Raw genomic sequence first — 57,671 nt, 5'->3', positions numbered from 1 at the left:
GAAGAAGCGTTCGCGGCGATCGGCCGTTATGCCGGGGAGCACGGCATGCGAATATCCTTTCATCCCGATCATTTCTGCGTGTTCAGCACCCCGCGGCCCGAAGTGCTGGCCAAGTCGGCCGAGGATTTGAACTATCACGTGACGATGCTGGAGCATATGGGCCTCGGCCCCATGACCAAATGCAACATCCACGTCGGCGGCGCTTACGGGGACAAGCCGGCTTCGCTGGAGCGTTTCATCCGCCAATTCGGCGCGCTCCCGGACAGGCTCAGCAGCCGCGTCACGCTGGAGAACGACGACAAGACGTTCACCGTGCGCGAGACGCTCGAAGCGGCCGAGGCGGTCGGTGCGCCGATGGTGCTCGACATTCACCATCATGCGGTCAACGACGGCGGCGAGAGCGAGGACGCGATGCACGGCGAGCTGTGGCCGCGCATCGTGCGCACCTGGAACGGCCCGGACGGGCTTCCGCTGCCCGTGCCGCCGAAGCTCCACGTCTCGAGCCCGAAGAACGAGCGCGATCCGCGCGGCCATGCCGACAACGTGGACATCGGTCCGCTGCTGCGCTTTCTGCGGGGCATCAACGGCTCGGTACCGCGGCTCGACGTCATGATCGAAGCGAAGCGGAAGGACGCGGCATTGCTGCAGCTTATGGAGGATATGCGCCGGCTGGAAGCGGAAGGGGCGGGAGTCCGCGTCATCGACGGCGGCAGCATCGAGATCCAATAACCGCGGGCGCAAAGGAAAGCTTGATCTTTTGCGCCGCTTACGTTAATTTTGGTAAAGGAAGCGCTATCATTTCGCGCATGCACCCTGGTCCTACTTCCGAATCGCAACGCCATTACGCGGAGAGGATTGTGAAACAATGTTATTGACAGGGAAAAATATACTCGTCATGGGCGTGGCCAACGACCGCAGCATCGCTTGGGCGATCGCGCAGTCGCTTGCCGCGCAAGGGGCGCGTCTTGCGTTTACGTACGAGAGCGAGCGAGTGGAGGAACGCGTGCGCAAGCTGGCGGACACGATCCCCGGCTCCATCCTGCTGCCTTGCAACGTGACGGACGACGAAGAGATCGAAGGGCTCGCCGGCCAGATCAAGGAGAGCTTCGGCGTGCTGCACGGCCTCGTGCACAGCATCGCCTTCGCGAAGACGGAGGAGCTGGAAGGCATGTTCGTCGACACGTCGCGCGCGGGCTTCGCGCTGGCGCACGACATCAGCGCGTACTCGCTGACGGCCGTCGCCCAGCGGCTCTATCCGCTCATGACGGAAGGCGGCAGCATCATGACGATGACCTACCTCGGCGCGGAGCGCGCGCTGCGCAATTACAACGTCATGGGCGTGGCGAAGGCGGCGCTCGAGGCATCCGTGCGCTACTTGGCCGCCGATCTCGGCCCGCATAACATTCGCGTCAACGCCGTTTCCGCCGGCCCGATCCGGACGCTGGCGGCCAAGGGCATCAAGGATTTCAACGCCATCCTGCGCCAGGTCGAGGAGAAATCCCCGCTCCGCAAAACGACGGATGCCGCCGAGGTCGGCGACACGGCCATGTTCCTGCTCAGCCACCTCTCCCGCGGCATTACGGGCGAAGTGATCTACGTCGACAACGGCTACAACATCGTCGGCGTGTAGACTGGCGGCACCTAATCGGACTGAAGAATTCCGCCACGCAAGAGGCGATACCGGTTAAAGCGGCAGCAATGCCGCAGCGCCCGGTACCGCCTTTTTTCATCCCGCAGCTGACCGCAGGCAGGCGAATCCAGAGCGATTTCCTAAGGTTTTTGTTAAAAAGTGGAAGGCATGTGCTCATTTAGGGTAGAATAAATGCAAGGTTCACCGGATGCTCACCTTTTTGACGAAACTTTGCATACCGGGTGGCGTATAGTAGTATTGCGCAATAGAACTCATAGGAAGGTAGCGTGATAGACCGTGGGCGAAGGGAATGACATCCCTCTGGTCGGGGGCAAAAGCTTCACAGCCGTCGCGATTAATTGCGCGGCCAAGGCCGGTGAATGGATCAAGACGAAGCTTGGCAATCATACAAGCCTATCGATAAAGTACTCCGCGCAGGATCTGGTCACGGAAGTGGATAAAGGCGCGGAAAAGATGATACGCAACTTGGTGGGGACGCATTTCCCGCATCACTCGTTCCTCGGGGAAGAGGGCGTAGAGCCCGGGCCCGAAGCTTCGACGAAAGCGCTGCAAAGCGTAAAGGACGCCGAGTACTTGTGGATCGTGGATCCCATCGACGGCACGACGAATTTCGTGCACGGCTTCCCGTTCTTCTCGGTGTCCATCGCGCTCGCCCATTGGGGCGAAGTCATCGTCGGGGTCGTCTACGACCCGATGCGGGATGAGCTGTTCGTGGCGGAGAAAGGCAAAGGCGCTTACGTGCGGGGCCGCCGCATGGCCGTATCCGGCGAACAGACGCTGCGGGACAGCCTGCTGGCGACCGGCTTCCCGGCGGATCCGCATTACGCCCAGCCGCTCAACATGAAGCAGCTGCAGGCGATATCGCCGCAAGTGCGCAATGTCCGCTCGCTCGGCTCGGCCGCGCTTCATATGGCTTATGTCGCTTCGGGCCGTCTCAGCGGGTTCTGGGAGATCGGCTTGAACTCGTGGGACTTGGCGGCGGGAGCGCTGCTTGTGAAAGAATCGGGAGGCGCCGTTACCGACCTGCAGGGCAACGAATACCATCTTGGCGTCCGCCACGTGGCGGCGTCGAACAGCCATCTTCATGGCGAATTCCTGCAAGTTTTGCAGCAGGCGGAAGCCGGCAGCTAACGAAGAACGTCTCTTATTCCGTCCGCATATGACGGGAGAAGAGGCGTTCTTTTGCATAGAATAGCGTAACGCTATCGGATGGGAGGCTGGCGGGATGTTCATCGAGCTTGACGTGCAGGGCGATGTGCCGCTTCACGAGCAGATCGCGCAGCAAATTATCGCGGGAATCGCGGCGGGGACGCTGAAGCCGGGCAAGACGCTGCCCTCGGCCAAACGGCTGGCATCGGACTTGCGCATCAAGTCGCTGCCCGTGCGCAAAGCCTATCAAAGCCTGCTGGCGGAAGGCTTCCTTCAGGAACGGTACGATGGCCGGCTGGGCATGCTCGTATCGTCGAAGGAGGAGATGCCGCGCATGACGGATCGCTATATGGAACGGCTCCATAGCCGGCTGCGCACCCTGGCTGCGGAGGGGAGGGCAAGAGGGATGACGGAGGCCGAATTCAGCAAAGCCTGCGTCGCGATTTACCGCAGCGATTTATCCAGGATGGGAGATTCATTGGAATGAACGACAACCGAGATAACCGGAGAGGCGCGCTTTCGCTGCATTGGTACTGGCTGCAGGCGCTGATCGTCGCGGGATCCGCCGCGGCGGCGGCGCTGCTGTGGGCGGACATTCCTTCCATGCTGACGACGCATTACAATATTCGTTTCGAGCCGGACGGCTTCGGCGCCAAAAGCTGGAGCACGGTCTACCTGCTCAATATCGTGCAAGCCTGTCTGCTCGTCACCATGCTGGGAACGAACGCGGTCATCGCGCAGGCGAGCGCGAATGCCGCCTCGCAGGCGGACAAGGGATCGGGGGCGGCGAAGCAGCGGGCATTCCGGTACGTGAACAGCGTGTTTCTCTACGGGTTATCGCTGCTGCTGACGCTCTTCTTCAGTTATATTCAGGCGACGATGCTGTACGGCTGGCCGGCGAAGGCGCTGCCGGCGGCAACGATCGCCGTGGCGGTGCTTATCGTCGGCGGCATCGTCGGCCTGGTCGTCACGGTGAGAAGGCTCGGCCTTCAAGGACAGCATGCCGGCGCGGACGAGGAGCATTGGCTGGCCGGCGGGGGCGTCTATTATAATCCGGGCGACCCCGCGGTCTTCGTACCGAAGAAACACGGCATCGGCTGGACGGTCAACTTCGGCCGCCCTACGGGCTGGATCGTCATCGGCACGTTGATCCTCATTCCGTTCGCGATCGTCGCGCTGGTCGCGCTCATGACCTGAACGAAAAGACGCCTATCCGCCGGAAGTTTCCGCGCTGCGATCAGCAGCTCGGCCAGTTCCCGGGGATAGGCGTCTTTTATCGTGCGGTTGCGGCTCTTCAGTCCTTCATGGCCGCGAAGGCTTGCTCGGCCGCCGCGATCGTCGCGTCGATATCGTCGTCCGTATGGGCAGTGGTGAGGAACCAAGCCTCGTACTTGGAAGGCGCCAAGCAGACGCCTTGATCGAGCATCAGGCGGAAGAACCGCGCGAACCGTTCGCCGTCGGTGTCCTGCGCCTCGTCGTAGTTCGTGACGGGATGATCGCAGAAGTGCGCGGAGAACGAGCCGCGGATGCGATTGATCGTCAGCGGAATGCCGTGCCGGTCCGCCGACGATTGCAGCGCGTCCGCGAGGCGTGCCGCCTGCGCGTCCATCCGGTCGTAGACGCCGGGCTGCCGGAGCACCTCCAGGCAGGCGATGCCCGCGGAGATGGAGGCCGGGTTGCCGGCCATCGTGCCCGCCTGGTAGGCCGGGCCGAGCGGCGCAACCTGCTCCATGACGGCTTTGCGGCCGCCGTAGGCGCCGATCGGCAGGCCGCCGCCGATGATCTTGCCCAGCGCCGTCAGATCCGGCTCGATGGCGGAGCGGTCGGGGAACGCGGCATACGTCTGCGCGCTGCCGTAGTGGAACCGGAACGCGCTGATCACTTCGTCGTAGATGACGAGAGCGCCCGCCTCGCGGCTCATCCGGCAGAGGCCTTCGAGGAAGCCGGGCTTCGGCATGACCATGCCGAAATTGCCCACGATCGGCTCCACCATGACGGCGGCGACGTCTTCCCCGAAGGTCTCCAGCGCCGTGCGCAGGCCGTCCAAGTCGTTAAACGGGACCGTGATCACTTCGCTCGCGATGCTGACCGGCACGCCGGCGCTGTCGGGGATGCCGAGCGTCGAAGGGCCGGAGCCGGCGGCCACGAGCACGAGATCGGAATGGCCGTGGTAGCAGCCGGCGAATTTGATGATTTTGCTGCGCTTCGTATAAGCGCGGGCGACGCGGATCGTCGTCATGACGGCTTCCGTGCCGGAGTTGACGAAGCGGACCTTGTCGAGCGACGGGATCGCTTCCTTGAGCATTCGCGCGAGCGTGATTTCGAGCTCCGTCGGCGTGCCGTAGAGCGTGCCGTTCGCGGCCGCCGCCGTGATCGCTTCGGTAATATGCGGATGGGCGTGGCCGGCGATGATGGGGCCGTACGCGCACAAGTAATCGATGTAGCGGTTGTCGTCGACGTCCCAGAAATGGGCGCCTTGGGCGCGTTTCATGAAGACCGGCGCGCCGCCGCCTACCGCTTTGAACGAACGGGACGGGCTGTTGACGCCGCCGACGATATGCTCCAGCGCTTCGGCGTACAGGGCTTCCGAGCGCGGTCGCTGCGTTGTGGACATGGATGGTGCCTCCTTGAATGAACGGGTGTGGATGAATCGGACTAAAACAAGCAATAACTCATTGTACCTCCGCCGAGCCGCGCAGCACAACAAAAGAGAGGGAGCGGCCGGCCGGCGCGCTCCCTCTCTTGCACGTTATTTATTGTCCGAACCGTTCGCGGTGTTGCCGCTTGCCCCGCCGCTCGTCGAATTCGAGTTCGTGACGGCGCTGCCGTCGCTTTGCACGCTCGCGTCGGTCGAGGTCGACGTCGTATCGGGAACCGCCGAATCCTTCTGCAGCTCGTCTTGGACGAATTGCAGCAATTTGTCTTCGTCGGTAATCGCGAGCACGGATGCCCCGCCGACCTTCTCGCCGCCGATCAGTTCCATCGGAGGCACCTGCGCCTGGCCGGCGATATGGCTGCTCACGCCGAGCTGGCCGAGCTTGATCATGTCGTCGACGCCGATATTGGTCTTGATGTAGCCGTCGACGCTGTCGACGATTTTTTTCATCTTCAGCAGGTTCCAGCCGTTCTTCATCTTGTCGGCCACGGCGCCGAGCAGCTTGCGCTGGCGCTCCGTGCGCGTGAAGTCGCTCATCGCGTCATGGCGGAAGCGGGCGTACTGGAGCGCCTTCGTGCCGTCAAGGTCCTGGATGCCTTTTTTCAAATGGATGTCGTACCGGTTGCCGTCGGCGTTGTCGACGTAATTCATGTCCTTCTCGACGTCGAAATTCTGGATGCCGCCGATCGCGTCGATGACCGATTTGAATCCTTCAAAGTCCGTGTACACATAATATTGGACATCGAGTCCGGTGATGTCGCCGATCGTCTGCATGGCGAGCTCCGGTCCTCCGAGCGCGAAGGCGGTGTTGATCCGGTCGCTGCCGTGTCCTTCGATGTCCACGTACGTATCGCGGAGCACGGAGAACAGGTGGATCGTCTTGGTCGGCGGATCGACGGACACGACCATCATCGAATCGGAGCGGGCTTTCTCGTTCTCCTTCAGGCCGCGGTTGTCGCCGCCCATGATGAGAATGTTGACGCGTTCCTTGCCTTCCCATTCGGGCGGCTTCTCGGTAGGCTTGACTTCGTAGTTGGTGTACTTGGGATCCGTCGTCGGCTGGCTTAATTTATCGAGACCGTGAAAAACGCCATAAGCCTGGTAGACGAAATATCCGACGACCGCCAAGATCACGACGGTTACACCCAGCAGCGCCCATTTCCAGGGTCTTTTGCGTTTCGGTGGTTTAGGTTGCTTCGCGCGCGCCATATTCGTTTCAGTTCCTCCTTGTAATAGTCCGAATCCGGCACAGGAGAGATCCGCTTCGGAACAGGTAAAATAATACGCCCAATCATCGGATTGCTATGGGAAGAAGCACGTTGACCAAACTTTAATATACAGTATAGCATTACACATCATAAAATTATAAAATGGATTGTCGTAGAGAAGCAAGTTTTATCTGATTGAAGCGGATAGCGTGGATATTTCCCAGGAAATGTCGAAACAGAGAGGAGCCGGAAATTCTATGCTGGCAATAGACGTAAAAGATTTGAGGAAGCAATTCCAGGTGCAGAAGAATCGCGAAGGGCTCGGCGGCGCGCTGAAGGATCTGTTCAAGCGCGAATACAACGAGATTACCGCGGTCAAAGATATCAGCTTTCAGATTCCCCAAGGCGAAATTTGCGGCTACATCGGCGAGAACGGCGCCGGGAAATCAACCACGATCAAGATGCTCACGGGCATCCTCGTGCCGACCTCGGGCCACCTCATGGTAAACGGCTTCGTGCCTTATAAAGACAGGGAAAAATTCGTGCGCGGCATCGGCGTCGTGTTCGGTCAGCGCAGCCAATTATGGTGGGATATCGGCGTTATCGAATCGTTCCAACTGCTGCGAAAAGTATACCGCGTTCCCGAAGCGGAGTTTCGCAAACGGCTCGACGAACTGGTCGAGCGGCTGGAGCTCGGCGAGCTGCTTAACCGCCCCGTTCGGAAGCTGAGCCTCGGCCAAAGGATGCGCTGCGAGCTCGTCGCGTCGCTGCTCCACAATCCGTCGATCGTGTTTTTGGACGAGCCGACGATCGGCCTGGACATCGTCGTGAAGACGGAAATCCGCGAATTCTTAAAAAAAATTAATCGGGAACAGGGCACGACGATCCTGTTGACGACGCATGATTTGCAGGATATCGAGGCCTTGTGCTCGCGCGTCATCATGCTCGACGACGGCCGCATCATCTACGACGGCGGCCTGGAAGAGCTCAAATCGAGATGGAGCAAAGGCCGGGAGCTGCAGTTCCAGTTCGGCGAGCAGCCGTCGCTGGACGCCCTGAGAGGCTTGACGGACGGCCTGAACGGCGTGGAATGGACGATCGACAACGAGCTGACGGCCACGATGTGGCTGCCGCACGAGGTGAACGTCTCGGAGGCGCTCGGGCGCGTCGTCGGCGGCACGTCGGATATCCGGGACATCAAAATCACGGAAACGAATACCGACGACATCGTCCGCGAGATTTATTCGTCGGGTTCGGCGTCGAACGACGCGGCGGCGAAGCTGAGCCAGAGCGCACCGGGCGGCGCGGAGCCGGACGGGCCGATAATAGCGGAGGCGCCGGCAGAGCCTGCGGGCAACGCTGCGGCCGGTGCCGGAAGCGCCGGGAAGGACGAAGAAGCCGGGCAGCAGGCCGAAGAGTATGCGCTCGTCGCCGCGGGGACGGCGTCCGAGAAGGAGCCCAAAGCATGAACAGCGCGTATTTGGACCTGATTCGCATCCGTTTTCTCATGATGCTCGCTTACCGCGTCAACTATTACAGCGGCATCGTCATCTACACGATCAACATCGGCGCGTATTATTTTCTCTGGGAAGCGATCTACGGGGAGCAGAAGCTGCTGGCAGGCTTCACGCTGGCGCAAATGACCACGTACGTGGCGGTCTCGTGGATGGCGAGGGCCTTTTACTTCAATAACCTGGATCGCGAGATCGCAAACGAAATCCGAGACGGCAGCGTGGCCGTGCAGTTCATTCGCCCGTACAACTATTTGTTCGTGAAGCTGATGCAGGGTTTCGGCGAAGGCCTGTTCCGGCTGCTGCTGTTCATGGGCCCGGGCCTTGCGCTCGTCTGCCTGATCTTCCCGGTCAAGCTTCCTTCGGATCCGGGCACTTGGGCGATCTATATCGTCATGCTGGCATTCAGCTTTCTTATTAATACGCAGATCAACATGCTCGTAGGCTTATTCGCGTTCTTCGTCGAGAACAACGAGGGCATGCTGCGCATGAAGCGGGTGCTGGTCGACCTGTTCTCGGGGGTCATCGTGCCGATCTCGTTCTTTCCGGGCTGGCTTGCCGTCACGATGAAGTGGCTGCCGTTTCAAGCGATTACGTTTCTGCCGAGTTCCGTCTTTACCGGCCGGATTACCGGCGACGAGGTGCTGCGCGTGCTCGGCATTCAAATCGTCTGGTTCGTCGCGCTGATTATTCCGATCGCGTGGGTATGGCGCATGGCGCGCACCAGGCTGTTCGTGCAGGGAGGTTAAGGAAGCTATGTTTTATTGGTCGCTGGCCGTGGAATACATGAAAAATTACGTGAAAACCAAGCTGACCTACCGCGCCGATTTCTGGGTGGAGGTGCTGTCGGACCTGCTGTTCCAAGCGGTCAACCTGATCTTCATCCTGGTCGTGTTCCAGCATACGCCGACGCTCGGCGGCTGGACGGAGGCCGAAGTCGTGTTCGTGTACGGCTTTTTCATGGTGCCCTCGGGCATCTTCAGCACGTTCTTCAACATCTGGAATTTCAGCGAACGGTACATCGTCAAAGGCGAGATGGACCGCATATTGACGCGTCCGGCCTATAATCTGTACCAGGTGCTGCTGGAAAACCTCGATCCGCCGTCGCTGTTCGGCTCGCTCGTCGGGCTGATCATCATGGTGCTGAGCTGGGGACAGCTGGATCTGGCGTTCCATCCGGCGGACGTCCTGATGATGGTCGTCTTCACGATCGGAGCGGTCATGATTTATGCGGGCATCTTCACCGCGCTGACGGCGATCTCGTTCTACTCCGATGCGCCGACGGGCATCCTGCCCTTGATGTACAACATCTCGAGCTACGGCCGGTATCCGGTTAATATTTATAACAAAGCCATCCGGTTCATGCTCACCTGGCTGCTGCCGTTCGCCTTCGTCGGGGTCATCCCGGCTTCGTATTTCCTCGGGCGGAACGAGACGGGCTTGTCGGACCTGGCGCTCTACACGCCGCTGATGGGCGTGATCGTCCTGGGCATCGGGCTGTTCATCTGGAACCACGGCGTCAAGCGGTACCGCGGCGCGGGATCCTGACCTGATCATATGAAGGGAGAAATGCGCAATGGCAATCAAAGCGAAAGCGGCCGTGGGCAAAAAAGCGCCGAATTTCACGCTTGCGGCGACGGGCGGCCGGGAGGTCAGCCTGAGCGATTTCGCCGGACGCAAGGTCGTCATCTTCTTCTATCCGAAGGATCTGACGCCGGCGTGCACGCAGGAGTCGTGCGATTTCCGCGACGCGTACGCGGAATTCGGCAAGCATGGCACGGTCGTGATCGGCATCAGCAACGACCCGGCGGAGCGGCACGAACGATTCGCCGCGAAGTACGAGCTGCCGTTCGAGCTGCTGGCCGATACGGAGCATAAGGTATGCGAGCTGTACGGGGTCTGGCAGCTGAAGAAGCTGTACGGCCGCGAATACATGGGGCTTGTCCGCTCGACGTTTCTCATCGACGAGAAGGGCAAGCTGTCGCGCGAGTGGCGGAATCTCCGCGTGAAGGGGCATGTGCAGGACGTGCTGGCGGCGGCAATCGAGCTGTAGACGCAGCTTGCCCGGCGCCAGAGGCGGAGCTTTGGAGCAAACGAATGAAGGTTGTCCGGAAGCCGATAGGTCGGTTCTCCGGACGGCCTTTTTTGCGTTAAGTGGCGCGGGAGCGGCTGGATCGGACCGGCGGTTTCGGGGGCGGATGCGCCGCTCGTCGTCGTACGTATTCGACGGGGAATCCGATGACCGTGCGCGGCATGGCTCGGGTAAGCGGATGACGCTGCGTTCGGCATTCGGCCGAATGCGGCGCGATTCTTCCGTTGAGCGCGGGCGGAGTCGGTATTCATGCGTCCATCTTGGAGATTATAGACCTGTTGCCCGCGGCGCAGGTGTAAAGGACGCAAGAGATGGCGAAACTATCAGATAGCGTTATTCACTAGGTTGGAAGAGTAGGAGATGAGATCGGATATGATTCCAAAAGTTCGGCAAGGGGAAAACGGGCTTGGCGAGCCGCCGCTTCACGCGGCGGAAGCGGATATGTGGCCGGAGGCCGCGCAGCAATCGCTGCAGCTGATGCTGGCGCGGGTGAACAGCGTGCTGCTCGGCAAGGAGCAGGTGGTGGCGCGGGTGTTCAGCGCCTTGCTGGCCGGCGGGCACGTGCTGCTCGAGGACGTGCCGGGCGTGGGCAAGACGCTGCTCGTGCGCGCGATCGCGCGGGTCATCGGCGGGGAGTTCCGCCGCATTCAGTTTACGTCGGACATGCAGCCGGCGGATGTCGTCGGGGGGATGGTCTGGGACGGGAAGCGGGGAGAGCTCGTCTTCCGCCAAGGTCCGCTGATGGCGAACGTCGTGCTGGCCGACGAGATCAACCGCACGCCGCCGCGCACGCAGTCCGCGCTCCTTGAGGCGATGGAAGAGCGGAGCGTCTCGGCCGACGGCGAGACACGGCCGCTGCCGCTGCCGTTCATGCTGCTCGCGACGCAGAATCCGCTGCGCGACGACGGCACGTACCCGCTGCCCGAGGCGCAGCTGGACCGGTTCATGATGAGGCTGACGATCGGCTACCCGTCGCCGGAGGACGAGATCGGGATGCTGGAATCCGGGCGCCAACGGCTGCTGCCGGAGCTGCTGCGCCCCGTTATCGTGCCGGAGGAATGGATGCGCATGCAGAAGGATGCGCAGTCGGTGCATGTCCATCCCGCGCTGCTTGCGTACGCGGTGCACGTCGTCGGAGCTACGCGCACGTCGCCGGAGCTGCAGCTGGGCGCGAGTCCGCGCGCGACGCTGGATTGGATCCGCGCTTCGCAGGCGACGGCCTATGTAGCCGGCCGGCGCTACGTCGTGCCGGACGATCTGAAGCATGCGGCGGAGCCCGTGCTCGCGCACCGGCTGCTGCTGCGGGACGAGGCCTGGGTCAAGGGAAGAAGCCCGGCGAAGGTGCTGGAGGATATTCTCGCGGCGTCGCCGGTGCCGATGCCGGCTTCCGAAGGCGGGCGGCGCAGATGATTGTGGCCGGATTATCGTTGGGGTCGCCGGTGCTTGCCGGGGCAAGCCTAAGCGGGATGACCGGCGTGAATAGGAAGGCGGTGAGACGGTGAGAACGACCGGAACGAAGAAGTCGGCGGCGAAAACCGGAGCGGCGGGTCCCGGGGGCACGGCGGGAACAACGGGAGCGGCGCCTGCTATTCCGGGAGCGTCCAAGCTGCGCAGCCGGATCGTCAGCCGCGCGATGGCGCTGCTGGTTCTCCTGGCCGCCGTCTATGCCCTGCGCGAACGGGGCGGGGCGGTCGAGTGGCTGTTCGCGGCGATCGCGATCCTGACGGCAGGCTTCGGCCTGCTGCTGCCCTATGCGGCGATCGGCCGGATTCAGGCGGAAAGGACGGTTTACGACGAGGAAGCGCTGGCGGACGGCGGCGAGATGCGCGTGCAGCTGACGCTGAAGCTGAGCCGCATGCTCCCGTTCATGTGGGTTTGCCTGCAGGAAGAGATCGTCAACGCATGCGCTCCGCAAGGGAACGGCATCAAAATCAATCGGGCGCTGCTGCCCGGATTCAGCCGCCGGTTGGTCTTGTCGTATACCGTGAACGGACTGCAGCGGGGCGTGCTGGAGTTCGGCCGCGTGACCGTGTCGATGGGAGACATGCTCGGCCTGACGACGAGAACCGTCACGGTCGAATGCTCCGGCCATGCCGTCGTGAGGCCGGCTGCCCCGTCCGGGGAGCGGCTCGGGGCGCTGCCGGGCTTCGAAGCCGAGCAGACCCGGAACGGCATGCAGCCCGTGTCCTCTTTCGGCGGGCAGATGATGTCCGCGGCGTCGCGGCTGCGCCGGGACGGAGCCGGCCCCGAGCTGCGTTCCTACGTGCCGGGCGATTCGCTGCGCCGGGTCGATTGGCGTGCCATGGCGCGCGGACTCGGCATGCAGACGCGCATGAACGAGGCGGAGGAAGCGGGCACGGTCATCGTGCTGCTGGACGTATCGGCGGCGGCATACGGCAAGGACCGAAGGTTATTCGATGCCAATGCCGGACGGGCCATGGCGATCATGGAGCAGGCGGAGCGGGAGGGCAAACGGATGAAGCTGTTGACCAACGCGGTTGCAGAGGGTGCCGTTCATGACGGCGGCAGCGGCGGGAGCGCGCTTCGGGAGACCGGCAAGCGCCTCGCGGCGCTCAGCCTCGGCGAGGCGGCGAAGCCGATGTCGCAGCGGCTGTCCGACGTCGTGGCGGGCGCGCCCCGCGGCGCTTCCGTCATCTGCCTGACGGCGGGCAAGACGGGCAGCGCCGAAGCGATCGCGCGGCAGTCGGGAGATCCCGGCAATATTTCGTACGGCGCGAAGCTGGCCGGCGTACGCGGCATTCGGCTGCATCTGCTGCTGTCGATTCCGGCAACCGGCGGCGAGACCGCGGAGCAGAGCTGGCAGGAGCGGCTGCAGGGAACGGGCTGCAGCGTGCGGGCCATGACCGTGCCGGAAAGCTACGGCAGCCGGAAGCCGAGAGCGGCGGAAGCAGCCGTGCAAGCCGGCGGGAAAGGAGGCGCGATCCATGTCGAAGCCGCGAACGGATAACGGCGGCCGGGAGGCCGCGGCGGGCGGCGGCTCCCGGGAGGGCACGGCTCCCCAAGATGTGCAGGATGCCCGTCCACGGGAGGATAATGCCCCCAAGGCAGTACAGGAAGCCCGCACTCAGAGTTATTCGCCGCAACAGGCGGAGTTTGGCTCGAGCCTTACGCGACAACCGCAGGCGGCGCATGCCGGGGGTTCCGGATCGACCGCCGCGTTCTCGAACAAACCGGGGCAATCGGCCGCGCCGGGCGGCGGTTCCGTGAAAGGATCGGTTGCTGCCGGCGGGGCTCGGCGGTCCAAGCGGCAGGAGGAGCGGGACGGGCTGCATTTCTTCCGTCACGGTATACGAAGATTGATCACGAGCCTGCTCCTGTACGGCCTGATCGTGGAGTGGCTGTTGCCCTTGGAGCAGTTGAAAACCTATACGGAGCTGTATGAAATCGGTCCGCTCCTCGCGGCCGTCGGCTTATTTCTCGCCGTCGGCTTGTTCGTGCCTCCGACGTGGGCCGCTTTGCTGCTGAACGGCTTCATCGCGGTCGGCACGGTCCTCGCGTTGTTCGAGCCGCATTATGGCTCGCTGTCCCGGTCGTTGCGCGGGTTGGCCGAGGCCATGCAGCATGACGCGCTCGGCATGGGGCGCGGGGATTTCATGATCAGCGGCGAATCCAGGACGCTGCTGCTGATCGCCGGGCTCGGGATGATGGCGATCGCCGTGCAGTCGCTCATGTGGCTGCGCCAATGGGGGCTCGGTTTGACGGCGCTGACGGCGCTGTACTTGCTGCTGCTGTACGGTTTTCTCGAATTGAACGTGTTTCCGGGGCTGCTGCGGGCGTGCGCGGAGGGACTGTTATTAAGCGCGCTCGTGACGGTGCCGCGAATCGAACGGCTCGTCGGCGTGCCGGATTTGTTTGCGCCGGCTCGCCGCTCCGGGAGCGGGAAAGGGATGCTGGCCGGGTGGTCTCTCGGATGGTGGAGCGGCGCGGCCTGGCTTGCCGTCTTCATCATGGCGGGAAGCATCGGCGCGGCTTGGAGCTGGTCGGGACCGGCCGCATCCGAACAGGCGCCATGGGCCGCGGACGCCGTGAGATGGAGCGAAGCGCGCTTCGGGACGCCGGACGGACATGACGCTTCCGAGGCCGCGACGACGGCGGCGGAAGCGATGGCGGACACGGGACTGAACGGATCCGGGAAAACGGGCTACGGCTTCGACGACAGCCGTCTTGGCGGACCGCTGTCCGCGGACGACACCGTCTTGTTCACCGTGGCGTCCAGGGAAGCCGGCTATCTGCGCGGCGACAGCAAATCCGTTTATAACGGAGCGGGCTGGGAACAGGACGGGCATGACTGGCAGAAGATGAACGTGACCGCCTCCTCGGCCGCGGGGGATTCCAACGTGCTCGTGCAAACCGTGACGCCGGCCCGGCCGACGGTCGGCTATCCGCTGTTCGGCGGAGGCGCGGATGCCCGGATCACGGCACTCAAGCTGCAGCTCGCGCCGAAAGGCGCCGCCGGGAAGTATTGGCGGGATACGGAGACCGGGGCGCTCTATGCGCCCGGCGACGAAGACCGGGTCGTCCAGTACACGGTCGAGACGATCGTCCCGAACGAGGTCGACGTCCGCAGCGTGGGCGCCGGTGCAGCGGGCGGAACGACGGGCACTGACGATGCCGCGGCCGCGGCTTTCTCCGGCGCGGCGGCGTTGACGGATCAAGCGGAGCGGGCGTATACGCAGCTGCCCGCGGGTCTGCCCGCGCGGGTCGGCGAGCTCGCGGCCCAAATCATTCGGGATGCCGGCAATCCGGCAAGCCGGTACGAGCAGGCGCAGGCCATCGCGGATTACTTGCGCGCGCACTACGCCTACACGCTCGCGGATACGGCGGCGCCGGGGGCGGGCATCGACTTCGTCGACGACTTTTTGTTCCGGCAAAAGCAAGGGTACTGCGTGCATTTCGCTTCCGCGATGGCGGTGCTGCTGCGGACGCAGGGCATTCCGGCGCGGTACGTGAAGGGCTTTGCGCCGGGCGAGGCCGAACGCCCGGCGGGAGGGGGCGAAGCCTCCCTGTTCACCGTGCGCGCGAGCAACGCGCATGCTTGGGTGGAGGTATGGTTTCCGGGCGCCGGCTGGGTGCCGTTCGAGCCGACGCCGGGTTTCGCGGCACCGGCTGACGGTGCCGCGGGCGATGCCGGATCGTCCGCGTTCGCGGACGGGGCGGCGGAGCCGGGCCATGCCGCCGCAGCGGACCGCGCGGCGGCGGCCGGCGGCGAAGCCGCAGCGGACGCCCGCGGCTTCGCCGGGCGTCTGGCCGCGCAGCTGCGCGCTGCCGCGGCGCGCGGGGCGCAGGCCCTCGCGGACGCGGGCCGCGGCGCCACGGCTGTGCCGCCATGGGCCATGGCGGCCGGCGCCGCAGCGGTCACCGGCGCGGCCGGGCTCGCCCTGGCGCTGCGCCGCAGCCGCGGACGCTTCGCGTTCGGCTTGGCGCTGCGCCGGTACGGCAGCGCCCTAAGGGCGGGCCGGCACACCGCGGCCCGCAGCCAGTTCCTCCGGCTCGCGGACGCCTTATGGCGCGAGCTGTACAAGCGGTGCGGCGCGAAGCCCGCGCACCGCACGCTGCGGGAATACGCGGCGGCGCTCGACCTGCCGCCGCAGACCGTGCCGCTCGTCGCGGATTTCGTGCGGTGGGACGAGGAGGCGCGATTCGACGCCTACGCGCAGCGCCTCCCGACGCAGCAGCAGCTGGCCGAGCTCGTCGCCGGCCTGTCCGCCCCGAAATGACAAATGCCGCAAGCCGGGATGATAACGGCTTGCGGCGTTTCTTTTGAACGCGGAAGCAGAAAACGGCCTCGTTCCGACACTTATTCAAAAATATTGGTTTAATACATATTTATTGATTGAAAACGCTATTTCGTATACAATGCATGTAGGAAAGCATTCAGAAGCGGGGTGTCAACATGCTGGAACTCAGTTTCGACGAACCGGACAAGCTGGTGGGCGTCGCGCATGCGTTATCGACCCGTTCCCGGGTCGATCTGCTCCAATTGCTCAGCACGAAGCGAATGAACGTCGTGGAAATCGCGGATGCGCTGCGGCTGCCGGTCTCGACCGTGGCGAACAACGTCAAGATCCTGGAGGCCGCCGGGCTGATCAACACCGAGCTGCTGCCGGCGACGCGCGGGGCGATGAAAGTCTGCAGCCGCAATTACGACGATATCCATATCGGCTTCAACGCGTCCAGGCCGCTGCCGAAGGGCGAGACGCTGGATTACCGGATCGAGCTTCCGATCGGGCATTACAGCGACTGCGAGGTGTACCCGACCTGCGGCGTCGCGGGCGTGGACAAATTCCTGTTCGAAGAGGACGAGCCCGTGCAGTTCTATCATCCGAAGCATATCGACGCGCAATTGATCTGGTTCCGCAAGGGCTACGTCGAGTACCAGCTGCCGCTCGACCTGCCGTCTGGCGCGCGGGTCAAGTCGCTCGAATTCTCCATGGAGCTCTGCTCCGAGGCGCCGAATTACGACAACAACTGGCCCTCCGACATTACCCTGTGGGTGAACGGACGCGAAGTCGGCTGCTGGACGAGCCCGGGCGATTTCGGCGACCGGCGCGGCAAGCTCAATCCGGCCTGGTGGCTGGACGGCGCGACCCAATACGGGCTGCTGAAGACGTGGATCGTGGGCGAGGAACGGACGACGCTGGACATGAAGGAAGTGTCGGACGTGAAGGTCGCGGACTTGAACTTGAAGCAGCGCCCGAGCGTCAAGCTTCGCATCGGCGTCAAGGAGGACGCGCTGCACAAGGGCGGCGTGAATCTGTTCGGCAAGCATTTCGGCGATTACGAGCAGGACATCGTGATGAAGATAAACTACGTAATGGACTAAAAAGCGGCCAAGCCGTAAATAATAAGCCTTTAATTACAGGATCCCTGTCATTAAAGGTTTATTTTGTTTTATTAGTTACAAAATTATTAAATGAAACCGTTGACATTTAGGCTTTCGATCGCTAGTATAGGGTCAAGGAAACAAGATATATGTAACAAACCATAAAACGTATTTTGTTTCTGCATGCCATGATTGAATCGAATAGGGAGGCCAACCATGAAAAAGAGCTATGCACTGGCAATGACGTCGCTGCTGTCGATTTCCCTGCTTCTGAGCGCCTGCGGCGGCAACAACGGCGGAGGCAACAACGGAGGCGGCAATAATGAAAGCGCTGACGGAGGCAATGCGCCGTCCACGAACGCAGGCACGAACGCGGGCGCGAATGCCGGCAACGAAGCTTCGACGGGCGGCGAGAAAGTGGACTTGAACTTCTGGACGCTGTTCGACGGCGGCGACGGCGCGAACATGCAGGCGCTGGTGGACGAATTCAACAAGACGCACCCGGACATTCAAGTCAAGAACACGAAGCTCGTCTGGGGCGAGTACTATACGAAACTGATCACCGCGGTCGGCAACGGCAACGGTCCCGATATCGGCATTTCCCATACGTCGCGCCTGCCGGACCTGATCGACCAAGGCGTCGTGACGGAGCTCGACGACGTGGCGACGGAAGCGGGCGTCGACTGGTCGACGTACAACCCGAACCTGCTGAACGCGACGGTCGTCGACGGCAAGCATTACGCGGCCCCGATCGATACGCATCCGTTCATCATGTATTACAACAAGAAGCTGCTCAAGGACGCGGGCCTGCTCGGCGAAGACGGCAAGCCGGTGCTGGAGCAATCCGCCGACGGCTTCATGAAATTCCTGCAGACGCTCAAGGAGAAGCTGCCGGCCAAGACGACGCCGTTCGCGCTCTCCAATTCCAATGACGACCCGTACCGTCTGTGGTGGTCGCTGTACTCTCAGCAAGGCGCCAACGACATCGTGTCCGACGACCTCAAATCCGCCGCCGTCGACGCGGACAAAGGCGCCAAAGCGGCCGACTACATCCAAAAGCTGTACACGGGCGGTTATATCAAGAAGAACGATCCGGACTTCTACAAGAATTTCCAAAGCGGCACGGCGGCGATCATGATGACCGGCGTTTGGGCGACGGGCACGTGGGAATCGACGAAAGGCCTCGAGTTCGGCGCGATGCCGATTCCGAAAATTTTCGACCAGGAAGCGACGTGGGGCGATTCCCACACGATCATCCTGCCCGTGACCAAATCCGAGGATCCGGCAAAACGCAAGGCGGCCATGATTTTCGCGGATTGGATCGCGTCCAACGGCCAGATCTGGGCGAAAGCGGGGCACATCCCGTCGAAGCCGTCGGTGCTCGAGAACGCGGATTACAAAGCGATGCCTTACCGCAGCGATTACGCGTCGGTCGCCAGCACCGTTAAATTCAACAAGCCTTCCACGAAGAACTGGCAGATCCGCGACAATGCGTCGTTCAAGGTGCTGAACGAGGTGTGGGCGAACAAGCTCAGCCCGGCGGACGCCATGACCAAGCTGCAGGACAGCGTACAGAAAACGCTTGACGAATAAACCGATTCATATCGCAGGTTTCCCCAAGCTTGCGGCCGCCTAGGCCGCAAGCTTGCCGGCGAAACGGAGAGGGTGAGGCGCAAATGAGAATGAGCAAGCTGAGGGCGGACGTGCAGGCGCTTCTGTTTCTGCTGCCGTTCCTGGCCGTTTATCTGCTGTTTACCATCTGGCCGATGATCAAAGGCGTGAACATGACGTTCTACAAATGGACGCTGATCCGCAAAATGAAATACGTCGGCGGGGACAATTATACGCGGATGCTGCACGACCACGACATGTGGGCGGCGATCGGGCATTCCTTGATCTTCGTTATTCTGACGACCCCGACGATGATCGTGCTGGCCATTGCCCTCGCGCTCATCGCGAACCGCAAATCCAGGCTGCAGCGCTTTTACCGAAGCGTCTTTTTCCTGCCCAGCGTCCTGTCCGTCGCGGTCGCCTCGTTCCTGGGCCTCTTCGTGTTCCAGCCTTACACCGGACTCGTGAATTCGGCGCTTCATCTGATTCATCTGCTTCCGGGCGACCAGGAAATCTTCTGGCTGACCGAGACGAATCTCTCCTGGGTCGCCATCGCGTTGATCACGCTCTGGTGGACCGTCGGCTTCAACTTCATCCTGTATTTGTCGGCCATGCAGGACATTCCCGATGAAATCTACGAAGCCGCCCGTCTGGACGGCGCGAACGATAGACAGATTTTCTTCCGCATCACGTTTCCTTACCTGAGTCCGATCACGAAGACGATCACGATGCTCCAGATCATCGCGTCGTTCAAAGTCTTCCTGCAAATCTACATCATCACCGGCGGCGGTCCGCTCGACAAAACCCGTCCGATCATTCAGTTGATCTATGAAACGGGCTTCAAGAAGAACGATCTCGGCTACGCGGCCACGATGTCCTACATGCTGTTCGCGATTCTGCTCGTGCTTTCCGCCTTCCAGTACTGGATGAACAACCGGAAAGGAGCGCAAGCGTAATGAAAACTTTTTACCGCGTCATCTCCCTGCTCGCGGCGCTCGTCTTCCTGGCGCCGGTCGTCTGGATGCTCGTCGTGTCGATCAAGGAAGAAGGCATGAAAATCGTATCCGTGCTGGATTGGTTCACGCCGCCGTATTCGTTCGCGGTGTACGACCAGGTGCTGTCCGGCACGAAGCTGTCGAATTGGGTGCTGAACAGCTTCTTCGTCGCCGTGTGCGTGACGGTGCTGACGGTCGTCATCGCGGCCATGGCGGGCTTCGTGCTCTCCAAGATTCCGTTCCGCTACCGCTCGTTCATCTTCTTCTTCACGCTGGCGGGCTTGCTCATACCGGGCGAAGCGATCATCATCCCGCTGTACCAGGTGGCGAAGGACATGAACCTGCTCAATTCGTACCAAGGCCTCATCATTCCGGCGCTGGCTTCGCCGTTCGCGGTGATCGTGCTCAAAAGCTTCTTCGACGGCGTGCCGAACGATCTGCTCGAGAGCGTCCAGATCGACGGCGGCGGAACGTGGCGGATTTTCACCGGCATCATGCTGCCGCTGACCCGTCCGGCCTTGGCGTCCATGGCCATTCTGACGTTCATCGGCTCGTGGAACAACTTTCTCTGGCCGTTCCTGTCGATCACGGACGACAATCTGTTCACGCTGCCGATGGGCATTCCGACGCTGATGAGCCAGTACTCGGAGGATTACGTGAAGCCGATGGTCGTCAACACGATCGCGTCGCTGCCGATCATGCTCCTGTTCCTGGTCTTCGAGCGCCAGATCGTCAAGGGCGTCAGCCTGTCGGGAATCAAAGGATGAGCGAGACGGCAGCTCCGCGCAAGCGGGAACGGGCGATCGACCTGTTCAAAGGGTTGCTCGTCCTGGGGATGGTCTACTGCCATGTATTGCAATTTTTCAGCGACCAGCAGGTGTATCCGAACGGCCGGCTTGCCATCGACCTTATCAATCTCATTACGTTTTCGGGCTTCGTATTCAGTTTCGGATACGTCTCCCAACTGGCCTATTATACGAAAACATTCCGCCAAGCCGCGCCGCGCATGCTCATCGCGGCGTTGAAGACGCTCGTCGCCTTCTATGTATCGGGCACGGCGTACCGGTTGTTCATCGACGGCCGGGTGCTCTCGCGGGCGACCGTCAGGCCGATCCTGCTGCTGGACGACATGCCCGGCTGGTCGGAGTTTCTCTGGTCGTTCACGTATCTGATGGTGCTCGGACTCGTGCTTTTCGTGCCCCTTAAGCGGCTTGCGGAGCGCCGCTGGGCCGGCTTCGCCGCGGCGGGGCTGCTGCTCCTGACGACGCTGCTGCCCTACGGCGCGGTCCATGCCATGAAGCTCGGGCCGCTGATCGGCACGCGCGATTTCGCGTCGTTTCCGGTGCTGCAGTATTTCCCTTATTATCTTGTCGGGATGCTGTTCGCGCGGTACCGGATCGCCTGGGATTGGCGCGTGCTTGCGGGCGCGATCGCCGCTACCGGCGCCTTCCTGTGGAAGTGGTTGGCGGACGGCGCGCTTCCCGAACGTTTCCCGCCGTCGGTCTGGTGGATCCTCGGGGCGGCGCTGCCGCTGTACGGCTACTATCTGCTGAGCCGGCTGATGGAACGGGTTCCCGCGCCGTTCGGCGCGTTCGAAGCGATGGGGCGCAACGTGCTCTGGTGCCTCGTCATGAGCAATCTTCTTATTTTCGCCCTGAAGGGCAATCAACGGAACAACGTGCTGCTTAGCGCGCTGGACGGGCTCTGGATGGCGATCGCCTTGCTCGCCGTCGCTTCGTTCGGCATCTGGGTCATCACGAAGAAACAGAAGAGTAGAAGGAGTGGGAGAGAACATGCCGCAACAACTTAGAGAAGAATACCCGCGCCCGCAGTTCGTACGCGACCGGTGGCTGAACCTGAACGGAGAATGGGAATTCGCGATCGACGATGCCGGTGCCGGGGAACGCGAGGGCTGGCAGAACGGAGACATCGCCTTCGACCGGAAGATTAACGTGCCGTTCTGTTATCAAAGCGAGCTGAGCGGCATCGCCGACACGGCATTCCACGATACCGTCTGGTATCGCCGGTCGTTCGTCCTTCCCGCCGATTACGCGGGCGCGCGCATCCTGCTGCATTTCGGCGCCGTCGATTACGAGTGCCGCGTGTGGGTGAACGGCAAGCTCGCGATCGAGCACGAGGGCGGGCACACGCCGTTTCAGGCGGACATCACGGATGCGCTGACGGACGGGGACAACGTCATCGCCGTCAAAGCGGTCGATTACAGCAAAGACGTCACGCTCCCGCGCGGCAAGCAGTTCTGGGAAGAGAAGTCCGCCGGCATCTTCTATACCCGCACGACGGGGATTTGGCAGACGGTGTGGCTCGAGCCGGTAGCGCCGACGCACGTCGGCCGGGTCCGCCTGACGCCCGACATCGACCACAATCAATTGAAGCTGCAGGCGTTCATCGGCGGCTTCGAACCGGGGAAGGATATCTCGCTTCGCGCCACGGTCCGCTTCGACGGGGAGCTCGTCTCGGAGGATACGTTCAAGGTGACGCGGGACACGGAAACCCGCATCATCGGCGTTCACGATTTCAACGATCACGGCCTCGGCCGCTGGTGGAGTCCCGAGAAGCCGAATCTGTACGATCTTCGTTTGACGCTGCTGGTCGACGGGAAGGAAGCGGACCGGGCGGACAGTTACTTCGGCATGCGCAAGATTTCCGTGGAAGACGGCGTCGTGCTGCTGAACAACCGGCCGTACGTCATGCGGCTGGTGCTGGATCAGGGCTATTTTCCGACGGGCCTGCTGACCGCGCCGAGCGACGAAGCGCTGAAGCGCGATATCGAGTTGACGAAGGAAATGGGCTTCAACGGCGCCCGCAAGCATCAGAAAATCGAGGATCCCCGCTACCTGCACTGGGCGGACCGCCTCGGTCTGCTGGTATGGGGCGAGATGGCGAACGCCTATCATTTCTCCGAGCAATACGTCGGCCGCGTGACCCGGGAGTGGCTGGAAGCGGTCGAACGCGACTACAACCATCCCTGCATCGTCGCCTGGGTGCCGATCAACGAAAGCTGGGGCGTCACGAATATCCTGGTCGACGGGCAGCAGCAGCAGCATGCGCTCGCGATGTACCACATGACCAAGTCGCTCGATCCGACCCGGCCCGTCATCTCCAACGACGGCTGGGAGCTCGTGAAGACGGATCTCGTCACGATCCACGACTACGAATGGCGCCGCGAAGTGCTGGCCGACCGTTATTCGACGATCGACAAGGCGCTGTCCGCGCGTCCGGGCAATCGCTGGATCCTCGTTCCGGGCTATCCGTACGAAGGGCAGCCGCTGCTGCTGACGGAGTTCGGCGGGATCTCGTTCCAGAAGAGCGACTGGGAAGGCTGGGGTTACTCCGGCGCGAAGGACGAAGCGGATTACGAGAAACGTTTGTCCGACGTCGTCGAACCGGTCAATCAAGCGCCGCTGCTGCAGGGCTTCTGCTATACGCAGCTGACGGACGTGGAGCAGGAGATCAACGGGCTGCTCACCTACGATCGCCAGCCGAAGATCCCGCTCGAGCGGATCCGCCGCATTATTGAAGGAAAATAACGGCCTATCGGAGGGGCGGCCTCATGACAAGAGTCAAATGGATCGGACTCCTCATCGCCCTGGTTTGCGTCGGAGGGAGCGGATGCGCCATGAACGAAGAACCGCAGGCACCGGAACGCACCTATGCCAATCCGGTCAAGCTGGCGGACGAATGGGGCGAATACGGGCTCGGCGATCCGTTCGTATTCAACTACGACGGTTACTATTACCTGTACGTGAGCACGCGCGATACCGATGCCGGCATCAAGGTGTGGCGCTCCGCCAATCTCGTCGATTGGACCTACGAGGGACTTTGCGCGGAAGATCCGGTCACGACCGGGGCGTACGCGCCGGAGGTCCGGTATTGGAACGGGAAATTCTATCTGTACACCTCTCCCGCCGGGCAAGGCCACTATGTGCTCGTGAGCGACAAGCCGACGGGGCCGTTCAAGGTCGCGACCGATAACTTCGGCCGCACGATCGACGGCACGACGTTCGTGGACGACGACGGGCAATGGTATTTCTATTACGCCGGTCCGTCGGGCATTCAAGGGGCGCCGATGACGGACCCGCTCACCGTCGCGCCGGAGGAAGCGCAGACGGGGGCGTACATGGGCGGCTGGACCGAAGGGCCGACCGTGTTCAAGCATGACGGCAGGTATTACATGACGTATACGGGCAATCACGTGTTCAGCGCGGGCTATCGGGTCGATGCCGCCGTCGGCGATTCGCCTCTGGGCGGATTCGCGGGACAGGCGAGCAATCCCATCCTCCTTCGCACGGAAGGCGCGACCGTCGGGCTCGGCCATAATTCCGTCGTGACGGGCCCGGACTTGGATACGCCGTATATCGTGTACCACAATCTGGAGGGGCGTGGCATCGTCGGACCGCTCCGGCACATGAATCTCGACCGGATCGTTTGGGACGGCGGGAAGCTGCAGGTCGCCGGCCCGACGTCGGATCCGCAGCCGGTCCCGGCGATGCCCGCGTACTCCGACCGGTTCGACCGGGAGGAGCTCGGCAAGTCCTGGCAGCGCACGGGAGAAGCGGCCTGGTCCGTGAAGCCGTCCGAAGGCCTGGCGGCGGACGCCTCCGGCCGTGAAGGGCTGTCGATGCTGCTTGCCCGCGAGAAGACGGGGACGCGTTATACGGCGGAGTTCCATGTCCGGCATCTCTCCGGGCAAACGGGGGAGACGGGCATCGTCTTCGCGTACAAGGACGACCGGAATTACGGTCTCGCGCTGTGGCGGGAAGCGGCGCGGCGATTCGAGATCCGGATCGTGCGCGACGGCAAAGCTGCATCGACGGCGACCGCGAAAGCGCCGGATAACTTGGACATGGGCCAGCTGCAAACGATTCGGCTGGAAGCGGCCGGACGCACGCTCCGGCTGTATGCGGAAGGCATGCGGCTGCTGACGATGAACCTGCCGGCCGAAGATGCCGGGATCGGCGGAGGACGAATCGGTTACGCGGTCGACAATGCGAAAGCGCGCTTCGGCTACGTCGCGTTCAGCGGCGCGGTCGACGGCAGCGGCACCTTGCTGGCCTACGCGCCATTGCCCGGCCGCGTCAACGCGTATCAAGACGAGGCGGGTCTCGCGAGCTCCTACGGTCTGCGCGAAGACGGCAGCGACGGCTTCGCGGCGGCGAAGCTCGATTCGGCGAAGCCGCTCACGTACCGCGTGAACGCGGCGAGGAGCGGCGCGTACAGTCTGGCCTTTCGCGTTGCCGCCGGCACGGACGGCGCGCGCTTCCGATTGACGGACGGCGGCAACGCGGATATCGCGGAGGTCGAAGCCAAGCCGGCTGCCGAACCGGGACAGTGGGAGACGCTGCAGGTTCACGGCGTGAAGCTGGAAGCGGGCTATCACCGCTGGACGCTCGAGGTCGAGAAGGGGTCGCTGGATGCGGATTGGATTGACGTGTTTCCTTACGTGCCGGTGACCGCGAAGACAGACGGCTTCGACGCGAAGAACATTCCGGGATGGACGCGTTACGAAGGCGTCTGGTCCGTGAAGGATGGGCAGCTTCGCGCCTCTTCGGCCCAGAACGGGAAGATCCTGACCGGGGATGAAGGCTGGACCGACTATGCCGTGCAGGCGGACGTGACCGCACCGGCGGACGGCGGCCAGGCGGGCATTCTGGTTCGGGTCAGCGATCCGGCAAACGGGTTGGAGCTGAACCAGAACCGGGACGATTTCCTCCGCGGCTATTACGCCTATGTCGACGATGGCGGCGTCCATCTGGCGAAGCACGATTACGGCACAACGCCTTTGGCGGACGCGGCGCTATCCGGGCAATCGATGGCCGGAGAGACGGTTCGTTTGAAGGTGTCGGCTATCGGCAGCGTGATTGCCGTCTATGTCAATGACGCCGCTCGGCCTGCTATTGTATACACGGATACCGGCGACGGGGCGCTCCTGCATGGCCGGGCTGGACTCAAGTCCGTCGGGGGAGCCTCGCGATTCGACGGATTCCAAGTCGAGCCTGCGACTTGATGGATCCCATTGCGGAATGGAAAAATGCAAAGCCTTGGCAGATGGCTGCCAAGGCTGATTTGCGTTTCCGTTATATCGTTGACGCGCGTCGTAGAAATGAGAAAGGTGCTGTCCCGTGAAACGGGCGGGCCCCCTACCAGTTGCGCAATAACGCCGCGGCTTCCTCGTCTCTGCGGCTGGCGGCGTCCCGGGCGGCTGCCTCCGGCGCGGTACCCTGCCGGGCGCCCGTCATCGGGCCTTCTGCGATAGGCTTGAAGACGGTCCAGCCCGCGGCAGAGGCTTCCTCCGTCGGCCGCGCGTCTTCGTTTGCCGAACGGTACGAATCTTCGTCGGCGTCGTTCCTGTCGAGGCGTTCAGCAGCGTCGTCGCGGCGCCTGTCTGCCGTTGACATCGGCGCGGAGCCCTCAGCGGTCCTAGGCGCGTCGTCTGCAATGGCTGCCGTCCGATTGTGCGCAGGTACGGCCGTCGTCGATTCGGCCGCGTCGATCGAGACAATCGCGGCGAAACCCTCAATCTCCCGGTCCGCGCGCGTGATTGCGCTAGCTTGCAGTGCGATGCCGTCGACGAATGCCGACCGACTGGCGGATTCTTCGCGTGCGCCCACGCTTGCATGTTCGAATGAAGCTTCCGCATGGACATGGACGGATGCTTCTTCAAATGCGCTTGCTTCGGTCGCATCCGCATTTTCGGATGCGGATGCGGTTTCCGCCTCGGCGGGTGCCGATGCTGCAGCGATCTCCTCTGCTGCGCGCACTTCTGCCCGAGCGGCAAAAACATCCGAAGCGGCAGTCGTATCCGCAGCCTCGCTCCGGGGCTGGTCGATCGAATGTTCGACGCTGCTTGCTTCGATCGTCGCATCTTCCGCAGCCCGTGCGCCGAACGCCGTGTGGCCTGCAGCTTGCGCCGGGCTTTCTCCGGCCGCCGGCCGCTGCGCCGCAGCGTCCAGGACCGCAGCCTCCCGCGTCTCCGCAACGCTGCCCGCGGACTTCGCCGACGCATTCACGCCTGCATCGGCCTCCTCGCGAATCGCCGCGTCGACGCCGGCCGCCGGCCGCTGCGCCGATAAGCCCGGTGCGCCCGGCATGCCCAGAGCGGTGCGCTCACTCTCGCTAATGCCATCGCCGCGCGGCGTGACCGGCTTGCCGCCGCCATGCATGCTCTGCATAAACGCCCGTCCGCTCTCGCGGAGCGGGTCGGCGGAGACGGCGGGAGAGGCATCCGCCTCATGCAGCCCGGTCGCCGCTTCATCCGCGGCGGCATCGAGCTCGCCGCGCTTCTCCGTCGCGCGGTAGCTGAGTTTTTTCAACATGCCGGCGCGGTCTTCCCGGTCCCGCCGGTCGTAGCCGGCGCGGCGCTCCTCGCCATTCCAGTCGGCCGCGATCGCCACGCGTCTATCGCGGCCGGCCCTGCGTTCGACAGGGCTGACGACGGGCTCGCCCATATCCATGGCGCTGTTGCCCTGGAAGACGCCGCCTTCTTCGATTTCGAGGGTGGCGGCGTCCATGTCGCCGTAAAATTTGCCGGTCGCCGTGATCGTCAGCTTGCCGCCGATCCGCACGTTTCCCGTTATCTGTCCGGCGAGGAACAAGTTGCGGGCCGTGATGTTGCCGATCGCGAAAGCGGTCTCGCCCAGCACGGCATCCCCCTCGCAAAACAAATCGCCGCGCAGCTGCCCCTCCAGGCGAACATTTCCGGCCGATCGGATCGGACCTTCGACAATGGTTCCCTCGCCGATGAACGTATCGGACAGCAAGGTGCTGATCTTGTCTCTTTTCCAAAACTTGAACATCTGTCGGCATCTCCTTCGTCGCACCAGGTATTGAATCGGTTTCGGAAAACGGTACCGGTGTCTCCTTCACATTGCGGAGCGTTTAACCGAATAAACACATATACCGATTATTTTCGGCAGGAGAACGATAAAATCTTAGCGTTAGGCAGGAGGAATTTGAAGTGATCAAGCTCGCAGGCATTGACGTAGGGAACGACAGCGTAAAATTGATCGTCGACGGATCGGCGGAGCCCGTCGTGATTCCGAGCATTCTCGCGCCCGGCTACGAACGGCATATTTTCCAGGAGGAGGATTCGCCGCTGAAGGCGCTGGACGTGCGCATCTACAGCCCGAAGCTGAAGAAGAACAACCAGCGTTACTTCGTGGGCATGCTTGCCATGGAGGATCAGGACAATTCCGAGCTGGAGGAAACCGATAACAAGGCGACCAGCGACCAGGCGCTGATCGTGGCGCTCACCGCGCTGGCTTACGCGGGACTGACCGGAGGGGCTTATCCGCCGTCCGAGGGCCAGACGAGCCAGGTTGTCGAATATATCGTGGGCACGGGGCTTCCGGTCCGTACGTACGCAGGCTTCCACAAACAATTCGAGGAGCGTCTCGTCGGCGAGCATGAAGTGACCTTCCTTTCCACGCCGAAGCTTCGCGGACGCGCCGTTAAAGTCGTCATCAAGCGGGCGGTCATCTCCATCGAAGGCGCCGCCGCGCTGTTCCATATGGCGACCCACGACAACCTCTCCGTGCGCAACGAAGAGCTGTATTACGGCTGCATCGGCATTTGCGAGATGGGGGCGCTGACGACGGATTTCCCGGTCATCAAGCGGATGAGCATCGACAATCAGTTCAGCACGGGCGAGCAGTTCGGGCTGGCGGGTTACCTGGATCAGATTATTCGGGACGTCGAGGACCAGTTCGGCCACCGGTTCCCGAGCCGGACGAAGCTGATTCAGCGCGTCAAGAGCGGCGACTACATCATTCATCGCATCGGCGAGGGTCAAGCGGATATTCGCCCGATCGTCGACAACTACTTCGGCCGCGCGGCGAACAAGGTGTTGGATCTTATCCTGAAACGGTGGAAGAAGAATCCGGATATTCAGTGCTTCTACATGCTTGGCGGCGGCGCCGTTGCCCTTCGCGGCTATTTGACCGAAGCGGCGGGCTCCGTTCGCCTGCGTTTCGTGGAGGACAGCGAATTCCAGAACGTGCACGGCTACCTGAAATTGGCCAAGAACAAGCAGCAGCAAACGCTGGCCGCAGCCGCGGCCGAGCAAGTCTAAGTCGCGCGATCGCAGCGAGGAGAACCGAACGGCCCGAGTGCAAACGGCCGCACGGTTCTTTTTTTGCGAGCGCGGACGTGGCGGATTCGTCTTGTGTCAAGGAGCGGGGGAGTCGATTGCTGGCATTGATTGGATGCGATTTGATCTTTATTTTGTAATTCGAGGTCTCTGGATCCGCTATTTGCCTTGAAAGACACGAATATGCATGGATGTCGTCAAATAACGTCCTCTGTCCACCGTTTCCCGCTCCGCGTTTTCGCTCCGAATCCATGTCCTGCCGGTGGCAGCGGTTTCTTGCTTCCGCCGCAAAAACCGCGCGTTTCGTTTCCTTGACTGTCCCATAGCGCCTATATATAATTGACACAATGATTTGAGGGAGGCTTTGACAAAAAGTGAACAAGCCAAGTGAAATGATCGTCGTCCTCGATTTCGGCGGACAGTACAACCAGTTAATCGCAAGACGAATCCGGGATTTGGGCGTATACAGCGAATTGCTGCCTTACAATACCTCGGTGGAACGGATCCGGGAGCTGCAGCCGAAAGGCATCGTGTTCTCGGGCGGACCGGCAAGCGTATACGAGGAGAAGTCGCCGCTCGTGGATCCCGCGATTTACGATCTGGGTCTGCCGATCTTCGGCATTTGCTACGGGATGCAGCTGATCGCGCATCAATTGGAAGGCAAGGTCGAGCGCGCCGGCAAGCGCGAATACGGCAAAGCGGAGGTTGACTTCATCGCGGGCAGCGAGCTCGTGAAGGGGCTGGAGAACCGCCAAACCGTGTGGATGAGCCACGGCGACCACGTCGTGGAGCTGCCCAGCGGCTTCCGCGTCGACGCGAGCACGGACCATGCGCCGATCGCGGCGATGAGCCATCCGGAGCGCAAGCTGTTCGCGGTGCAATTCCACCCGGAAGTGCGCCACTCCGTGCAGGGCAACGAAATGATTCACAACTTCCTCTATAACGTGTGCGGCTGCGAAGGCAATTGGAGCATGAGCACGTTCATCGACGATACGATCCGCGACATTCGCGAGCAGGTCGGCACGGGCAAGGTGCTGTGCGCCCTGTCCGGCGGCGTGGATTCTTCCGTGGTGGCCATTCTTCTTCATAAAGCGATCGGTGATCAATTAACCTGCATGTTCATCGACCACGGCCTGCTCCGCAAAGACGAAGCCGAAGGCGTCATGGAGACGTTCGTCGGCAAGTTCGACATGAAAGTGGTCAAAATCGACGCCAAAGAGCGTTTCTTGGGCAAGCTGACGGGCGTCGACGATCCCGAACAAAAGCGCAAGATCATCGGCAACGAATTCATCTACGTGTTCCAGGAAGAGTCCGCGAAATTCGACGATTTCGAATTCCTCGCGCAAGGCACGCTGTACACGGATATCGTGGAAAGCGGCACGGCGACGGCGCAGACGATCAAGTCGCATCACAACGTCGGCGGCCTGCCGGAAGACATCAAGTTCAAGCTCGTCGAGCCGCTGAAGGCGCTGTTCAAGGACGAGGTCCGCAAAGTCGGCGAAGAATGCGGCCTGCCGGAAGCGATCGTATGGCGCCAGCCGTTCCCGGGCCCGGGTCTCGCGATCCGCGTGCTGGGCGAAGTGACGGACGAGAAGCTCAAGATCGTGCGCGATTCCGACGCGATCCTGCGCGACGAGATCGCCAAAGCCGGTCTCGACCGCGAGATCTGGCAGTACTTCACGGCGCTGCCGAACATGAAGAGCGTCGGCGTCATGGGCGACGCGCGTACGTACTCCTACACCGTCGGCATTCGGGCGGTGACGTCCATCGACGGCATGACGGCCGACTGGGCGCGCATTCCGTGGGACGTGCTGGAGAAGATCTCCGTGCGTATCGTCAATGAAGTGGATAACGTCAACCGTATCGTCTACGACGTCACGTCCAAGCCGCCTGCGACAATCGAGTGGGAATAGATCGGAATGGTCTTTTAGGACGAAAAGCAAAAACCCTTATCGCAATGCGATAAGGGTTTTTGCAAGTTCCTTTGCCTAAAGATTTGCAACTACCCGTTCGACAAGCCACAATCCGCCTAGCATCAGGGCCGTGACGGAGCAGGCAACAGCCGCGCGTCTCGCGTGCTTCCAACGATAAAGAAGAGCCAACGCGGGGACCATCAGGGCAACGATGATCACCTGAACGGTTTCGATGCCGACATTAAAACTGATCAGATCCACCGCCAATTCGCTCTTCGGAATGTTCATTTCCGTCAGGATGTCCGCGAAACCCATCCCATGGATCAGCCCGAAGACGAAGGTCAATACCCACCGGTAGCTGACTTCCTTGCGAATCAAATTGTCCAAAGCGACATAACAAATGCTCAGCGCAATGGCCGGCTCCACAATACGGGTGGAGATATGGATCACGCCTGTGACAGTCAAGGCCAAGGTAATGCAGTGCGCGATCGTGAACGCCGTGATCGTCCCCGCATACTGCTTGAACGTTTGCCTCGCGATGAGCAGGGAGAATAAGAACAAAAGGTGGTCGTAGCCCGATAAAATATGATTCATCCCCAGCACGAAAAAAGACAGCCATCCGTCCGTCGAGCTTGATGCAGCTTCCTCCTCGGGCTGTTGCTGCTGAGCCGACGCATCGCCCGGCAGCAATCCGGCAAAATCATTTTCCGTCATTTGCAGCGACCAAGTCCGGTTGCTGCCCGAGAGTGCCGCCGTGCTTCTCTGGGTTCCGTAATAAATCGACAGCAGGTTTACGTAATTGGTCGCTCTATCCTTCGTATACAATTGATCGGTCAGCTGGATCTGCTGGGATGCCGCCACTGCCGGGAAGGAGGCTTTCAGAATCGCATTTTTGGGGTGTATCGTGAGGCTCTCATTTTGAGGCCACGCCACGCTTTCTCCGTTAATGTTCAACACGATGTTGCTCTGCAGAATCGCCAGCAGCTTCTCGTCCACTGCGGCGAATTCCTCTGAATCGAGCACTTTGTCATGATTTGTATCGCCCCCGGCAAGCTCTATGACCGATAATTCATCGAGCGCATAAGTAAGCACCGTTTTGGATTGATACAATTCCAATGTCGAATAGGTCGCGCTGTAGCTATGAGCATCCGCTCGATGCTCGAATGACAGAAGCACTAGCAGCCCCATGAAAATCGAAAGAAAGAAACGCCATCGCCAAACCGCCATATATGCCATCCTTTTCTGTTTCTGCTTCCAGGTTTGCAGAAATCGGTCGTAATAATCGATATCTGCTAAATCTAGCATTCAATTGTTAATTCCAGGTCAAATACTTGCTATTAAATAATTAAGTTCACTAGACGAAGCCTTTGTTTATATATCCCAAGCAATCCTATAGAATCCTATTATGAACGTTATAAAGGTTCAGTTGGAAGTTATTCATTCGGGAGGGTTTTGTTGTGAAAGAAAGCAAAAGAAGCACGCTGTACCGTAGAGCGGGAATAACCGCGCTGGTGGTGGCGGGCATGACGCTCGCTGCAGGCGCAGGCGCGTACGCGGCGACGAAAAACAGTTGTACGATGCGATGCTTGACCTTGGCGGCGCGCAGACGCTGGATAACCTGATTCAGGAAGAGCTCGTCGGCCAAGAAGCGAAGAAGCAAGGGATCGTCATAACCGACCAAGACGTGGAAGCGGAAATTGCGACAATCAAGAAACAATTCCCGTCGGAAGCGGACTTTCAAGCCGCTCTGCAGCAAAGCGGCATGACCCTCGATGACCTGAAGAAGCAGACCCCGATGCAGCTTCGCATTCGCAAGATTTTAGAGCCGCGCGCGAAAGTGACGGACGAAGAGGTGAAACAATATTTCGAGGCCAATAAATCGGAGTTCGATCAGCCGGAACAGGTGAGAGCATCGCATATCTTGGTCTCGACGCAAGCGGAAGCCGACGACATCATGAAGCAGTTGAAAGCGGGCGCGGATTTCGGGAAGCTGGCGAAAGAACGCTCGGAGGACACGGGCAGCAAGAATGCCGGCGGCGATCTTGGCTACTTCGGCAAGGGAGAGATGGTTCCCGAGTTTGAGAAAGCAGCGTTCTTGCTAAAGGTCGGCGAGCTGGGCGGACCGATCAAATCGGAATACGGTTATCATATCATCAAAGTAACGGACCATAAGGCAGCGAAGAAAGCAACGTTGGAAGAGAAGAAAGCCGAAATCCGGGAATCGCTCATTAAAAATAAGGTCTCCGCGCTCTCCGGATCGTGGCTGGCCGAATTAAAGGCCAAGGCGAATATCACGAATACGCTCCAAGGAAAGTAGGCGGAAACGTTCCGCGGCTACGGCCTACGGAAATCTCGTTGCGCTTCAATCGTTTTCCATTGACAGGCCGTGAATAATGTCGCTAAAATGTTCAAAGAATCAATACAAACAAGCATGTCTTTTCGTATAATCTCAAGAATCGGCTTGAGAGTCTCTACGAGGTCACCGTAAATGGCCTGTCTACGAAGAGCAAGACGCCTGCTGCGCGGACGGTCCATTCGCGCCGGCGATTCTTGTCTTTGCGTAGAACCTAGGGAATAATGCCGAGCTTCGCGGCACTGTTCCCTAGGTTCTTTGTTTGTTCTGAACAATCATTTTCGGGAGGGTTTTAGAAAAATGGGCGGTTTCTTTCGTTTGAAGGAACACGGAACAAATGTAAGAACGGAAATTATGGCGGGCCTCACGACTTTCATGACGATGGCATACATCCTGGCCGTCAATCCGAGCGTGCTGGGCGGCGCGGGACTGAACGTCTACTCGGTCTTCCTCGCCACGGCGCTCGCGGGCGGCATTTTCACGATCGCGATGGGCTTGTTCGTGAACTTCCCGGCAGCGCTTGCGCCCGGCATGGGCTTGAACGCGTACTTCGCCTCGACGGTATTGGCCTCGAAAGCGACGAATTCGCCGATTTCCCCTGAAATGGCGCTGACCGCCGTGTTTATCTCCGGTATCATTTTCATGATCCTGACGGTCACGCAAATCCGCCAGATGCTGCTCGTGGCGGTCCCGGACAGCTTGAAGCACGCGATCACGGTCGGCATCGGCTTGTTCATCACGATCATCGGCTTGAAAAACAGCGGCATCCTGACGGTCGGCGTGGAAAACACGGTGACGGACATCCCGAAAGGCCAGTTCACGGACATTCTCGGCTTCGAATCCGTCTTCCATATGGGAAGCTTGGAGAATTCCAGCGTATACTTGACGCTGATCGGCGTGCTGCTGATCGCGGTACTGATGGTGCTGCGCGTCCCCGGCGCGATCCTGTGGGGCATCGTCGGCGTGACGATCATCGCGATCATCACGGGCGACGTGGACGTGAGCGCTACGCTCAAAGGCCAAAGCTGGTCCCCTGATTTCAGCCAGATGAGCTGGTGGGACTTCGATTTCAAAGGCGTGTGGCACACCGGCTTGATCTCGATCATCGCGACGTTCACGTTCGTTGAATTGTTCGACACGTTCGGCACGCTGGTCGGCACGGCCAACCGCGCGGGCGTCATGAAGGATCCGGCGAAAGGCCGGAAGATCGTCGGCAAAGCGATGTTCGTCGACGCGGTCGGCGTCAGCGGCGGCGCGATGCTCGGCACGAGCACGGTCACGACGTTCGTCGAGAGCTCCGCGGGCATCGCGCAGGGCGGCCGCACCGGCCTGACCGCGGTGACGACCGGCGTCGCGTTCCTGGCCGCCTTGTTCCTGTGGCCGCTCATCTCGCTCATCCCGGGTTCCGCGACGGCCGCGGCGCTCATCATCGTCGGCGTCCTGATGGTGCAATCCATCAAGGAAATCGACTTCCAGGACATGGTGTACGCGATCCCGTCGTTCCTGACGATCGCCATGATGCCGTTCACGTACAACATCGCCAACGGCGTATCCGCCGGGATCGTGTCCTACGTGGTGCTGGCAACGGTCGGCAACCTGTCCGGCAAAAGCAAATACAAAGTCCACTGGCTCATGTGGGTGCTCGCGATCCTGATCGTCGCGCGCTATGCCTGGATCGGCAGCCAAGGGTAAACAGAGACATGACAAAGCACAGCGCGGACCGGCGCTGTGCTTTTTTTTATATTGGATTTGGCGTCCGCGGGTCCTGTGCGAAGCAGCGGACGGATAACCGTGACTACCGCCGATAAACCCCGTACTTCACCATATCGATGAACGCGTCGCTTTCCGCGATCAGCATCGCCTGCAAGGCTTCGTTCGTATAGTCTCCGCTGCGCGACAGCTGTTGGTACTTCGCGGAGTATTGATTCAGCACCATCATGACCATGTTGAACACCTTCTCGGGGGTGACGCCTTCGCGGAGCGGGCCGGACGCGAGCAGATCGGTCTTGAAAATGCCGTTCAGCATGCTCGGCTCGGTGTATTTCGATTGATAATCGGCGAAATACGCGTCCAACTCCGCCTTCAGCGCCTTCGGCGGATGGACGATGGCCCGCTGCACCATCTCCGACTCCGGCAAGAACCGCAAGTTCACCCGCTGCTTGGCGAGCATGATCGCTTTGAGCCGGTCGAAGAAATCCGTTTCCCGGATGGCGTTCACTTCCTCCATCGTCCGCTCGACCAACAGCTGCGTGGCATGCCGGACCACGGCCAGAAATAAATTCTTTTTGCTTTTGAAATAATGAAACAGTATCCCTTTGGAAATGCCCGCGCGGGCGGTCATGATATCCGTCGAAGCATTGTCGTAGCCATGCTGGGCGAATTCTTCGATGCAGACGGTCAGGATGAGCGCCTGTTTTTCTTCAGGCAGCTTCGCGAAAGCGGGATGCAAGCCCTTCACCTCGGTTCCATGCGCTAGACGGCGATGTCTTTTTTACTATAATACCAGTACGAGGCCAGGAAGCAACCGGCGATGGCGATCGCCATGATGCCGGCATAGAGCGGATGAAAGCTGCGCTCCGTGATGATCTGCGCGGAATCGGCGTATTTGAACGGACTGACGTACTTCAGCCAGGACAACCGGTCGGATAGGCCCGCCACCACGCTGAGGAAATACATGATGAACACCATCCCGAGCGACAGGGACACGATCGAACGCGTCCGGCGCGCGACCGCGGAGAACAGGAACGCGATGCCCGCGAACGTCAGATGCATCATCAGCACGGCGAGCTCCAGCAGGAAGAATGCCTTGTACGACAGCGCCTCGCCTTGCGCCAGCTGAAATCCGGCCAAGCTGGCCGCAACGACGACCAGGTTGAAAATGAGCACGTTCGCCATGGCGGCAAGCCATTTGTGCGCGATGATCGTCGGCCGCGAGACCGGGAGCGCCAGCAGAAATTCGGCCGTCTTCTCGTTCTGCTCCTTGGCCACGATGCCGGAGGCCAGCAAGGCCGCGTAGATGCTGCCGAGCAGCGTCGTCATGAGATGGATCTCGATCCCGTAGAAGCCGAGCAGCGTGCCGAGGCTGAGCCGGTCCATGCCGAATGCCTTCTGCATGCCTTCCGGCACGGCGTTCATCAGGTTATCCATGTCCTGCTGCTGCTTCGCCATCGATGGGAAGATGCTGAGATACAGGAATATGATGCCCGCGATGATGATGCTCCAGATAATCAGACTTCGCAAATTCCGTTTGAACTCTCTTCTGAACAGCATGCGCTCACGCTCCGTTATTTCGTGTAATAATGCAGGAAAATTTCATCCAGCGAAGGCTCTTCGATCAAGAGATCGGTAAACGGGCAGCCGGCGATGCCCTGCACGAAAGCTTTCATGTCCCCGTCGAAGAGCAGCTTTACGTGCGTGGTGCCGATCGTCTCCCGTCTGACGATGCCGGCGACGGCGGACAGATCGATCGCTTCCGGCTGCCGCGACGTAAGCGTGATATGCCGGAGATTGTTGCGCATCAGGTTCTCGATCGATTCGACTTTGATCAGCGACCCGTCCTTGATGATCGCGACGCGGTCGCACATCCGCTGGACCTCGCTCAAGATGTGCGAGGAGAAGAAGATCGTCGTTCCTTTGGCGCGTTCTTCCTTCAACAGCTCGAAGAACGTATTCTGCATCAGGGGATCGAGCCCGCCGGTCGGTTCGTCCAGGATGAGCAGCTTGGGCTCGTGAAGCAGGGCCTGCGCGATGCCGACCTTCTTCCGGTTGCCGAAGGAGAGGTCTTCGATCTTGCGGTTCAGGTCGAGATCGAGACGTCCCGCGAGGTCCGCGATTCGTTTCTCGTTGCGGCAGCGGTGGAAGGCCGCGGAGAAGCGGAGAAGGTCGACGACTTTCATGTCGTCGTAGTAGAACACCTCCGAGGGCAGGTAGCCGATCTGCCTCCGGATGTCGAGCGATTGCGTCACGACGTCCTTGCCGAAGATGCTGGCGCTGCCGGAGGTCGGGAAAATAAGGTTCAGCAGCGTGCGGATCGTCGTGCTCTTGCCGGCGCCGTTCGGCCCGATGAAGCCGAACACTTCGCCTTCCTCGATGGCGAAGGTGATGCCGGCGATGCCGCGGCGGTTGCCGTAGGTTTTGGTCAGGCGTTCGATGTTCACGATCGGTTTCATGGAATACCTCCTTCTAAGCTCAAGGGAAGACAAATATGTTGACTCGCCAGTCAATTCATTTATATGCCAAATTGACTCGCCAGTCAATAGGGAGTTGGTTGAGTTTTCTGACAAAACAAACAACTAACGGGTGGCAAAGAAAAACATTTGGATCGAAAATGAACCGAAACACGAACTATAACTGATAATTAGTATTTAATGTTCGTGTTTTTGCGTTGACATTCCACGTTAGGATTGATAAACTAGACATAGCTAATAACAAAAGTTTGTCGATGAAGCTCGTATATCCTTGGGAATCAGGCCCGAGAGTATCTACCCGAGAACCTCAATTTTCGGACTACGAGACCATGCAATGAAGAGCCAGGTTGCCGCCAAGACGGGGCAGCCTGATGTTGTCTTTACCGTTCTTGCGTTCCATCCTGTTCGCATGGGATGGAACGGGCGGGAAGAACTTCGCCGCAGGTCTTGTCAGATCCCGAAGCATTCCAGGTGGAACGGTGCTGAGGGATTTTTTTTCGGGTTTCTTCCATATAACGCAAAGGTGGTAATCAGCGAATGGCGGTACAAGTGGGCGTCATCATGGGCAGCAAATCGGATTGGGACACGATGAAATTAGCCTGTGACGTGCTGGACGAGTTGCAAATTCCGTACGAGAAGAAGGTCGTGTCGGCTCACCGGACTCCGGATCTGATGTTCGAATACGCGGAAACCGCCGCGGAACGCGGTTTGAAGGTCATCATAGCGGGTGCAGGCGGCGCTGCACATTTGCCCGGCATGGTCGCAGCCAAAACGATCCTGCCGGTTATTGGCGTTCCCGTCAAATCGTCGAATTTGAACGGCCTCGATTCGCTGCTGTCCATCGTTCAGATGCCGGGCGGCATTCCGGTGGCGACGGTCGCGATCGGCAACGCCGGCGGCACCAACGCCGGATTGCTGGCCGGCCAGATCATCGGCGCGTTCGACGCTGGCGTGCAGGCGCGCGTACAGGCGCGGCGCGACCGGATTCAGCGCGAAGTGCTGGAAAGCAGCGAGACGCTATGAGTAAAGCGGCGAACGGCGCGAAGATCGTTTTGCCGGGATCGACGATCGGCATTCTGGGCGGCGGGCAGCTGGGACGGATGATGGCGAATGCGGGCAGCGCGATGGGTTACCGGTTCGTGGCGCTGGATCCGACGCCGGATGCGCCGTGCGGGCAGGTCGCGCAGCAGATCGTCGCTGCCTACGACGACCGCGATGCCGCCGGCGAGCTGGCGAAGCGCGCGGATGTCATCACCTACGAATTCGAGAACGTCGACGCCGGCGTGGCGGCGATGCTGATGGAGCAGTCATACGTGCCGCAAGGCAGCGAGCTGCTGTACACGACGCAGCATCGCTTGCGAGAGAAGCGCGCGATCGAAGCAGCGGGCGCGAAGGTGGCGCCGTACGCGGAGGTCCGCAGCGCGGACGAGCTCCGCGAGGCGGCGGGACGGTTCGGACTCCCCTGCGTCCTCAAGACCGCGATGGGCGGTTACGACGGCAAAGGCCAGTGGGTCATCCGCAGCGAAGCCGAGATCGACGAGGCGTTCGAGACGTTGAACCGCGCGGGCACGGAGCTGGTCGTGGAACAATTCATCCGGTTCCGGAAAGAATTGTCCGTCATTGCGGCGCGCAGCACGCAAGGCGAGATTCGTACGTTCCCGGCGGCGGAGAATATCCACGTCGACAACATCCTGCATCTGTCCATCGTGCCGGCCCGCATCGACGAGGCGCTTCAACGGGAAGCGGAGCGGCTGGCGGCGCGGATCGCGGAAGGACTCGGCGCCGTCGGTTTGATCGCGGTGGAGCTGTTCCTGACGGAAGACGGCGAATTGTTCGTGAACGAGCTGGCCCCGCGCCCGCATAACAGCGGCCACTATACGATGGAGGCATGCAGGACGTCGCAGTTCGAGCAGCATGTGCGCGCGGTATGCGGGCTGCCGCTCGGCGACGCGTCGCTGCTGACGCCGGTCGTCATGGTCAACGTGCTCGGCGAGCACGTGGAGCCGCTGCTGGAGCTGATCGCGAAGCAGGATGCCTCGGCCGAGCGGCTGGGCGTCGCGCCTAAAATTCATCTATATGGGAAACATGAAGCCAAAACGAAACGCAAAATGGGACATGTCAACGTGCTCGCGGAAAATGCGGAGCAGGCGCTGGCGTGGATTTCCGAAACGAATATTTGGAGGGTTTAACAGATGCTACAGCGTTACAGCAGACCGGAAATGAGAGCGATTTGGACCGAAGAGAACAAATTCAAAGCTTGGCTCGAAGTGGAGCTTTGCGCGTGCGAGGCTTGGGTGGAGCTTGGCGTGATCCCGCGCGGGGACGTCGAGGCGCTTCGCGCGAAAGCGACGTTCGACATCGACCGCATCAACGAGATCGAGCTGGAAACGCGGCATGACGTGATCGCCTTCACGCGCGCGGTATCCGAGACGGTCGGCCCCGAGCGCAAATGGGTGCACTACGGCCTCACGTCGACGGACGTCGTCGACACGGCGATGGGCTATCTGCTGCTGCAAGCGAACGAGATCCTCGAGAAAGACATCGAGAACTTCATCGGCATCCTCCGCGGCCAAGCGGTGGCGTATAAAGACACGGCCATGATGGGCCGCACGCACGGCGTGCACGCCGAGCCGACGACGTTCGGCTTGAAGATGGCGCTGTGGTACGAGGAAATGAAACGGAACCTGGAGCGTTTCCGCCATGCGGCGAACGGCGTGCAGTTCGGCAAAATCTCCGGCGCGGTCGGCACGTACGCGAACATCGACCCGTTCGTCGAAGAATTCACTTGCCGCAAGCTCGGCATCACGCCGGCGCCGATCTCGACGCAGACGCTGCAGCGCGACCGCCACGCGGAATACATGGCGACGCTGGCGCTGATCGCCACGTCGCTCGACAAGTTCGCGACAGAGATCCGCGCCCTGCAGAAGAGCGAATTCCGCGAGGTGGAAGAGCCGTTCGCGAAAGGCCAGAAGGGCTCGTCCGCGATGCCGCACAAACGCAACCCCATCGGCTGCGAGAATATCTCCGGCCTGTCCCGCGTCATTCGCGGCCACATGCTGACGGCTTACGAGAACGTCACGCTGTGGCATGAGCGCGATATCAGCCACTCTTCGGCAGAACGCATCATTTTACCGGATGCCACCATGCTGCTCAATTACATGCTGAACCGTCTGGGCAACATCTTGAAGAACTTGCAGGTGTTCCCTGAGAATATGAAACGCAACATGCAGCGCACGTTCGGCGTGCCGTTCTCCGGCCGCGTCATGACGAAGCTGATCGACAAAGGCTTAAGCCGCGAGCAAGCGTACGATACGGTGCAGCCGCGCGCGATGCAGGCGTGGGAAGAACAGCGCCAATTCCGCGACATTATCGAGTCGACGCCGGAGATCACGAGCAAGCTCTCCGCCGAAGAGATCGCCGATTGCTTCAACCCGGCATGGCATTTGAAGCACGTGGATACGATTTTCAAGCGGCTTGAGTTGATTTAAAAGACAGACTCCGTATGTGAAGACATCTTCCGATCGCTGTTGTACCCCGAATTTTTTAATTTACCGTATGCGGGGAAATTTCGGGTACAAAGGCGAGCGCCAGCGCTGCTCCAGATCGTTTTCACCTACTCCGTCTAACGTCGTTTTATAATAAACTAAGCCTAAGGGGCAGGGGAGAAGAATAATGACACAAGCATTGTCCACGGCCGCGGAATACATTAAGGCGCCGCTGCTTTATAAAGGCAAGGTGCGCGAGCTGTACGATCTCGGCGAACATTATTTGATCGTCGTGACGGACCGCATCAGCGCGTTCGACTATGTGCTTGATCCGGCCGTGCCCGAGAAGGGGAACGTGCTGAACCGGCTGTCGGCTTTCTGGTTCGAGCAAACGGCGGACATGATGGCCAACCACGTCGTGCACACGGACGCGTACAAGCTGGGGGATCTCGTCACGGAGCCGGAATTGCTCAAGAATCGCATCATGGTGTCGAAGAAAGCGGAACGGATCGACATCGAATGCGTCGTGCGCGGCTATATCACGGGCGGCGGTTGGAGACAATATGTGAAAACATCGGCAATTAACGGCATCGAGCTGCCGGCGGGCATGCGGAAGAACGAACGTTTCGCGGAACCGTTGTTCACGCCCGCGGCGAAGAACGACGTCGGCCACGACGAGGACATTCCGTTCGCGCGCATGCAGGAGCTGGTCGGCGCCGAGCTCGCCGAGGAGCTTCGCGACAAGAGCATCCGCCTGTACGAATACGCACGCGCCTTCTGCGAAGAACGCGGCATCATCCTGGCGGACTGCAAATTCGAATTCGGACTCATCGACGGCAAAGTCATCCTGATCGACGAAATTTTCACCCCGGACTCCTCCCGTTTCTGGGCCAAGGCGAATTACGGCTTCGACATCGAAATCGACAGCATGGACAAGGAACCGGTCCGCACGTACCTGCTCGGCTCCGACTGGGACCAGAACGGCAAGCCGGACCCGCTGCCGCCATCGGTCGTCCAAGAAACGACGAACCGCTATCTCGCGATCTACGAAGCGCTGACCGGCAAGCCGCTGAACTAAGCGGCGTGATGCAGCACTAAACGCACTTATGCAAGCACGTTCAAACAACACGCGGGACAAGCAAAGATGTCCCGCATCACATAATAGAGCATCATGCAAAAGGTTTTCCCGGATGGGTGGAGCAAATAAGCGGGTTGTCGAACCGGAGAGCGCAAGCGATCGCCTTTGAACGTGGGAAACAACCGCAAGGTTATTGTTCAAGTTTCCCAGGTTCAACAGCGACGGAGGCCGACATACCCGCGTTTTGCGGAACACTCCCATCCCAGCACAAACCCATTTTCCAGGAGGCGACCCCCCTAATGAAGGCTAAAGTCTACGTAACGATCAAAGAAAACGTGCTCGACCCGCAAGGCAGCGCCGTGCAAGGCGCCCTGCACACGATGGGCTTCGAGGAAGTCGGCAAAGTCCGCATCGGCAAGTATTTGGAGCTGAACCTGAATACGTCCGATCGCGCGGAAGCGGAAGCACGTTTGACGGCGATGTGCGAGAAATTGCTCGCGAACACGGTCGTTGAAGATTTCCGCTTTGAATTGGAGGGGTAACACGATGAAGTTCGCGGTACTCGTATTTCCAGGCTCCAACTGCGACATCGACTGCTACAAGGCGGTCGAGGACACGATCGGCCAAGAGGTCGACTACGTATGGCATACGGCGACGGATTTGTCCGGCTATGACGCGATTCTCGTGCCCGGCGGCTTCTCGTACGGCGACTACCTGCGCTGCGGCGCGATCGCGCAATTCGCCCCGGTCATGAACGAAGTGGTGAAAGCGGCCGAAGCCGGCAAGTTCATCCTCGGCATCTGCAACGGGTTCCAAATCCTGACGGAAGCGGGCTTGCTCCCGGGCGCGCTGCTCCGCAACAGCGGCATGAAGTTCATCTGCCGCCAAACGCCGCTCGAGGTCGTCAACAACAACACGGCCTTCACGAGCCAATACGGCCAAGGCGAGATCATCAACATCCCGATCGCCCACGGCGAAGGCAACTACTACTGCGACGACGCGACGCTCGCGCAGCTGGAAGCGAACAACCAAATCGTGTTCCGTTATGCGGGCGACGACCATAACCCGAACGGATCGCTTAAAAATATCGCGGGCGTGAGCAACGCGCGCGGCAACGTGGTCGGCATGATGCCGCATCCGGAGCGCGCGGTGGACCAACTGCTCGGCTCGGAAGACGGCAAACGGATGTTCACATCGATTTTGAACGCATGGAGGGAACAACATGGCGCAGCAGTTAACGGCTAAGGAGCCGACGGCGGAACAAATCGCGGAGCAGCGCATTTACACGCAGTTCGGCGTAACGGATTACGAATACGAGCTTATTTGCGGGTTCCTCGGACGCAAACCGAACTATACCGAGATCGGCGTGTTCAGCGTAATGTGGTCGGAGCACTGCTCCTACAAGAATTCCAAGAAAATTCTTAAAAAGTTCCCGATCGACGGGCCGAAGGTCCTCATGGGACCGGGCGAAGGCGCCGGCATCGTGGATATCGGGGACAACCAAGCGGTCGTGTTCAAAATCGAATCGCATAACCATCCGTCGGCGGTCGAGCCTTACCAAGGCGCGGCAACGGGCGTGGGCGGCATCATCCGCGATATATTCTCGATGGGCGCGCGTCCCGTGGCGCTGCTCAACAGCCTGCGTTTCGGCAACCTGGAGAACGCGCGCGCGAAATACTTGTTCGAGCACGTCGTCGGCGGCATCGCCGGTTACGGCAACTGCATCGGCATCCCGACCGTGGCGGGCGAAGTCATGTTCGACGAGAGCTACGAGGGCAACCCGCTCGTCAACGCCATGTGCGTCGGCCTCATCGACCATGACAAGATCCAGCGCGGCGTCGCCAAAGGCGTAGGCAACCCGGTCTTCTACGTGGGCCCGGCAACCGGCCGCGACGGCATCCACGGCGCGACCTTCGCGTCCGTCGAGCTTTCCGAGGAATCCGAAGAGAAGCGCACGGCGGTCCAAGTCGGCGATCCGTTCATGGAGAAGCTGGTCATGGAAGCGACGCTCGAGCTGATCAATGCCGGCATCGTCGTCGGGATTCAAGACATGGGCGCGGCGGGGCTTACCTGTTCCAGCGCGGAAATGGCATCCAAAGCGGGTAATGGCCTGGAGTTGTACCTTGACGAGGTGCCGCAGCGCGAAGAAGGCATGACCCCGTACGAAATGATGCTGTCGGAGTCGCAAGAGCGCATGCTCTTCGTCGTCGAGCCGCAGCATGAAGCGCAGGCGCAGGAGATTTTCGACCGTTGGGGCATCATCTGCGTGAAGGTCGGCAAAGTGACCGACGACGGCCGTCTCCGCTTGTTCCACCAAGGCGAAGAAGTGGCGGACATGCCGGTTACGGCGCTCGTCGACGAGTGCCCGATGTACGACAAGCCGTCCAAAGAGCCCGCTTACTACGCGGCCAACGCGGCGATCGACACGGCGGCGTATCCGGAAGTGACGGACCTGACGGACGCGCTGAAGAAAGTGCTGGCCTCGCCGACCGTGGCGAGCAAAGAATGGGTATATAACCAATATGACTATATGGTTCGCACCAGCACTGCCGTTCAGCCGGGCTCCGACGCGGCGGTCGTGACGATTCGCGGCACGCGCAAGGCCTTGGCGATGACGACGGACTGCAACGGACGCTACGTCTACCTCGATCCGGAAGTCGGCGGCCAAATCGCGGTCGCGGAAGCGGCGCGCAACATCGTCTGTTCCGGCGCCGAGCCGCTCGCCATCACGGATAACCTGAACTTCGGCAATCCGGAGAAGCCGGAAGTGTTCTGGCAGCTCGAGAAAGCCGCGGACGGCATCTCGGAAGCCTGCCGCGTGCTGGATACGCCGGTTATCGGCGGCAACGTAAGCCTGTACAACGAGAACGCCAAGGGCGCGATCTACCCGACGCCGGTCATCGGCATGGTCGGACTCGTGCAGGACGTCGACCACATCACGACGCAAGGCTTCAAAGCGGAAGGCGACGTCATCATCCTCGCCGGCGAAACGAAGCACGAGTTCGGCGGCAGCGAGCTGCAATACGTCCTCCAAGGCAAGAGCGAAGGCCGTCCGCCGCAGATCGACCTCGCGGTCGAGAAGAAGCTGCAGCAAGGCGTGCTCGGCGCAATCAAGCAAGGCCTCGTCGCTTCGGCGCACGACTTGTCCGAAGGCGGCCTGGCCGTCGCAGTCGCGGAGTCCGCGATCAGCGGCAAGCTCGGCGCCGAAGTGAATATCGTGACTGACCTGCGCGCGGACGCCGCGTTGTTCAGCGAGACCCAATCCCGCATCCTGCTTTCGGCGAAAGCGGATCAAGCGGACAAGCTTACGCAATACCTGACGGAACAAGGCGTTCCGAACGCAACCATCGGCGTCGTGCGCAGCAGCGGACTGATCATGAACATCAACGGCAAACCGGGCGTTAACGCGCCGGTCGAACAACTGGAGAAGGTCTGGAAGGATGCGATTCCATGTCTGATGAAATAAGACAGCTGCCGAAGCTGTGGACTGGCGATCATTATAACGAAGGCATCGGCCGCGATGACATTTTCGATAAATTGCGCGAGGAGTGCGGGGTGTTCGGCGTGTTCAACGTGCCGGACGCCTGCTCGCTCGGCTACTACGGGCTCCATGCCCTGCAGCACCGGGGCGAGGAAAGCGCGGGCATGGCCGCGGTCGAATCCGCGAGCGGGCATTTCACGTACCACCGCGGCATGGGGCTGGTCAAGGAAGTATTCGACCAGTCGAAGCTGGAAGGGTTGCCAGGCGACCGCGTAATCGGCCACGTGCGGTATTCGACGGCGGGCGAGAGCAAGCTGGGGAACGCGCAGCCGCTCATCTTCAAGTACCGCGACGGCGACCTCGGCGTCGCGACGAACGGCAACATCGTGAACGCGCCGTCCATCCGCAAGGAATTGGAGAGCCAAGGCTCGATCTTCCAAACGACGAGCGATACGGAAGTCATCGCGCATCTAATCGCGCGTTCGAACAAAGATTTCGTCAGCGCGGCCAAGGACGCGCTTCAGCGCATCATCGGCGGCTTCGCGTTTCTCATCATGACGAACGACAAGCTGCTCGTGGCATCAGATCCCCACGGCTTGCGTCCGCTAGTCATGGGCCGCATGGGCGACGGCTACGTCTTCGCGTCGGAGACCTGCGCGCTGGAAACCGTCGGCGCCGAGTACGAGCGCGACGTGCAGCCGGGCGAGCTGCTCATCCTCGACAGCAGCGGCCTTCGGGTCGACCGCTTCGAGAAGCTGGAGCGCCGCGCGACCTGCGCGATGGAATACATTTATTTTGCCCGTCCCGACAGCGACATCAACGGCATCAACCTCCATTCCGCGCGCAAACGGATGGGGCGTCAGCTGGCGCTGGAGTCGTTCATCGACGCGGACATCGTGACCGGCGTGCCGGACTCCAGCATCTCCGCGGCGATCGGCTATGCCGAGCAGACCGGCATTCCGTACGAGCTCGGGCTGATCAAGAACAAATACACGGGCCGGACGTTCATCCAGCCGTCGCAGGAGCTGCGCGAGAAGGGCGTCAAGATGAAGCTTTCCGCCGTGCGCAAAGTCGTGGCAGGCAAGCGGGTCGTCATGATCGACGATTCCATCGTCCGCGGCACGACGAGCCTGCGTATCGTCAATATGTTACGCGAAGCCGGCGCGACGGAAGTGCATGTGTGCATCACGTCGCCGCCGTTCAAGAACCCGTGCTACTACGGCATCGACACGCCGGACCGCAAGGAACTGATCGCGTCGCAGAAGACGGTGGAAGAGATCCGTCAGGCGATCAACGCGGATTCCTTGTATTTCCTCAGCAACGAGGGCTTCGTCGACGCGGTAGGCGGCAACGACGGCGAATACAACCGCGGCATGTGCCTGGCCTGCTTCGACAACGATTATCCGACGCCGGTCGATCCGACCTCGGAGAAGAGCTGCAGCTGCTAAAATAGGTGATGTTATCGTGGCCTGCGGCCGATGTGGTCTGCAATCGCTGTTGTAATTGGATTTCTTGATTTTCAACCTATACGGTTGAAATCCAATTACAAAGGCGAAGGCTGGAGGTGATTGGTTTGCATTCACTGTCGGAAGTCGGGGAATGCAGCATTCGCCTATCGCTTTTCCGACCCACATCGGCCTCCGGCCACTTTTATCGCCGTTTTCAAACCAACTCCAAGCGATTCTCACTCGGAATTCATAAAAAGAAAGTGATGCATTATAGCATCTCGCAGCGAGTTCTTCGCTGACCTTCGGACCATCCGAAGGCTGTCAGGACCCGCAAAAACCTTTAAGGAGCTGACCAGGAGTGGCAGAAGCGTATAAACAAGCCGGCGTCGACATCGCGGCGGGCAACGAAGCGGTCGAACGGATGAAGAAGCACGTGAAGAAGACGTTCCGCCCCGAGGTGCTGACGGAGCTTGGCGGTTTCGGCGGGTTGTTCGGCCTGAACAAGGACAAGTACGAGGAGCCGGTGCTCGTCTCGGGCACGGACGGCGTGGGCACGAAACTGAAGGTCGCGTTCGCGATGGACAAGCATGATACGATCGGCATCGACGCGGTCGCCATGTGCGTGAACGACATCGTCGTGCAGGGCGCGGAGCCGCTGTTCTTCCTGGACTACCTGGCTTGCGGCAAAGTCGAGCCGGCCAAGATCGAAGCGATCGTCAAAGGCATCGCCGACGGCTGCGTGCAGTCCGGCTGCGCCCTTATCGGCGGCGAAACGGCCGAAATGCCGGGCATGTACCAAGGCGACGAATACGATATCGCGGGCTTCACGGTCGGCATCGTCGACAAGAAGAAGATCATCGACGGCACAACGATCCAGCCGGGCGACGTCGTGCTGGGACTCGCGTCGAGCGGGATTCACAGCAACGGCTACTCCCTCGTGCGCCGTCTGTTGGTCGACAACTCCGGCTACGGTCTGGACGACAAGCTGCCCGAGCTGGGCGGCGAGAAAACGCTCGGCGAAGTCATCATCGAGCCGACCCGCATCTACGTGAAATCGGTGCTGGAACTGATCAACCGCGTAACGGTCAAAGGCATGGCGCATATCACGGGCGGCGGCTTTATCGAAAATATCCCGCGCGTGCTGCCGGAAGGCGTGAACGTGGAAATCGCCTACGGCTCCTGGCCGATCCAACCGGTCTTCAAGCTGATGCAGGACAAGGGCGGCATCACGAACCGCGACATGTTCACGACGTTCAACATGGGCGTGGGCATGGTCGTCGTCGTCGGCGAAGAGCAGGCCGAAGAGGCGCTGCGCGCCGCGAAAGAGCTTGGCGAAGACGCGTATATCATCGGCAAAGTCACGGAAGGCAGCCGCGTCGTAACCTTTACGGGCGCGGACGTGTAATGTCGGCCGGGGCCTGGAACCCGCTGCGGATCGCGGTATTCGCCTCCGGCAGCGGGAGCAATTTTCAGGCGCTGGCGGAAGCGGCCAGGGAGGAAGATTTCCCTGCGGAGGTCGCGCTGCTCGTGTGCGACAAGCCGGCGGCGGCAGTCGTCCAGCGCGCGGAGGCGCTGAACGTGCCGACATTTCTGTTCGACCCGAAGTCGTATGCTTCCCGAGAAGCAGGCGAGGAGGAGATCGTCGGTCTCCTCCGGCGGTCGGGCATCGAGCTGATCGTGCTCGCCGGCTACATGCGGCTCATTACCGACGTGCTCGTGAAGCCGTATTATGGGCGCATCGTCAACGTGCATCCGGCGCTGCTGCCTGCTTTTCCGGGCGTGCGGGGTATCCGCCAGGCACTGGAGTACGGCGTCAAGCTCACCGGCGTGACGGTCCATTTCGTGGACGGCGGCATGGACACGGGACCGATCATCATGCAGCGGGCGGTCGACATCCGGGACGAAGATACGGAAGCGTCGCTAGCCGAGCGGATCCGTGCGATCGAGCACGAGCTGCTGCCGCTGGCGGTCCGCCGCATCGCCGAAAGGCGCGTGTCGCTGGAAGGACGCAAAGTAACGGTACGAAGCGGCGATTAGGCCGCGCGAAGACGGGATACGAGAAAGGACGAAGATCGAACTTATGAGCGATATCAAAGAAATCGGTTTGAGATACGGCATGAACCCTCATCAGCAGGACGCGAAGATCTACTCCGCGGACGGCAAGGCGCTGCCGCTGACGGTCGTGAACGGCGACCCTGGCTTCATTAATTTGCTCGACGCGTTGAACGCGTACCAGCTCGTGCGCGAGCTGCGCCAAGCAACCGGCTTGCCGGCGGCAGCCTCGTTCAAGCATGTCAGCCCCGCCGGAGTGGCCGTATACGCGCCGATCTCGACGGAGCTGGCGAAAGCCTACTTCGTCGACGGCATGGAGCTGACGGAGCTGGCGACCGCCTACGCGCGCGCCCGCGGCGCGGACCGCATGTCGTCGTTCGGCGACGCGGCCGCGCTCAGCGACATCGTCGACGCTTCGACGGCGCAGCTGCTCAAGCGCGAAGTGTCCGACCTTGTCGTAGCGCCAGGCTATACGCCGGAAGCGCTCGACATCCTGAAGCAGAAGAAAGGCGGCAAGTACCTGATTCTGCAGATCGATCCCGAGTACGTGCCGGATCCGATCGAGACGCGCACGCTGTTCGGCATGAAGATGCAGCAGGAGCGCAACGGCTCCGTGCCGGACGCTTCGGTCTTCGACAAAGTCGTCACGGCGAACAAAGAATTGCCGGATAACGCGAAACGCGACCTGCTCGTCGCGCTCATCACGCTCAAATATACGCAATCCAACTCCATCTGCTACGCGCTCGACGGGCAAACGGTCGGCATCGGCGCGGGCCAGCAATCGCGCATTCACTGCACGCGGCTTGCGGGCGACAAAGCGGACCGCTGGTATCTTCGCCAGCACCCGGCCGCGCTGAACATGAAGTTCCGCGAAGGCTTGGCGCGCGCGGAGCAGAACAACGCGATCGACCTGTGGCTGGAAGACGAAGTCACCCCGGTCGAACAAGCGGCATGGGAACGCTGCTTCGAGGAAGTGCCGGCGCGCTTGACGCGCGAGCAGAAGCGCGAATGGCTGAACGGCCTGCAAGGCGTATCTTACGGCTCGGACGCGTTCCTGCCGTTCCGCGACAATCTCGACCGGGCTAGCCGCAGCGGCGTGAAATACGTCATTCAAGCGGGCAGCTCGCTGCGCGACGAAGAAGTCGTGCAAGCGGCGAACGATTACGGCATGGTCATGGTATACTCGGGCGTACGCCTGTTTCATCACTGATAGGAGGCGACGAGGATGTCCATGAACACAACGACGAAATGGAAAACGCTGGCGGATGCGACCGTGCAGCGTCTGCAGGACAACAGTTATCCGGGTCGCGGCATCGTGATCGGCTTGACGCCGGACGCGACGCGCTACGTGCAGGTCTATTGGATCATGGGGCGCAGCGAGAACAGCCGCAACCGCGTATTCATTCCGGAAGCGAACGGCTTCCTGCGGACGGAAGCGCGCGATCCGGCGAAGCTGACGGACCCGTCGCTCATCATTTATTACCCGCTGCGCCACGAGGGCGGCGCGCATATCGTGACGAACGGCGACCAGACCGATACGATCTGGGAAGCGATCCAAGCGGGCGGTTCCTTCGAGCAAGCGCTCGCCAAGCGGACGTACGAGCCGGATCCGCCGAATTTCACGCCGCGCATCTCGGGCATCGTTGACTTGAACGATCCGCAGAACGCCTACAAGCTGTCGATTCTGAAGTCGAACGAGAACGACGAATCGCAGACGAAACGGCACTATTTTCATTATGAGCAAGCGATCGCGGGCTACGGCCACTTCATCTCCACGTACGTCGGCGACGGCAATCCGCTGCCTTCTTTCGCCGGCGAGCCGCAAGTGGCGCCCTTGTTCGACGACGAGCAGGAGACGGCGCGTTTCTATTGGGAGCTGCTGGACGCGGACAACAAAATCTCGTTGCTGGTCAAGACGATCCGCATCGGCGACGGCGAGACGAAGCTGACGGTCGTGAACCGACCCGCCGAAGGAGGCGCTTAAACGATGCGGATCATGGTCATCGGCGGCGGCGGGCGCGAGCACGCCATCGTTTGGGCGCTCGGCAAGAGCGAGAAGGTCAGCAAAATCTTTTGCGCGCCGGGCAACGCGGGCATCGCGGAGCTGGCGGAATGCGTGCCGATCCCGGTCAACCGGTTCGGCGAGCTGATTCAGTTCGCCTGCGACAACGAGGTGGATCTCGTCGTCGTCGGTCCGGACGACCCGCTTGCGGACGGCATCGTGGATGCGTTCGAAGAACGCAACATCTCGGTCTACGGCCCGCGCAAGAACGCGGCGGAGATCGAGGGCAGCAAGATTTTCATGAAAAACCTGCTGAAGAAATACGACATCCCGACGGCGAAGTACGAAACGTTCACGGATTACGAGTCCGCGATGGCCTACTTGCAGCAGCAGGAGGCGCCGATCGTCGTGAAGGCGGACGGGCTCGCCGCCGGCAAAGGCGTCACGGTCGCTTACTCGATCCAAGAAGCGGAAGAAGCGCTGCACGGCATGATGGTCGGCAAGGTGTTCGGCGAATCCGGCGGCCGCGTCGTCATCGAGGAATTCCTCGAAGGCCAGGAGATGTCCATCTTGGCATTCGTGGACGGCGCGACGGTACGCGCGATGGTGCCGGCGCAGGACCATAAGCCGGTGTACGACAACGACAAGGGTCCGAACACGGGCGGCATGGGCACGTACTCCCCGCTGCCGCACATCGATCCCGCGCTCGTCGCGGACGCGATCGAGAACATCATCAAGCCCACGGCCAAAGCGATGGTCAGCGAAGGCCGTCCGTTCCGAGGCGTGCTGTTCGCCGGGCTCATGATCACCAAGCAAGGCGTAAAGACGATCGAGTTCAACGCGCGCATGGGCGATCCGGAGACGCAGGTCGTGCTGCCGCGTCTCAAGACCGACTTGCTGGACATTATCCTTGCCTCCTTGAACGGACGCCTGGATCAGCTCGAGATCGAATGGAGCGACGAGGCCGCGGTGTGCGTCATCGCCGCGTCGGAAGGCTACCCCGGCCCGTATCCGAAAGGGCTGCCGATCGAGGGACTCGAAGCCGCCAAAGCGCAAGGCGCGCTGATCTTCCATGCCGGCACGTCGCTGAAAGACGGCCGGATCGTCACGAACGGCGGCCGCGTGCTCGGCATCGTCGGCCGCGGCCGCGATATCGCGGAGGCGCGCGCCCGCGCGTACGAAGCGGTATCGGTCATTCATTTCGACGGCATGCACAGCCGCACGGACATCGCGGCGAAGGCCTTGCGCGGCTAGGACGCGCAGCGTACGCGGCTGCCATTCGCTTCACGGCGCCGTTATCACGGCGGCCCGCAGCGAGCCGATTTTCATAAACACATAAAGCCTGTCGGGAATTTCCCGGCAGGCTTTTTTTGATTGGAATCCCCGTGCCGCCCATTTCCGGCGGCGCATCACAAAAATAGCCGTAGCCAAGCGCTTCGGCAGGAGTTTCGAGCCGCGCAGCGAATTTGATTTAGATGGAAGTATGCGCTTTCATTCGAGGCCAGATTCGATGAATAGGAGATGACGCTGACACTATGCAAATGCCTGTTCTTCATTTATGCGGCGATTTCGTCGTCAGACGGAATTGGAAGCTGGATATGCGGGTATTGGAGGAGCACGAGCTGGTCTATTTCCCGATTGGAACCGGTACCATATATCAGGCCGGCGAACGGTCGTACCCGATCGACCGGCCCGGTTGGGTCATCACGCGCGCGGGCGTGCCGCATCGCTGGCAGTTCAGCGAGTCCTCCGCCACGCGGCATCTGTTTCTTCATTTCAGCGCCGATGAAAGCCTGTTTCCGCATCTGCTGCGGGAGAACGGCCCGGATCTGATTCCCGCCGGAGAGGGCAACTTCCACGCGTCGCTGATCAGTTATTTGCTCGAAGTCACGTATCTCGAGAAGAACGGCCGGCGCAGCAACATGCTGCTGGCCTCGTTGTTGAACGAGCTCGACCACCTGGCCGCCCGGGCCAAGGAAATCAGCTGTTTCGACGATCCCCGAGCGGAGAGCGACTCCCGCTCCCCGTATTCCCTCGTAGTCAGCAAGGCGATCCAGTACATCCGGCGCCATCTGGCCGATCCGATTACCGCGCAGGAGATCGCGGCGCACTGCCAAATCTCCGGCGAGCATTTGTCGCGCCTGTTCGTGCGCGAAGTCGGCATCCCCCCGCGCCAAATGATCATCCAGCTGAGGCTGGAGCGGGCCGCGCACACGCTGCGCCACAGCACGCTCAGCATCAACGAAATCGCGGCCCAATGCGGATTTTCCGAGAACCATTATTTCTCCAGAACGTTCGCCGCCAATTTCGGCTTGTCCGCTTCCGCCTACAGGGGCAAATACGCGGTGCCGGACGCGCAGCATTTCGATTACGACGAGACGATCGAGGAGAAATACCCGATCAACGCGTACATCCGCCTCAACCCTTTATCCCCGTCATCGTAATGCCTTCGATAATATAGCGCTGCAGCAGCAGGTAGACCAGCAGCACGGGGATGACCGCGATCGCGGACCCGGACATCATGAGCGTCCAGTCGGTTACATAGAGGCCTTTGAACGTGCTGAGCATGAGCGGCACGGTGAAATTGTCGGTCGTGCTCAGGAAGATGACGGGCCGGAAGAAATTGTTCCACGTGCCCAGAAAGGCGATGATGGCGAGCGCCGCGAGCGCCGGCTTCACGAGCGGAATCATGATCCGCCAGTAGATGGTCCACATGTTCGCGCCGTCCACGTAGGCCGATTCGGACAAGTCCCGCGGAATCCCCAGGAAAAACTGCCGCAGCAGGAAGACGCCGAAGGCGCTGAACAGCGAATCCGGGATGATCAGCGACAGATGCGTGTCGAGCCAGCCGAAGTTCTTGAGTATGACGTACAGCGGCACGATGGTCACCTGCTCGGGCACCATCAGCATCGACAGGAACAGGATGAAGAAAGTATTCCGGAACGGGAAATTAATCTTGGCAAAGGCGTAAGCGGCCATGGAGCAGGTCAGCAGTTGGCCGAGCACGATGCAGACCGAGATATACGCGCTGTTGAAATACGCCTTGTCGAAGGGCATCGCCGTCAAGGAGCGGTGGATGTTCGACCAGACCCAGGGGTTGGGGAACATCTTCGGCGGGATGATGAAGATTTGGGACAAATCCTTCAACCCGCTCGAGATCATCCACCAGAACGGCGCGATCATGAGGATCGACGCCGCGATCAGCAGAAGATGAAGCAGGATGGCGGAATAGTTGATTTTGCGGTGCGAGGCTCGATGTTTGACTTGGTGCAGCGGTTGGCGCGATTCCGGTTTCACCGTATTCATGGCGATGCCCTCCTATTCGGCGTAATGGACCCACTTGCGGGACAAGCGCGTTTGCAGCGTGGTAAGGACGAGAATGATGACGAACAGCACGACGGCGGCGGCGGAGCTTTTGCCGAATTGGAAGTTCTTGAAGGCGAGCTCGTACAGGTGGTAGACCATCGTATAGCTGGCTTTCGCGGGTCCGCCGCTCGTCATGACGAACGCGGTATCGAACACCTTGAACGAATCGATGACGGCGATGATCGTGACGAACAGCGTGGTCGGCGAGAGCAGCGGCAGCGTGATGCGCCAGAACTGCTGGCTCTTCGTCGCGCCGTCGATCATGGACGCTTCGTAGTAATCCTTGGAGATGCCCTGCAGGCCGGCCAGGAACAGCACCATGTTGAAGCCGAGCCCCTTCCAAATGCTCACGAGCGCCAAGGACGGCAATACCAGATGCAGATCCGTGAGCCACTGCGGACCTTTGACGCCGAAGAGCTGCTTCAGCATGACGTTGATCAGGCCGAAATCGCCGTTCAAGAGCCACATCCACACGATGGCGACGGCGACGGAGCTCGTCACGACGGGCATGAAGAAGAACAGCCGGTACATGACGCGCAGGCGGACGTTATTCAGGGCGACGGCGGTCAACAGCGCGAGGAAGATGCCCGCGGGCACCGTGAGCACCGAATAATAGAGCGTGTTCGTCATCGCTTTCTGGAAATCCGGGTTCTGGAACGCATACGTAAAATTCTCGAGTCCGAGGAATTTCGGCGTGCTGAAGCCGTCCCAGTCCAAGCCGCTGATGACGAAGGTGCTGATGAGCGGAATCAGCGAGAACGTAAGCAGTCCGATGAGCTGCGGGGCGATGAAGAAAAATCCCCATATCGCATTCGATCGTTTAGGATTCATGATGGGCCTCCCGTACAGGTATGGTGGAATAGGCGAGAAGGGGCGGAACGAAGTCCTCCCCTTCTCGCCCTGCCTATGTCATGCGGCGTTTAATTGGCGCTCGCTTCGGCGATCTTCTTGTTCACGCCCTCCGCCATCTTCTTCAGCGTCGTCGCGGCATCCTGTTTGCCCAGCAGCAGGAGGTCATAGTTGTCCTTGACGACATCCGAAGCGCCGGGAACGGCCGACTCCGAAGGCCACAGCGCATAGCCGATTTCGCGGGCGTCGAGGAAGTACTGCGCGTGAGCCGGTTGCGCGTTCTTGTCCAGCACCAGATCGTCTACGCCGGATACGGAAGGAACGGCGTTGCCGCCTTTGAGACGGAATTGCTGGCCTTCTTTGGATACGAAGTAGGAGAGGAAGTCATACGTTTCCGTCGGGTGCGCCGTTTTCTTGTTCATGACCATGTAGGCGGTCGGGATGCCCGCGGACTCCATTTTGTTGCCCGTGTTGGTCGGCAGCGGCACGATGTCGTACTGCAGCGCGGTGTTGGCGTTGAACTGCGGGACCCACCAGCGGCCGGCGATGCCGAAGCCGACCTGGTTGGACATGAACATCGCATCCGGGCCTTGGCCCTTCGGCAGCGAGCCGGAGAAGACGAAGTTCTTGTTCTTCACGTTATCGGCCAGGAATTGGAAGGCCTCCACCGTCTTCGGATCGGTGTCGCCGATGAATTTGCCGCCCTGCTCCTTGTCGTAGACTTTTCCGCCGTTCGTCGTGACCCACGAGTAGACCGGCGCGGACCAGTCCTCGAGCACGAGGCCGTACTTGCCGGCGGCTTGCAGCTTGGACGTCAGCTCGGTAAGCTTCTGCCAGTTCCACTGCCCCGATTCGAACAATTGCTGCGGATCGTCGGTAATGCCGGCGTCGGTCAGCACCTTCTTGTTGTAATACATGACGAGCGGGTTGCAGTCGACGGTGACGCCGTATATTTTATCGTCGCGCTTCGAGCCGCCCCATAAGCCGTCGGCGAAATCGCTGGCTTTGATCGGGCTGCTCGGGCTGTCGATGAGGGATGTCAATTCCGAGATGGAGCCGTTCGCGATCAGCTTGACGACGGTGGCGTCGCCGGCGTAGAACGCGTCGGGAGCCGTGCCGCCCTGCAGCTGCGTGATGATTTTCTCCTCGTACCCGTCGTTCGGCACGGCGACGAGCTCCCATTTCACGTTCGGATGGTCTTTGTTGTACTGGTCGGTCAATTCGTAGAAACGTTTCAATTCGCCCGGATTACCCCAGGTGCTCCACTTCAAATGCAGGACCTCTCCGTTGGAACCGCCCGACGACCCCGAGCTGCACCCGGTCGCGATCATCGAAACGAGAACCACCGAACTTGCGGTAAGCTGCCACGTTTTTTTCATTGTTTTTCTACCCCTTTCAGAATGATCAATATTCCAATAGTGGTGAAATCTAGTGGATTTTCCGATTCGTAAGCAGATTATAGAATGGAATGACAGCGTTTACAATGTGCGTATTTCGAACAAGAAATGGACTTTTTTGATCTGATTCCATCCGATGCGGGTCCATGGGAGGGAGGTTTTGTCGCTTCGCCCCGTACTTGGTCGAAACGTTGCATGCCATGATTTACATGCGCGGATGTTACCTCTTTGTAACTACATGCCGGCCCGATTCCATTACCATGGGGAGAGGATAGGAAAATCGTGCACCGCCTAGGGGAGAGCAGGATGCGTTTTAGGGGAAAATGGCGCTTCAAGCGGCGTTTAGCCGTTATGATATTGGCAACGCTTATGGTAGGACTCATGGCCGGATGCGGCAATTATTCCGGCGGCGATACGGCCGGCAGGCTGGATGCGGCCGGCAAGCCGTGTCCGCCGTCCGGCCAGCGGTTGGCTGCCGTTCAGGTAGCGGTGAAGGATGCGGACGGAGCTCTGGCATGCAGGGAGATGCTCGGTCCCCCGGTCGTGTCGAACGCGGGGCCGGGCTCCGGCACGGGGCAGGACGAGGGACATACGGCGTCAGGAACGCCGTCGCGCCCTGTCGACGCGAAGCCGGGTTCCAAGCCGGACTCGCAAACGGGCGCGCAGATCGGTTCGAACTCAGGTTCCAAGCCAGATTCGAATCCATCTTCCAAGCCGGGCTCGAATTCAAGCTCAAAGCCAGGTTCGAATGCAACTTCCGAGCCGGGCTCGAAGCCTCAATCGCAGACGGGTTCCAAACCGGATTCGAAGCCCGGTACCGCAACGGCTTCCAAGCCGCAGGATCAGGCTCCGGCCGCGCCGCCGGTGAAGCTGGATAAACCGACGGAACCGGCGATCGCGTACACGGGCAAGAACGGCGCCAAGCTGGTCGCGCTGACGTTCGACGACGGTCCGGACAATCGGTATACGCCGGCGATCCTGGACATTTTGAAAGCCAAGCACATTCATGCCACCTTCTTCACGGTCGGGCTTCAAGTCAAACGCTACGGCGCCGTCATGAAGCGAATCGTGGACGAAGGCAGCGAGATCGGCAATCATACGTATGCGCATAAGGACCTGTCGAAACTTGACAGCAAGCCGATATTGAATCAAATTAAATGGACGGACACCTTGATCCAAAAGCAGGCCGGCTACGTGCCGCGGCTCGTGCGCGCGCCTTACGGGGCGTCGTCCCCGC

The 57,671-nt window shown here is 60.7% G+C and carries 49 protein-coding genes and 2 riboswitches (2 of these 51 running past the window's edge); of the genes, 39 read left to right on the top strand and 10 right to left on the bottom strand.

Going from position 1 to position 57,671, the window contains the following annotated elements; translation table 11 throughout:
- From uvsE to AC50YL_RS05930, 5 genes are all read left to right on the top strand, one after another.
- On the top strand, positions 1 to 729 hold the 3' portion of the coding sequence (gene uvsE / locus AC50YL_RS05950) for a UV DNA damage repair endonuclease UvsE (protein WP_494830155.1). 273 nt of this gene lie to the left of the window's left edge; only the last 729 of its 1,002 coding nucleotides appear in the window; the start codon falls outside the window, past its left edge; it ends in the stop codon at positions 727 to 729.
- A gap of 136 nt (positions 730 to 865) precedes the next feature.
- On the top strand, positions 866 to 1,630 hold the full coding sequence (gene fabI / locus AC50YL_RS05945) for an enoyl-ACP reductase FabI (protein ID WP_494830153.1): 765 nt from the start codon (positions 866 to 868) through the stop codon (positions 1,628 to 1,630).
- A 297-nt stretch (positions 1,631 to 1,927) separates the two neighbouring features.
- Positions 1,928 to 2,782: an inositol monophosphatase family protein gene (locus AC50YL_RS05940; protein WP_494830151.1), complete on the top strand. Its 855-nt coding sequence runs from the start codon at positions 1,928 to 1,930 to the stop codon at positions 2,780 to 2,782.
- 94 nt (positions 2,783 to 2,876) lie between these two features.
- Positions 2,877 to 3,287: a GntR family transcriptional regulator gene (locus tag AC50YL_RS05935; RefSeq protein WP_161746606.1), complete on the top strand. Its 411-nt coding sequence runs from the start codon at positions 2,877 to 2,879 to the stop codon at positions 3,285 to 3,287.
- Positions 3,284 to 3,997: a DUF5808 domain-containing protein gene (locus AC50YL_RS05930; RefSeq protein WP_494830148.1), complete on the top strand. Its 714-nt coding sequence runs from the start codon at positions 3,284 to 3,286 to the stop codon at positions 3,995 to 3,997. The genes AC50YL_RS05935 and AC50YL_RS05930 overlap by 4 nt, the downstream gene beginning before the upstream one ends.
- Before the next feature lie 97 nt (positions 3,998 to 4,094).
- Here AC50YL_RS05930 and AC50YL_RS05925 read toward each other — a convergent pair whose 3' ends face one another.
- Positions 4,095 to 5,414: a glutamate-1-semialdehyde 2,1-aminomutase gene (locus AC50YL_RS05925; RefSeq protein ID WP_494830146.1), complete on the bottom strand. Its 1,320-nt coding sequence runs from the start codon at positions 5,412 to 5,414 to the stop codon at positions 4,095 to 4,097.
- 135 nt (positions 5,415 to 5,549) lie between these two features.
- The gene (locus tag AC50YL_RS05920) at positions 5,550 to 6,665 is read right to left on the bottom strand and encodes an LCP family protein (RefSeq protein ID WP_494830144.1); all 1,116 of its coding nucleotides are present in this window, start codon (positions 6,663 to 6,665) and stop codon (positions 5,550 to 5,552) included.
- A 256-nt stretch (positions 6,666 to 6,921) separates the two neighbouring features.
- Between AC50YL_RS05920 and AC50YL_RS05915 the strand changes: the two genes are divergently transcribed.
- From AC50YL_RS05915 to AC50YL_RS05850, 14 genes are all read left to right on the top strand, one after another.
- On the top strand, positions 6,922 to 8,133 hold the full coding sequence (locus AC50YL_RS05915) for an ABC transporter ATP-binding protein (protein ID WP_494830142.1): 1,212 nt from the start codon (positions 6,922 to 6,924) through the stop codon (positions 8,131 to 8,133).
- Complete coding sequence (locus AC50YL_RS05910) at positions 8,130 to 8,924, top strand: ABC transporter permease (RefSeq protein WP_494830140.1); 795 nt, start codon at positions 8,130 to 8,132, stop codon at positions 8,922 to 8,924. Before AC50YL_RS05915 ends, AC50YL_RS05910 begins: the two co-directional genes overlap by 4 nt.
- A gap of 7 nt (positions 8,925 to 8,931) precedes the next feature.
- Positions 8,932 to 9,723, top strand: coding sequence for an ABC transporter permease (locus tag AC50YL_RS05905; protein WP_494830138.1), 792 nt, complete (start codon positions 8,932 to 8,934; stop codon positions 9,721 to 9,723).
- Positions 9,724 to 9,751: 28 nt separating this feature from the next.
- Positions 9,752 to 10,228: a thioredoxin-dependent thiol peroxidase gene (gene bcp / locus AC50YL_RS05900; RefSeq protein ID WP_494830136.1), complete on the top strand. Its 477-nt coding sequence runs from the start codon at positions 9,752 to 9,754 to the stop codon at positions 10,226 to 10,228.
- Between the two features lie 411 nt (positions 10,229 to 10,639).
- On the top strand, positions 10,640 to 11,677 hold the full coding sequence (locus AC50YL_RS05895; RefSeq protein ID WP_494830135.1) for an AAA family ATPase: 1,038 nt from the start codon (positions 10,640 to 10,642) through the stop codon (positions 11,675 to 11,677).
- Positions 11,678 to 11,765: 88 nt separating this feature from the next.
- Entirely contained in the window at positions 11,766 to 13,235 is a 1,470-nt protein-coding gene (locus AC50YL_RS05890; RefSeq protein ID WP_494830134.1) for a DUF58 domain-containing protein, read from the top strand.
- The gene (locus AC50YL_RS05885) at positions 13,213 to 16,005 is read left to right on the top strand and encodes a transglutaminase-like domain-containing protein (RefSeq protein WP_494830132.1); all 2,793 of its coding nucleotides are present in this window, start codon (positions 13,213 to 13,215) and stop codon (positions 16,003 to 16,005) included. The genes AC50YL_RS05890 and AC50YL_RS05885 overlap by 23 nt, the downstream gene beginning before the upstream one ends.
- 176 nt (positions 16,006 to 16,181) lie before the next feature.
- Positions 16,182 to 17,111 carry an ArsR/SmtB family transcription factor gene (locus AC50YL_RS05880; RefSeq protein ID WP_494830131.1) on the top strand — a complete coding sequence of 310 codons (930 nt, stop codon included), beginning with the start codon at positions 16,182 to 16,184 and terminating at the stop codon, positions 17,109 to 17,111.
- A 216-nt stretch (positions 17,112 to 17,327) separates the two neighbouring features.
- Positions 17,328 to 18,704: an ABC transporter substrate-binding protein gene (locus AC50YL_RS05875; RefSeq protein ID WP_494830130.1), complete on the top strand. Its 1,377-nt coding sequence runs from the start codon at positions 17,328 to 17,330 to the stop codon at positions 18,702 to 18,704.
- A gap of 83 nt (positions 18,705 to 18,787) precedes the next feature.
- Positions 18,788 to 19,678: a carbohydrate ABC transporter permease gene (locus tag AC50YL_RS05870; protein WP_494830129.1), complete on the top strand. Its 891-nt coding sequence runs from the start codon at positions 18,788 to 18,790 to the stop codon at positions 19,676 to 19,678.
- Positions 19,678 to 20,484, top strand: a complete 807-nt coding sequence (locus AC50YL_RS05865; protein WP_494830127.1) for a carbohydrate ABC transporter permease — start codon at positions 19,678 to 19,680, stop codon at positions 20,482 to 20,484. The genes AC50YL_RS05870 and AC50YL_RS05865 overlap by 1 nt, the downstream gene beginning before the upstream one ends.
- Positions 20,481 to 21,527, top strand: coding sequence for an acyltransferase family protein (locus AC50YL_RS05860; protein WP_494830125.1), 1,047 nt, complete (start codon positions 20,481 to 20,483; stop codon positions 21,525 to 21,527). Before AC50YL_RS05865 ends, AC50YL_RS05860 begins: the two co-directional genes overlap by 4 nt.
- The gene (locus AC50YL_RS05855; protein WP_494830123.1) at positions 21,511 to 23,265 is read left to right on the top strand and encodes a glycoside hydrolase family 2 protein; all 1,755 of its coding nucleotides are present in this window, start codon (positions 21,511 to 21,513) and stop codon (positions 23,263 to 23,265) included. The genes AC50YL_RS05860 and AC50YL_RS05855 overlap by 17 nt, the downstream gene beginning before the upstream one ends.
- Positions 23,266 to 23,288: 23 nt before the next feature.
- Positions 23,289 to 25,742, top strand: a complete 2,454-nt coding sequence (locus tag AC50YL_RS05850; RefSeq protein WP_494830121.1) for a family 43 glycosylhydrolase — start codon at positions 23,289 to 23,291, stop codon at positions 25,740 to 25,742.
- A 133-nt stretch (positions 25,743 to 25,875) separates the two neighbouring features.
- Here AC50YL_RS05850 and AC50YL_RS05845 read toward each other — a convergent pair whose 3' ends face one another.
- The gene (locus AC50YL_RS05845) at positions 25,876 to 27,531 is read right to left on the bottom strand and encodes a bactofilin family protein (protein WP_494830119.1); all 1,656 of its coding nucleotides are present in this window, start codon (positions 27,529 to 27,531) and stop codon (positions 25,876 to 25,878) included.
- A 161-nt stretch (positions 27,532 to 27,692) separates the two neighbouring features.
- On the opposite strand from AC50YL_RS05845, the gene AC50YL_RS05840 reads away from it, so the two are divergent.
- Together AC50YL_RS05840 and guaA are read left to right on the top strand one after the other, a co-directional pair.
- Positions 27,693 to 28,805, top strand: coding sequence for a ParM/StbA family protein (locus AC50YL_RS05840; RefSeq protein ID WP_494830117.1), 1,113 nt, complete (start codon positions 27,693 to 27,695; stop codon positions 28,803 to 28,805).
- A gap of 392 nt (positions 28,806 to 29,197) precedes the next feature.
- Entirely contained in the window at positions 29,198 to 30,736 is a 1,539-nt protein-coding gene (gene guaA, locus AC50YL_RS05835; protein ID WP_494830115.1) for a glutamine-hydrolyzing GMP synthase, read from the top strand.
- Between the two features lie 75 nt (positions 30,737 to 30,811).
- Here the strand turns inward: guaA and AC50YL_RS05830 are convergent, their stop codons facing one another.
- Positions 30,812 to 31,972 (bottom strand): HupE/UreJ family protein, encoded by a 1,161-nt coding sequence (locus tag AC50YL_RS05830; RefSeq protein WP_494830113.1) that lies wholly within the window; start codon positions 31,970 to 31,972, stop codon positions 30,812 to 30,814.
- 221 nt (positions 31,973 to 32,193) lie between these two features.
- On the opposite strand from AC50YL_RS05830, the gene AC50YL_RS05825 reads away from it, so the two are divergent.
- The 3 genes from AC50YL_RS05825 to AC50YL_RS05815 all read left to right on the top strand — a co-directional run bounded on the left by AC50YL_RS05825 (position 32,194) and on the right by AC50YL_RS05815 (position 34,781).
- Positions 32,194 to 32,358 carry a hypothetical protein gene (locus AC50YL_RS05825; protein WP_494830111.1) on the top strand — a complete coding sequence of 55 codons (165 nt, stop codon included), beginning with the start codon at positions 32,194 to 32,196 and terminating at the stop codon, positions 32,356 to 32,358.
- Positions 32,307 to 33,053: a peptidylprolyl isomerase gene (locus AC50YL_RS05820; protein WP_494830109.1), complete on the top strand. Its 747-nt coding sequence runs from the start codon at positions 32,307 to 32,309 to the stop codon at positions 33,051 to 33,053. The genes AC50YL_RS05825 and AC50YL_RS05820 overlap by 52 nt, the downstream gene beginning before the upstream one ends.
- A gap of 102 nt (positions 33,054 to 33,155) precedes the next feature.
- A riboswitch (purine riboswitch) is annotated at positions 33,156 to 33,256 on the top strand.
- 133 nt (positions 33,257 to 33,389) lie between these two features.
- Positions 33,390 to 34,781 (top strand): NCS2 family permease, encoded by a 1,392-nt coding sequence (locus tag AC50YL_RS05815; protein ID WP_494830108.1) that lies wholly within the window; start codon positions 33,390 to 33,392, stop codon positions 34,779 to 34,781.
- 103 nt (positions 34,782 to 34,884) lie between these two features.
- Here AC50YL_RS05815 and AC50YL_RS05810 read toward each other — a convergent pair whose 3' ends face one another.
- The 3 genes from AC50YL_RS05810 to AC50YL_RS05800 are packed head-to-tail and all read right to left on the bottom strand — an operon-like array spanning position 34,885 to position 37,258.
- Positions 34,885 to 35,538 (bottom strand): TetR/AcrR family transcriptional regulator, encoded by a 654-nt coding sequence (locus tag AC50YL_RS05810; protein ID WP_494830106.1) that lies wholly within the window; start codon positions 35,536 to 35,538, stop codon positions 34,885 to 34,887.
- Between the two features lie 23 nt (positions 35,539 to 35,561).
- On the bottom strand, positions 35,562 to 36,359 hold the full coding sequence (locus AC50YL_RS05805) for a DUF2705 family protein (RefSeq protein ID WP_494830104.1): 798 nt from the start codon (positions 36,357 to 36,359) through the stop codon (positions 35,562 to 35,564).
- Positions 36,360 to 36,373: 14 nt separating this feature from the next.
- Positions 36,374 to 37,258 carry an ABC transporter ATP-binding protein gene (locus tag AC50YL_RS05800; protein WP_494830103.1) on the bottom strand — a complete coding sequence of 295 codons (885 nt, stop codon included), beginning with the start codon at positions 37,256 to 37,258 and terminating at the stop codon, positions 36,374 to 36,376.
- Positions 37,259 to 37,517: 259 nt separating this feature from the next.
- Positions 37,518 to 37,618, top strand: a riboswitch (purine riboswitch).
- 195 nt (positions 37,619 to 37,813) lie between these two features.
- Between AC50YL_RS05800 and purE the strand changes: the two genes are divergently transcribed.
- The 14 genes from purE to AC50YL_RS05730 all read left to right on the top strand — a co-directional run bounded on the left by purE (position 37,814) and on the right by AC50YL_RS05730 (position 53,266).
- A complete protein-coding gene (purE, locus tag AC50YL_RS05795; protein ID WP_494830101.1) occupies positions 37,814 to 38,299 on the top strand; it encodes a 5-(carboxyamino)imidazole ribonucleotide mutase in 486 nt (161 codons plus the stop codon).
- Positions 38,296 to 39,465, top strand: a complete 1,170-nt coding sequence (gene purK / locus AC50YL_RS05790; protein ID WP_494830099.1) for a 5-(carboxyamino)imidazole ribonucleotide synthase — start codon at positions 38,296 to 38,298, stop codon at positions 39,463 to 39,465. Before purE ends, purK begins: the two co-directional genes overlap by 4 nt.
- A gap of 3 nt (positions 39,466 to 39,468) precedes the next feature.
- Complete coding sequence (gene purB / locus AC50YL_RS05785; RefSeq protein ID WP_494830098.1) at positions 39,469 to 40,764, top strand: adenylosuccinate lyase; 1,296 nt, start codon at positions 39,469 to 39,471, stop codon at positions 40,762 to 40,764.
- Between the two features lie 184 nt (positions 40,765 to 40,948).
- A complete protein-coding gene (locus AC50YL_RS05780; RefSeq protein ID WP_494830096.1) occupies positions 40,949 to 41,839 on the top strand; it encodes a phosphoribosylaminoimidazolesuccinocarboxamide synthase in 891 nt (296 codons plus the stop codon).
- Positions 41,840 to 42,138: 299 nt separating this feature from the next.
- Positions 42,139 to 42,381, top strand: a complete 243-nt coding sequence (purS, locus tag AC50YL_RS05775; RefSeq protein WP_161744390.1) for a phosphoribosylformylglycinamidine synthase subunit PurS — start codon at positions 42,139 to 42,141, stop codon at positions 42,379 to 42,381.
- Between the two features lie 4 nt (positions 42,382 to 42,385).
- The gene (gene purQ / locus AC50YL_RS05770) at positions 42,386 to 43,084 is read left to right on the top strand and encodes a phosphoribosylformylglycinamidine synthase subunit PurQ (RefSeq protein WP_494830095.1); all 699 of its coding nucleotides are present in this window, start codon (positions 42,386 to 42,388) and stop codon (positions 43,082 to 43,084) included.
- Complete coding sequence (purL, locus tag AC50YL_RS05765; RefSeq protein ID WP_494830094.1) at positions 43,062 to 45,305, top strand: phosphoribosylformylglycinamidine synthase subunit PurL; 2,244 nt, start codon at positions 43,062 to 43,064, stop codon at positions 45,303 to 45,305. Before purQ ends, purL begins: the two co-directional genes overlap by 23 nt.
- Positions 45,290 to 46,768: an amidophosphoribosyltransferase gene (gene purF / locus AC50YL_RS05760; RefSeq protein ID WP_494830093.1), complete on the top strand. Its 1,479-nt coding sequence runs from the start codon at positions 45,290 to 45,292 to the stop codon at positions 46,766 to 46,768. The genes purL and purF overlap by 16 nt, the downstream gene beginning before the upstream one ends.
- 358 nt (positions 46,769 to 47,126) lie before the next feature.
- Complete coding sequence (gene purM / locus AC50YL_RS05755) at positions 47,127 to 48,173, top strand: phosphoribosylformylglycinamidine cyclo-ligase (RefSeq protein ID WP_494830091.1); 1,047 nt, start codon at positions 47,127 to 47,129, stop codon at positions 48,171 to 48,173.
- Positions 48,173 to 48,805, top strand: a complete 633-nt coding sequence (gene purN / locus AC50YL_RS05750) for a phosphoribosylglycinamide formyltransferase (RefSeq protein ID WP_494830090.1) — start codon at positions 48,173 to 48,175, stop codon at positions 48,803 to 48,805. The genes purM and purN overlap by 1 nt, the downstream gene beginning before the upstream one ends.
- 43 nt (positions 48,806 to 48,848) lie before the next feature.
- On the top strand, positions 48,849 to 50,030 hold the full coding sequence (locus AC50YL_RS05745; protein ID WP_494830089.1) for a phosphoribosylaminoimidazolecarboxamide formyltransferase: 1,182 nt from the start codon (positions 48,849 to 48,851) through the stop codon (positions 50,028 to 50,030).
- A 15-nt stretch (positions 50,031 to 50,045) separates the two neighbouring features.
- A complete protein-coding gene (locus AC50YL_RS05740) occupies positions 50,046 to 50,804 on the top strand; it encodes an IMP cyclohydrolase (protein WP_494830088.1) in 759 nt (252 codons plus the stop codon).
- Between the two features lie 3 nt (positions 50,805 to 50,807).
- The gene (purD, locus tag AC50YL_RS05735) at positions 50,808 to 52,076 is read left to right on the top strand and encodes a phosphoribosylamine--glycine ligase (protein ID WP_494830086.1); all 1,269 of its coding nucleotides are present in this window, start codon (positions 50,808 to 50,810) and stop codon (positions 52,074 to 52,076) included.
- Between the two features lie 281 nt (positions 52,077 to 52,357).
- Entirely contained in the window at positions 52,358 to 53,266 is a 909-nt protein-coding gene (locus tag AC50YL_RS05730) for a helix-turn-helix domain-containing protein (RefSeq protein ID WP_494830085.1), read from the top strand.
- Here the strand turns inward: AC50YL_RS05730 and AC50YL_RS05725 are convergent.
- From AC50YL_RS05725 to AC50YL_RS05715, 3 genes are all read right to left on the bottom strand, one after another.
- On the bottom strand, positions 53,241 to 54,128 hold the full coding sequence (locus AC50YL_RS05725) for a carbohydrate ABC transporter permease (RefSeq protein ID WP_494830084.1): 888 nt from the start codon (positions 54,126 to 54,128) through the stop codon (positions 53,241 to 53,243). The genes AC50YL_RS05730 and AC50YL_RS05725 overlap by 26 nt on opposite strands.
- A 12-nt stretch (positions 54,129 to 54,140) precedes the next feature.
- Positions 54,141 to 55,019: a carbohydrate ABC transporter permease gene (locus AC50YL_RS05720; protein ID WP_494830083.1), complete on the bottom strand. Its 879-nt coding sequence runs from the start codon at positions 55,017 to 55,019 to the stop codon at positions 54,141 to 54,143.
- Positions 55,020 to 55,108: 89 nt separating this feature from the next.
- Positions 55,109 to 56,416 (bottom strand): ABC transporter substrate-binding protein, encoded by a 1,308-nt coding sequence (locus AC50YL_RS05715; protein ID WP_494830081.1) that lies wholly within the window; start codon positions 56,414 to 56,416, stop codon positions 55,109 to 55,111.
- A gap of 369 nt (positions 56,417 to 56,785) precedes the next feature.
- Here AC50YL_RS05715 and AC50YL_RS05710 point away from each other — a divergent pair, with 369 nt between their 5' ends.
- Positions 56,786 to 57,671 carry the 5' portion of a polysaccharide deacetylase family protein gene (locus AC50YL_RS05710; RefSeq protein ID WP_494830080.1) on the top strand. Its footprint extends 287 nt past the window's final position, so only the first 886 of its 1,173 coding nucleotides appear in the window; its start codon is at positions 56,786 to 56,788; its stop codon lies beyond the right edge, outside the window.

Source organism: Paenibacillus sp. J22P277, from assembly GCF_059383675.1.
The sequence above is the reverse complement of the archived record's forward strand: the minus strand, read 5'-3'. Positions and strand labels throughout refer to the sequence as shown.

Excerpts from the sequence above, each read along its gene's own strand:
- AC50YL_RS05715 (WP_494830081.1), bottom strand. The coding sequence starts at position 56,416 with ATGAAAAAAACGTGGCAGCTTACCGCAAGTTCGGTGGTTCTCGTTTCG.
- AC50YL_RS05885 (WP_494830132.1), top strand. The coding sequence starts at position 13,213 with ATGTCGAAGCCGCGAACGGATAACGGCGGCCGGGAGGCCGCGGCGGGC.
- AC50YL_RS05800 (WP_494830103.1), bottom strand. The coding sequence starts at position 37,258 with ATGAAACCGATCGTGAACATCGAACGCCTGACCAAAACCTACGGCAAC.
- AC50YL_RS05830 (WP_494830113.1), bottom strand. The coding sequence starts at position 31,972 with ATGGCATATATGGCGGTTTGGCGATGGCGTTTCTTTCTTTCGATTTTC.
- AC50YL_RS05920 (WP_494830144.1), bottom strand. The coding sequence starts at position 6,665 with ATGGCGCGCGCGAAGCAACCTAAACCACCGAAACGCAAAAGACCCTGG.
- AC50YL_RS05730 (WP_494830085.1), top strand. The coding sequence starts at position 52,358 with ATGCAAATGCCTGTTCTTCATTTATGCGGCGATTTCGTCGTCAGACGG.
- AC50YL_RS05895 (WP_494830135.1), top strand. The coding sequence starts at position 10,640 with ATGATTCCAAAAGTTCGGCAAGGGGAAAACGGGCTTGGCGAGCCGCCG.
- purK (WP_494830099.1), top strand. The coding sequence starts at position 38,296 with ATGAGTAAAGCGGCGAACGGCGCGAAGATCGTTTTGCCGGGATCGACG.
- AC50YL_RS05720 (WP_494830083.1), bottom strand. The coding sequence starts at position 55,019 with ATGAATCCTAAACGATCGAATGCGATATGGGGATTTTTCTTCATCGCC.
- AC50YL_RS05805 (WP_494830104.1), bottom strand. The coding sequence starts at position 36,359 with ATGCTGTTCAGAAGAGAGTTCAAACGGAATTTGCGAAGTCTGATTATC.
- AC50YL_RS05935 (WP_161746606.1), top strand. The coding sequence starts at position 2,877 with ATGTTCATCGAGCTTGACGTGCAGGGCGATGTGCCGCTTCACGAGCAG.
- bcp (WP_494830136.1), top strand. The coding sequence starts at position 9,752 with ATGGCAATCAAAGCGAAAGCGGCCGTGGGCAAAAAAGCGCCGAATTTC.
- AC50YL_RS05930 (WP_494830148.1), top strand. The coding sequence starts at position 3,284 with ATGAACGACAACCGAGATAACCGGAGAGGCGCGCTTTCGCTGCATTGG.
- AC50YL_RS05910 (WP_494830140.1), top strand. The coding sequence starts at position 8,130 with ATGAACAGCGCGTATTTGGACCTGATTCGCATCCGTTTTCTCATGATG.
- AC50YL_RS05865 (WP_494830127.1), top strand. The coding sequence starts at position 19,678 with ATGAAAACTTTTTACCGCGTCATCTCCCTGCTCGCGGCGCTCGTCTTC.
- AC50YL_RS05880 (WP_494830131.1), top strand. The coding sequence starts at position 16,182 with ATGCTGGAACTCAGTTTCGACGAACCGGACAAGCTGGTGGGCGTCGCG.
- purE (WP_494830101.1), top strand. The coding sequence starts at position 37,814 with ATGGCGGTACAAGTGGGCGTCATCATGGGCAGCAAATCGGATTGGGAC.
- AC50YL_RS05905 (WP_494830138.1), top strand. The coding sequence starts at position 8,932 with ATGTTTTATTGGTCGCTGGCCGTGGAATACATGAAAAATTACGTGAAA.
- AC50YL_RS05725 (WP_494830084.1), bottom strand. The coding sequence starts at position 54,128 with ATGAATACGGTGAAACCGGAATCGCGCCAACCGCTGCACCAAGTCAAA.
- AC50YL_RS05875 (WP_494830130.1), top strand. The coding sequence starts at position 17,328 with ATGAAAAAGAGCTATGCACTGGCAATGACGTCGCTGCTGTCGATTTCC.
- purL (WP_494830094.1), top strand. The coding sequence starts at position 43,062 with ATGGCGCAGCAGTTAACGGCTAAGGAGCCGACGGCGGAACAAATCGCG.
- AC50YL_RS05780 (WP_494830096.1), top strand. The coding sequence starts at position 40,949 with ATGACACAAGCATTGTCCACGGCCGCGGAATACATTAAGGCGCCGCTG.
- purB (WP_494830098.1), top strand. The coding sequence starts at position 39,469 with ATGCTACAGCGTTACAGCAGACCGGAAATGAGAGCGATTTGGACCGAA.
- fabI (WP_494830153.1), top strand. The coding sequence starts at position 866 with ATGTTATTGACAGGGAAAAATATACTCGTCATGGGCGTGGCCAACGAC.
- AC50YL_RS05915 (WP_494830142.1), top strand. The coding sequence starts at position 6,922 with ATGCTGGCAATAGACGTAAAAGATTTGAGGAAGCAATTCCAGGTGCAG.
- purN (WP_494830090.1), top strand. The coding sequence starts at position 48,173 with ATGTCGGCCGGGGCCTGGAACCCGCTGCGGATCGCGGTATTCGCCTCC.
- purF (WP_494830093.1), top strand. The coding sequence starts at position 45,290 with ATGTCTGATGAAATAAGACAGCTGCCGAAGCTGTGGACTGGCGATCAT.
- AC50YL_RS05815 (WP_494830108.1), top strand. The coding sequence starts at position 33,390 with ATGGGCGGTTTCTTTCGTTTGAAGGAACACGGAACAAATGTAAGAACG.
- AC50YL_RS05845 (WP_494830119.1), bottom strand. The coding sequence starts at position 27,531 with ATGTTCAAGTTTTGGAAAAGAGACAAGATCAGCACCTTGCTGTCCGAT.
- purS (WP_161744390.1), top strand. The coding sequence starts at position 42,139 with ATGAAGGCTAAAGTCTACGTAACGATCAAAGAAAACGTGCTCGACCCG.
- AC50YL_RS05925 (WP_494830146.1), bottom strand. The coding sequence starts at position 5,414 with ATGTCCACAACGCAGCGACCGCGCTCGGAAGCCCTGTACGCCGAAGCG.
- AC50YL_RS05855 (WP_494830123.1), top strand. The coding sequence starts at position 21,511 with ATGCCGCAACAACTTAGAGAAGAATACCCGCGCCCGCAGTTCGTACGC.
- AC50YL_RS05870 (WP_494830129.1), top strand. The coding sequence starts at position 18,788 with ATGAGAATGAGCAAGCTGAGGGCGGACGTGCAGGCGCTTCTGTTTCTG.
- purQ (WP_494830095.1), top strand. The coding sequence starts at position 42,386 with ATGAAGTTCGCGGTACTCGTATTTCCAGGCTCCAACTGCGACATCGAC.
- AC50YL_RS05745 (WP_494830089.1), top strand. The coding sequence starts at position 48,849 with ATGAGCGATATCAAAGAAATCGGTTTGAGATACGGCATGAACCCTCAT.
- AC50YL_RS05740 (WP_494830088.1), top strand. The coding sequence starts at position 50,046 with ATGTCCATGAACACAACGACGAAATGGAAAACGCTGGCGGATGCGACC.
- AC50YL_RS05860 (WP_494830125.1), top strand. The coding sequence starts at position 20,481 with ATGAGCGAGACGGCAGCTCCGCGCAAGCGGGAACGGGCGATCGACCTG.
- AC50YL_RS05850 (WP_494830121.1), top strand. The coding sequence starts at position 23,289 with ATGACAAGAGTCAAATGGATCGGACTCCTCATCGCCCTGGTTTGCGTC.
- purD (WP_494830086.1), top strand. The coding sequence starts at position 50,808 with ATGCGGATCATGGTCATCGGCGGCGGCGGGCGCGAGCACGCCATCGTT.